We start from the raw sequence: 57,671 nt of genomic DNA, 5'->3' as shown, positions 1-57,671 counted from the left end.
GCGATGCTCCACACGTCCGACGACGACGCGGCCGACTCGTTGTGGCGCAAGTACGGCGGCGCGACGTTCAACGCGGCCTTCCCGAAGTACGGAATGACCGATTTGGTGGCACAGCGCGGTTATTCCTCTTCGTTCCCCTACTGGGGCTTCGAGAAGTGCACGGCGAACGACCTCGACCGGCTGATCAACTACGTCCTCGACACCGTGCCCGCGGACGACCGCGCGTACATCGTGGGGCAGATGCGCGCAGTCGGCACCCCGCAGCAGTGGGGCGTGTGGGGACCGGACTCCGGTGTGAAGAACGGCTGGTCCGAAGAGGACGGCGGCTGGGTGATGAACTCGGTCGGGTTCGTCGGCAAGGACGAGCGGTACACGCTCGCGATCATGAACAACCTCAAGGGCGAGGGCGGGTACGACGAGGGCCGCGCCACCGACACGGAGATCACCCGCATCCTGTTCCGCTGAGGTCCTCCTCCGGTGTCAGAGGACTGTCAGTGCTCGTGGTTAGCCTGATGAGCGACCTGCTTGGACACTGGAAGGGGTCGCCGTGCCGGACCGCCGGGCACAACTGGAAGAGAAGATCCGCGCGTTCTCCGAGCAAGCCGCCAAGGCCGGCCAGCTCAAGGACAAGATCTCCGAGCTGCGCGGGCAGGCCCGCAGCCGTGACGGCTCCGTCACGGTCACGGTCGCGCCATCCGGTGCCGTGCTGGGCTTACAGCTCAGCCCGGCCGCCACGCGCATGAACCACACCCAGCTGCAGCAGGAGATCCTCGCCACCATCAGGGCGGCGACGCAGCAGGCCGCGCAGCTGTTGCAGGAGACCGTCACGCCGGTGCTGGGTGATCAGGCCGAGCGCTTCAAGGACGCGTTCAACGCGCACTCGCACGTGCTGATGCCTGAAGCGCCACCGCAGAACCGTCCTCGTCCAGCACCAAGCCAGGACGACGACTTCGGCGGCGACTCGATTCTGAGGTGATGGCGGCATGACGGGATTCAGCGTGCAGGGCGGTGCCCTCACGGCGCACAGCAACGGTTCGAAGGAGGCCGCAGGCCAGTTCGGACAGTTGGCGACGCTGCTCGAACAGGCGCGGGTGAGCGACGACTGCTTCGGCCCGCTCGGCGAACTGCTGGCGTTCAAGTACTTCGAGGGCCTGCAGGAATGCCAGGACATGGCGAACAAGGCCAAGGGATTCCTGGAGGGCGTGGCCGAGCGCACCGACCAGACCGCGCAGACCTACCGCGACGTCGAGGACGCGATCGGGCAGGGGTTGCAGAAGTTCAGCAGCGGCCCCGGTTCGCTGGGCGATCTGAACAGCGCGGGCAACGCGAACCGCAAGAGCGACTTCGCGCAGAACGCCGGCTACGGCAGCTCGTGGATGAGCGCCAGCGGCGACATCGCGCGCGCCGGCAGCCCGCCGGACGTGGCGATCGCGGCGGTCAACGCGCGCATGGAGCAGCTGAAGCTCGTGACGAGCCCCGGTCAGTCGTTCATCGACAACGGCCTCGGCTTCCTGATCGGCATCGTGATCAGCCCGATCGTCGAGCTCGTGCTCGAACCCGCGATCGGCGACCCCGAGCAGATGCGCAGCACCGGAGCCGGCTGGGGCAAGGTCGCGGACTGGGTGCAGCAGGCCGGTGAGCACGAGAAGAACCGCGCGGCCGCGACGTCGCAGCCGTGGACGGGGCAGGCGGGCGACAGGTTCCGCAAGCAGATGGACGAGTTCGGCGCGGGCGCGGAGGCGTTCTCGAACGAGATCCGCGGCCTTCGGCAGATGCTGGAGATCGCCGCCGATCTCTTCGACGCGTTCGTCGAGATCTGCATCGACATCCTGCAAGAGCTGGTCATGGGCCTGATCATCGAGTGGCTGGCCGCGCTGGCCGCCTCGTGGATCACCGCCGGTGCGTCGATGGCCGCGGCCGGAGTGGCGACCACGGCCCAGGTCGGCGGCACGATGGCGCGCCTGGGCCTGAAGGTCAAGCAACTGCTGGGCAAGCTCAAGCCGTTGATCGACAAGCTCGAAGACCTGCTGCAGGCGCTGCGCAAGGGCCCTCTTCGCAGACTCGTCGAGAAGGCGGAAGGCCTGCGCGAGGGCAACATGGCCGAGAAGTGGGTGATGCGCCAGATCGACGCGAACCCGCTGGCCAAGATCGTCACCAAGGCCGACCCGACGACGATGGCGTCGAAGACCGGCAACAGGTTCGCCGGCCGCTACGGCGTGGACGGCGAGGGTTCGGACGCGCTGACGACGAACCTCACCGAGGCGGGCCTGCGGATGGCGGGCATGAGCGGCACCACCCACGTGCCGACCGCCATCACCAAGGGCGTCATGGAGAATGCTCCCGGCCTCGCGATGGAGCAGGGCATCAAGTACGGCTACAACAAGGGCCAGGACCCGTCCTCCTCCGAGGAACGCTCTGAGGCCATGAACCGAGGATTCGAGTACGAGTGATCTTCTCGGCGCCACTCGGCCCCGGCCACGTCGCCCGGCAGCAGGTCTGCCGGGCGGGCGAGGTCCTGCAGTGGGCGATGTACCGGCAGACCTTCTACTACGCCGTGGACGGTCTCGACCGGCTCGGCGCGCCGGGCCGGTCCTTGGTCTCGCGCGGTGTTTCGGCTGTGGGGCGCGGGGTGGGTGACTTCGCTCTTACAGCGCTGGGCGGCGGCGGGGACTCCGCCGACGACAAGGCTCCGGTGGCCGATCACCTGGTGTTCGGGTCTTCTCGCGACTGCCTGGCCGCGCGAGTGGTGTCTGCCTTCGAGCCCGGCAAGCGCGTGGACCGCTTGTGGGCCTTGACCTCTGATCGGCTGGTGGTCTGCGCGCGGCACGCCGCTGCTCCCGCTCCGTCGTCGTTTCTGGGCAAGGCCATCGGGTTCGGCAAGGACGTCGGCAAGATCCTCACCGACAACCGCAGGAAGTACGGCGAGCACCTCGAAGGCGAACCTGTTGCGGTGCCTGATTTCCGAGTGGTGGCTGAGGTTCCGCGGGCTCAGATCGCCGACGTCCAGTCTGCCCTCGGCTCACTGCGGGTGGTGCTGGTCGACGGCTCGGGCTTCGAGTTCTCGCTGGAGGACTCCTCGATCTCTGTGGACGAGGTCGTCACGAAGGAACTGACCAAGTTCTGGCTGCGGCGCGGCGAACGGCTGGTGCTCGGCCTGCCGCCCATCGTCGGGTACGTGGGCGGCGTCGTCGGCGGGTCGCTGCAGGTCCCGTGGACGCCGACGAGCCTGAGGCCGCCGCTGGAGCCGCACAAACCGCAGACCCCGTCAAGCCTCATGCCACCGCTGGAGCTGGACAAGCCGCAGACGCCATCAAGCCCGACGCCACCGCAGCAGGACAGGCCACGGACGCCACCGAACCACATGCCGCCGCTGCAGTTGGACAAGCCGCGGACCCCGTCGAGCCCCATGCCACCGCTGGAGCCGGACAAACCACGGACGCCACCGAACCCGATGCCACCGCTGGAGCTGGGCAAGCCGCGGTGGCCGCTGCCCGCCGTCCCGTCACCGCCGGACTGGATCGACGACCCGACCCTCGGCTACTGGGTCACCGCGCCTTCCGCTACTTCTCTCGCGGTGCAGCTGGCCGACCACTTCGCCTTCAGCCGAGGCAACGGTCGGCTGGCCGTGAGCGATCAGCGCGTCGCCGTCGTCTATCCGACGCACTTGTTCGAGGCCAAGCCTTCCAGCGTGTTCACGTCCTTCGCGGAGATCCCCAGCTCGGCCTTCCGGCTGGAGACTTCGTTCGCGGGCGTGAGCCTGCCGGCGCGGCGGGTCGTCAGCCTTCGCTTCGCGGACGGCTCGTCGCTGGACCTTCGTCCACAATAGACTGCCAAAGGCACAGCACACTGCCCTCGCTGTCCTTGACGTACTGCGAGAACCCGAAGTCCCCCACGCGCTCCTTGGCGTTGAGGACCTCGCCACCGGCTTCCGCGACCTTGCGCGCGGTGTCGTCGACGTCCGGCACCTCGATGATCAGCACGGGCCCCTGCACGAACTCGGTCCGCGGCGAGATCCCGCCATCGCTGTCCGCCGGGTCGACGGGCTCGCCATCGGTGTCGACCAGCACGTACTCGAACGGCAGCTGCTGCGCCGACCAGCCGAAAACGCTGCGGTAGAACGTCGTCGCGCGTTCGAGATCGTCGGCCGGCAGCTCGAACTTGACCCTGGTCATCGCGCGAGGTCCGGAACCTGGGCGACGAGCTCGTCCGGCGCGGACAGCCGCCACGCCTCGAACACCAGCTCCTTCAGCTCGTCAGCCTCGATGCCCTCCAGGTACACCACGACCCAGCCGAACCCGCCCGCCGTGAACTGCTCCTCGAAGACGTCCGGCCGTTCAGCGACGAGAGCCTGCTGCTCGGACAGCGTCTGCTTGAGCCCCACCGTCTGCGTGCGCGGCCAGAAGTATCCGAACGGCTTGCCCCGCACGCGGAACGTGTCGTACGTCTGCCCGGAGGAGCGCTGCACCTCGGCCAGCGCGTCCACGATCTTGAAGAGTGCCTTGCTCTGCGTTGCCACAACCGCCCCCAAAGCCGAAGGCCACGAGTATAAATCCGTCATTCCGCCCGGCAATGCCCTCCGCACACACGCTAAGTCTGGCGATGCTCACCGCGCACGCGCTCCCCTCCACACACGCGCTCGGTCTGGCAATGCCCTCCGCACACGCGCTCCGTCTGTCGATGCTCACCGCGCACGCGCTCCCCTCCACACACGCGCTCGGTCTGGCGATGCTCACCGCGCACGTGCTCCGCCCCGCGCTCCCCCGCTATGCCCACCACGCACGCGCTCCACCCCGCGATGCTCTCCGCACACGCGCCGAGCACAAGTCGATCGGTGTGTGGAGGTCACGCGGCGACACACCTCCTCTCGTGGCCTGCGGCCAGGGCCGGGTGGGACGTTGCAGTCGCCGAGGTCGCCGAGGTCGCGAGGTCGCCGGCGTCGCCGTTGGTCCTGCAGTCGAGCAACTGACGTCCGCCGCCCCCGCGTTCCGCCTTTTTTGCGGGAGGAAGATGACCATGTTTTCGTGACATCTGACAGACGGCGCCACGCCTGGATCCGGACAACATTCACCCGTTCGAGGCGTAGTCGGCGATCAGGGCAGCGTGGGACAGCGGAGTCTTGAGGTCGTCGGGGTCGCCGTTGGTCGTGTAGTCGAGCAGCACGACGTCTGCCGACTCAGCCAAGTCGCGCAACCGCGAGACGAGGTCCTGCAGGCGGTTCTCCAGAACCCAGCGATAGGTCGGTAAGTAGATCTCGTGGCGGGCGGTGCGGTAGTCGAGCAGGTGGTCGCCGGTCAGGCCGGCGCGGTGGCCGCGCACCGGACCGAACCGGCGGACCGTCCGCTTCAGGCCCTTCATGGACGTCACGGTGAGCTTGCTCGGGTCGACGTCGGCTGACTCGAAGACCTTCAGGGCCTGCCAGACGCCTTCGACCGACTCGCTTGTCACGCCGGGCGACAGTGGGACCGGGATGGCGCCGTGCGGGTAGAACGGGCTGAAGCGCACCCACGGCTCTGGGCCGCGCGAGGTCACGTCGATGACCACGGCGTCCGGCCGTGTCAGCTTGCGGCGCTTGCTCGCCACTTCGATCGGCATGAGCTGAGAATGGCAGGAGGGTCTGACAATTTTCGGCCGGCGACGAAGGCCTAGGCTCGGCGGCATGGATGAGGTGGGGGCTGTGCACGAGGCGATCGAGCGGCACGTCGAGGAGCACTTCGGGCCGATCGAGTTCGTGTTCCACGCGGTGCCGTCGACCGGGGTGCACGTGCTCGTCACCGAGCCCACGCAAGATCGTCCACACAGGACGCTCGTCACCCAGGGCATGAGTGACGAGCCGATGACCGTGCCGGACGGGGTCAGCCCGTTCGCCGAGTTGATGATGGCGTTGCCGAAAGAGTGGCCCATCGAGGACCTCAACGCGCACAACTCGTGGCCCGTGCACCTGATCAAGTACCTGGCGGCGTTCCCGCACGAGAACGGCACGTGGCTCGGCGAGTGGCACCTGCTGCCCAACGGTGCGCCCGCGGTGCCTTACGCGCCGAACACCGAGTTCGCGGGCATGGTCATCACGCCGATGTTGAACGTGCGGGCGGAGGCGCGCGAGATCGACGGCAAGATCAACCTGCTCGCCGTCGTCCCGCTGCACCCGGCCGAGATCCAGCTCAAGATCGACAAGGGCTCTGGGGCGCTCATCGAGGCCTTTGACCGGGCTGGTGTCAGCGAACTGGTTGACCCGCGGCGACCGTCGTCGGTGTGACGACGCGGCTGCGTTGGGTCAGGACCACGCAGACGACCACGACCGCGGCGGTGGCCAGGGCGGGCCAGCCGACCGGCTCGCCGAGCACCAGGAACGACCACATCAGGGTCAGCACCGGCTGCGCCAGCTGGATCTGACCGATCTTGGCGACCCCGCCCGCGGCCAGGCCGGCGTACCAGGCGAAGAAGCCCAGGAACATCGAAATCACGGTCACGTAAGCGAAACTGAACCAGACCACACCGGTGGCGCGCGAGAAGTCCGCTGTGTACAAGGAAACCGGCACGGTGACGGGTAGCGAGACGACCAGTGCCCAGCACACGGTCCGCGCGCCGCCCAGTTCACGCGACAGAGCACCGCCCTCCGCGTATCCCAAGCCGCACAACACAACCGCGACCAGCAGGTACAGGTCGGCCACGCTCAGGGAGCCGGAGAAACCGCCGCCGGTGGCCACGAACGCCAGCACGGCGAGCAGGCCGGCACCGCTGGAGAGCCAGAACGCCAGCGGCGGACGTTCGGAAGCTCGCAGCACGGCCCAGATCGCGGTCGACATCGGCAGCACGGCGATCACGACAGCGCCGTGGGCGGAGGTTTGGGTTGTGAGAGCCAACGACGTGAGCAAGGGAAAGCCGATCACGATGCCCACAGCGACCACGACCAGGCGGCGGACCTGCGCCAAGGTGGGCAGCGGGGCACGGGATAACACCAGGTAGCCGATTGCCAGCAGGGCTGCGCCGAACGCACGGCCGAACGCCACGAACCACGGGTCGAGTCCGGCCACTGCCAGGCGGGTCGCGGGCAGGGAGTAGCTGAAGCCCAGCACGCCCAAAGCGCCGAGTGTTACCCCCGCTGGCACGATAACGTTACTCTTAGCTCTCATGAATGAGGATAACGCAGCCGTCCGCGTTATCGAGGACCTGAGAGCCACGGCACAGGCCGGGCGCGCGGGCGATCGGATGCCGTCGGTGCGCGAGCTGATGTCGAAGCATCGCGCCTCGCCGAAGACCGTGCAGCAGGCGATCCAGCACGTCGCGGCGGAGGGGATCGTCGAGGTGCGGCCGGGCAGGGGCAGCTACGTCGCCAAGCCCGCGCCGAAGATCAGCCAGGACCTGTCGTGGCAGGCCGTCGCGCTCGGTGAGGGCAGGCCCGGTGAGGACCTCGTGGCGAACCTCGTCGCGGTGCCGAAGCCCGAGGTCATCCCGTTGTCCAGCGGCTACCTCGACCCGGATCTGCAGCCGACCGAGGCGCTCGGCGCCGCGCTCAGCCGGGCCGCCAGACGGCCTGCCTCGTGGGGGCGCGTTCCGGTGGAGGGCAAGGAGGAGCTGCGCGCATGGTTCGCGAAGGAGGCCGGCGGCGAGCTCAGGGCGGGTGACATGACGGTGTGCGCGGGCGCCCAGGAAGCGCTCGCCACGGTGTTCCGCGGGCTTGGCGAACGGGGTGACACCGTGCTCGTCGAGGCCCCCACCTACCTCGGCGCGATTGCTGCCGCGCGCGACGCAAACCTGAAAGTCGTGCCGGTGCCGGCGGATCAGGACGGTGTGCGGCCGGACCTGCTGAAAGCCGCGTTCGAGAAGACCGGCGCCAAGATCTTCTACTGCCAGCCGTTGCACGCGAACCCGCACGGCGCCGTGCTGTCCGAAGACCGGCGCGCGACAACGATGCGCACCATCAAAGACGCGGGCGCGTTCCTCGTCGAAGACGACTGGGCGCGCGGCTTCACGATCGACGGCGCCGCACCACCGACGCTGGCCTCGCAGGACACCGACGGTCACGTCGTCTACGTCCGCTCGCTGACCAAGGTCGCCGCGCCCGGCCTGCGCGTCGCGGTGATCGGAGCGCGCGGACCTGCCGGCATCCGGTTGAAGAACACCAGGTCGCGGCAGGACCTGTACGTCGCGGGCCCGTTGCAGGAGGCGGCGATCGACTTCGTGACGTCGCCGGTGTGGCGCAGGCACCTGCGCACGCTCCAGCAGTCCTTGAGAAGCAGGCGCGACGCTTTGGCGGGAAACCTCCGCGAGCACCTGCCGGAGTTCGAGGTCGCGAGGTCGTCGGGCGGGCTGCACCTGTGGGCGAAGCTGCCGGACGGCGTCGACGACCTGGAGCTCACGGCGGCGGCCGCGGCCCGCGATGTCGTGGTGTTCCCGGGACGGCCGTGGTTCGCCGCTGAACCACAGGGCAGTTTTCTCCGTTTGACCTACGGCGGCGCACCCGAGCACGTGCTCGCCGAGGGTGTGCGGCGGCTGGCCGACGCCCTGGCCGCCTCACGGCGATGACCTGGTCGAGTGAATTGCATCGTTCGTTAACTTGACTCACTCCAGAAAAGACGGCAGGGTAGCGCTCGTGCCCACGGCTTCCGACTTCGAGCGCATGTTGCGTGGAGCGTCACTTCGGGTGACCGCTCCGCGGATAGCTGTGCTGTCCGCGGTGCACACCCACCCGCACGCCGACACGGACTCGATCATCGGTGTCGTGCGTCAGAACCTCGGCGCGGTCTCCCACCAGGCCGTGTACGACGTGCTCCGCGCGCTGACCGGAGCCGGCCTGTTGCGACGCATCGAACCCCAGGGGTCGGTGGCACGTTATGAGGCTCGCGTCGGGGACAACCACCACCACGTCGTGTGCAGATCCTGCGGCGCCATCGCCGATGTCGACTGTGCAGTCGGCGCCGCGCCTTGCCTGGACGCATCCGACGACCACGGGTTCGTCATCGACGAGGCCGAGGTCATCTACTGGGGCACCTGCCCCGAGTGCACGACCGCCGCGAAAAGTTCCTGAACACCCGGAAGGATTCCCGTGTCCGACAGCACTGACGCCAAGCTGAGCGAGCTGAACGAGGAGGAGGCGGGCGGTTGCCCGGTCGCGCACGGGCGGCTCAGCCACCCCACAGAGGGCGGTAGCAACCGCGACTGGTGGCCGCAGCAGCTCAACCTCCGGATCCTGCGCAAGCACCCCGTCCAGGCGGACCCGTTCGGCGGTGAGTTCGACTACGGCAAGGAGTTCCTGACCGTCGACCTCGACGAGCTGGCGCGCGACGTCGACGCCGTGCTCACCGAGTCGAAGGACTGGTGGCCCGCGGACTTCGGGCACTACGGCCCGTTCATGATCCGCATGGCGTGGCACAGCGCGGGCACCTACCGCACGCACGACGGCCGTGGCGGCGCCGGCGCGGGCATGCAGCGCTTCGCCCCGCTGAACAGCTGGCCGGACAACGGCAACCTGGACAAGGCCCGCCGCCTGCTGTGGCCGGTCAAGAAGAAGTGGGGCAAGAAGGTCTCCTGGGCCGACCTCATGATCTTCACCGGCAACCGCGCGCTGGAGACCATGGGCTTCGAGACCTTCGGCTTCGCCGGCGGCCGCGCGGACGTGTGGGAGCCGGACGAGGACGTGTACTGGGGCCCGGAGACCACGTGGCTCGGCGGCGACGGGCGCTACAGCGGTGAGCGCGACCTGGAGTCCCCGCTGGCCGCGGTCCAGATGGGTCTGATCTACGTCAACCCCGAGGGCCCGAACGGCAACCCGGACCCGCTGGCCGCCGCCCGCGACATCCGCGAGACGTTCGGCCGCATGGGCATGAACGACGAGGAGACCGTCGCCCTCATCGCCGGTGGCCACACCTTCGGCAAGGCGCACGGTGCCGGTGACCCGTCGCTGGTCGGCGCCGAGCCCGAGGGCGCCACGATCGACGCGCAGGGCTTCGGCTGGATCAGCACGCACGGCTCCGGCAAGGGCCGTGACACGATCACCTCCGGTCTTGAGGTCACCTGGACGCAGCAGCCCACCAAGTGGACGAACCTGTTCTTCAAGAACCTGTTCGCGTTCGAGTGGGAGCTCACCAAGTCCCCGGCCGGCGCGCACCAGTGGAAGCCGAAGGACGGCGCGGGCGCGAACACCGTGCCGGACCCCGAGGACGGCACGCTCAACCGCACGCCGATGATGCTGACCACGGACCTCGCACTGCGGTTCGACCCGATCTACGAGCCGATCTCGCGCAAGTTCGCGGAGAGCCACGAGGCGTTCGCGGAAGCCTTCTCCCGCGCGTGGTTCAAGCTGACCCACCGCGACATGGGCCCGATCCAGCGCTACCTCGGCCCGCAGGTGCCGCAGGAGGAGCTGATCTGGCAGGACCGCCTGCCGGTGCGCGACTACGAGCTGATCGACGCCGCTGACATCGCGTCGCTCAAGGCCAAGATCCTGGAGACGGGCCTCTCGGTCTCGCAGCTGGTCAAGACCGCGTGGGCGTCCGCGTCGTCGTTCCGCCAGAGCGACAAGCGCGGTGGCGCGAACGGTGCGCGCATCCGCCTCGAGCCGCAGCGCGGCTGGGAGGTCAACGAGCCCGACGCGCTCGCGCAGGTGCTGCGGACGCTGGAGGGCGTGCAGGAGGCGTTCAACAGCACTGCGAGCGGCGGCAAGAAGGTCTCGCTGGCCGACCTGATCGTCCTCGGCGGTGCCGCGGCGATCGAGCAGGCCGCCAAGGCGGCGGGCCACTCCGTGGAGGTGCCGTTCCTCGCGGGCCGGGTGGACGCCACGCAGGAGCAGACCGACGCCGAGTCGTTCGCGGTGCTGGAGCCCACGACCGACGGCTTCCGCAACTTCGGTGGCAAGGCCACGCCGCTGCCGTCGGAGTACCTGCTGATCGACAGGGCCAACCTGCTCGGCCTCTCCGCGCCGGAGCTGACCGTGCTCATCGGTGGCCTGCGCGTGCTGGGCGCGAACCACAACGGCTCCACCGCCGGTGTGCTCACGCAGAAGCCGGAGACGCTGACCAACGACTTCTTCGTCAACCTGCTCGACATGGAGACGGAGTGGAAGTCGGTCACCGAGGACCAGGAGAACTTCGAGGGCCGCGACCGCGCCACCGGTGCCGTCCGGTGGACCGGCACCCGCAACGACCTGGTGTTCGGCTCGAACTCCGAGCTGCGCGCCGTCGCCGAGGTCTACGCGAGTGACGACGCGTCGGAGAAGTTCGTCGCGGACTTCGTGAAGGCGTGGAACAAGGTCATGAACGCGGACCGCTACGACGTCTGATCCAGCCCCCTCCCGGTACCCCAGGCCACTCCCCCGGCCTGGGGTACCTTCGTTTTCATGGGGGTTCTGATCAGGGGAATCGCGCTGCCACAGCGCGAGGAGGTGTCGTTCGTCGTCGACGGGGAACGGCTGCGGGCTTCTTCTTCGGCGTCCACTGTGGACGATGTGGTCGAGGGGTGGCTGCTGCCCGGGCTGGCCGACGTGCACTCGCATCCGGGGACGGAGAAGCCCGGTGAGGCTTACGACCACGAGGTGTTCCGGCGGCACATGATCGCGCACCGCGAAGCGGGCGTGCTGACGGTGCGGTCGCCGGGATCCGCCGACCAGGTCTTGTCCCGGGCCGATGACGTCGATCTGCCGCGGTTGTCGCGTGGCGGGAGGTGGCTCGCTACGCCGGGCCGGTTCTTCGAGGGCTGGGGTCGGCGGGTCACCGAGGAGGAGCTTCCCGCGGCCGCGGTCGAGGAGGCTTCGAACGGCTGGTGCAAGGTCATCGGCGACTGGCTGCCGGACGATCCGCCGGTGCCGCTGGACGTGCTGACAGCGACGGTTGACGCCGTGCACGCCGTCGGTGGGCGTGTGGCCGTGCACTGCCAGACCGCCGAGGGGTGCCGCAACGCCGTGCTGGCCGGTGCGGACAGTCTTGAACACGGCGTGCACCTGGATCACTCGCTGCTGCCGCGGATGGCGGCTCAGGGAACGGCGTTGGTGCCGACGTTCACCGCGTTCGGCAAGATCATCGGGAACTTGGACGAGTCGCGGGATCCGCGGTTGAAGGAGTGGATCCTGAGCGGTTGGGAGCATGCGTTTCCGACTGTTCTGGCGGCGTATGAGGCCGGGGTGACGGTGTTGGCGGGGACGGACGAGTACCCGTGCGGCGAGGTGGTCGGCGAGATCTTCCGGCTGATCGAGGCTGGGATGCCGGTTGAGGCCGCGATCGGCGCTGGGTCGTGGACCGCGCGCTCGTGGCTCGGACTGCCGGGGCTGGTGCACGGCGGGTTCGCGGATGTCGTCGCTTACGCCGCCGATCCGGTGGAGGACTCGTCGGTGTTGACGCGGCCGAGCCGGATCGTGCTGCGGGGTCAGGTGATCCGCTGAGCGCGGCGTCACCGCCGCACCCTCGGCAGCACCTGCGTCGCTTCCGGATCCCCCTTGGTGCGCAAGCGCTTCACCACGAACAGCACCACCGCTACCGCGACGGCGACCAGCACGACCTTCTGGAAGATGCCGGCACAGCCCTCGACCCGGTGCCAGTTCTCGCCCAGCACGTAGCCCGCGCTGACGAACACCGTGTTCCAGATCAGGCTGCCCAACGTGGTCAACCACAGGAACTTGAAGAAGTTCATCCGCTCCACGCCCGCGGGTAGCGAGATGAAGCTGCGGAACAACGGCACCATCCGGCCGAAGAACACCGCTTTGGTGCCGTGCCGCGTGAACCACGCCTCGGTGCGGTCGAAATCCGAAACGCTGACCAGCGGAATGCGGGCCACCAGGCGGCGGGTGCGGTCGCGGCCCAGCAACATGCCCGCGAAATACACGATGATCGCCCCGGCCACCGAGCCGAGGGTGGTCCAGAACAACGCCGCGGGCAGGCTGAACACGCCCTTGCTCGCGGAGAAGCCGGCCAGTGGCAGCACCAGTTCGCTCGGAATGGGCGGGAACAGGTTGTCCAGGCCTACCACCACGGCCGCGCCCACCCCGCCCAGCGACTCCATCACCGAGACGGCCCACTCAGCCAGCATCGGTCCCCCCTTGTTCACGAAGAAATCGGTTCGGGGTGAACGTTAGGAATCGGGTGGCCGGTGCACGATGGGGTTGACCATCGAGAACTGGGGGTGAAACCGCACCCCGATATTGCGGTGAACCACAATGGCGGGGGCTGGCGTTCTCGGTACCGTGATCTCTGTGGACCAGAGCGATCACCTCCGAGCGGGTGTGCTGGTGCGCGGCTGGTTCCGGACGTTCTACGGCGTGCTGGTGGGGGCGTTCACCGCCCTGCCCGACCTGGGCGCCGCGGTGCTGGGGGTCGGCACGGTCCGGCTGACCAAACTGGAGCTGCGCCGGATCGCGCGGTACGGCGCTCGCGCGCACATCGACTCGCTCACGCCCCGCCGGTGCCGCCGATACCTCGCCGTGCGGTGGCTGGTCGGTGGCATGGGGGCCGGTGCGCTGCTGCTGTTGCTGCAGTACCTCGCCGTCGCGGGGTCGATGCTCACCGCGTGGATCTTCGACGGGACGTGGGGGCTCGTCGAGGACGGCGACGAGGTCGACACGAAGCTGATCGCGCTGGTCAGCCTGCCGGGTGCGGTGCTCATCTTCATCACGCTCGCGGGCATCAGCGGCATCGCGGCGCTCGACCGGTGGCTCGCGACGGCGATGCTGGGTCGCAGCCCGCAAACGCTGCTGCGGCAACGGGTCGCGGAGCTGACGAGCACGCGGGCCGAGGTGATCGAGGCGATCGACGACGAGCGCCGGCGCATCGAGCGCGACCTGCACGACGGCGTCCAGCAGCGGCTCGTCGCGCTCGCGATGCTGATCGGCAGGGCCCGCCGTGTGAAGGACGACGCCAGGCTGCAGGAACTGCTCCGCCAGGCGCAGGACACCGCGACCGAGACCATCGACGAGCTGCGCGAGGTGGCGACCAGGGTCTATCCGGCGGTGCTCGACGACGGGGGCCTCCCGGCGGCGCTGGAGCTGCTGGCAGAACGGTCGAGCGTGCGCGTGCGGATCAACTACGAGCTGGAGGAACCACTGGAAGGCGCGGTGGCGGCGGTGAGCTACTTCGTCGTCTCCGAAGCCGTGAACAACGCGGCCAAGCACGCCAAACCGTCACTCGTGGACGTCTTCGTGCTGCCCAGAATGGGCCACATCGCCGTGACCGTGTGGGATGACGGCATCGGCGGCGCCGACCCTTCCGGCTCCGGCCTGTCCGGTCTGGTCCGCCGCGTCAAAGCAGCCGACGGAACGTTCGAAATGGACAGCCCGCCCGGCGGTCCCACCCTGATCTGCGTGAGGTTGCCGTGCGACTGATCCTGGCCGAAGACTCGACGCTGCTGCGGGAAGGTCTGATCCGCTTGCTCACCGAGGAGGGTCACCAAGTCGTAGCCGCCGTCGGCACCGCACCGGAACTCATGCAGGCCACCGAGAAGCACCAGCCCGACGTCGTGATCACCGACGTCCGCATGCCACCGGACCACAAGGACGACGGCATGCGCGCCGCACTGGACATCCGCCGGAAGTGGCCGGACATCGCCGTTCTGGTGCTCTCCCAGTACGTGGAGAACCGCTATGCCACCGAGCTCATCACGAGCACCGGCGGCAAGGTCGGCTACCTGCTCAAGGACCGCGTGGCCAGGGTGGACGAGTTCCTGGACGCACTCGACCGCGTGGCCGGGGGCGGCGCGGCGTTCGACCCCGAGGTCGTGCGCAGGCTGCTGAGCAGGACCACCAAGGTCGATCCGCTGGAAACCCTGACACAGCGCGAGAAAGACGTCCTCGAACTGATGGCACAAGGCCTCACGAACGGGCGCATCTCCGAACAGCTGCACATCTCCCAAAGCGCCGCGGAGAAACACATCAACGCCATCTTCGACAAACTCGGTCTCACCGGGTCGACGGGCCTGAGCCGGCGCGTGCTGGCCGTCGTCCACTACCTCGGCAGCTGACCACTGGACGCCGGACAGCAATGCCCGGACAATCGGCGCCGTTCACCTGAGGGGGTGGGGCGCTGTGCCGCGCCGAGAAAGTCCGCTGGAACGGGACGGGTCGGCTCTCGTCGAATTCGCCGCCGACCTCCGAGAGCTCCGCGAAAAGGCGGGTAAACCGCCGTACCGGGATCTGGCCCGGATCGCGCACTATTCGTCGACGACCCTGTCCGACGCGACCGGCGGCAAGAAGCTGCCGAGCCTCGCGGTCACGCTGGCGTTCGTGAAAGCGTGCGGCGGCGACGAGAAGGACTGGGAACAGCGCTGGCATTCGCTGACCGCCGCCGCACCCCGCGAGCAGGATTGCGCGCAGGCCCCCTACCTCGGCCTTTCTGCCTACGACACAACGGATTCCGACCGGTTCTTCGGCCGGGAACACCTGGTGGCCGATCTGGCGAAACGGGTCGCCCGCCAGCCGTTCGTGGCGGTGTTCGGCCCGTCCGGCTCCGGCAAGTCCTCGATGCTGCGCGCCGGTCTCGTGCCACGGCTGGAGCAGCAGGCCCTGGTGTTCACCCCGGGACCGCACCCGATCGAGGAGTGCGCGATCCACCTCGCGCGCCACCTGAACCTGGGCGCACCGCACGTGCGCGGCGAGCTGACCAGGGACCCCGGCGCGCTGGGGCTGCTGGCCAGGCAGGGTGACGTCGTGCTGGTCGTCGACCAGTTCGAGGAGATCTTCACCCTCTGCCAGGACGCGGAGGAACGCGAACACTTCCTCACCGCCCTGCTCGACGCGACGAAGAGCGTCACCGTGGTCATCGGGGTGCGCGCCGACTTCTACGCCCGCTGCGGCAGCCACGCCGACCTGGTCGCGGCCATGCAGGACGCGATCGTCACCGTCGGCCCGATGACCGCCGAGGAGCTGCGCCGCGCCATCACCCAACCGGCCGCCACCGTCCAGTGCACGGTCGAGAACGCGCTGCTCACCGCCCTCATAACGGAAGCGCACGGCCAGGTCGGCATGCTGCCGTTGCTGTCGCACGCGCTGTTGGAGACGTGGCGCCGGCGCCAGGGCAACGCGCTGACGCTGACCGCCTTCCAGCACGCCGGCGGGCTGCACGGCGCCCTCGCCCAGACTGCGGACGCGGTGTTCGATCAACTGGACGAGGTGCAGCAGGACATCACCAAAGCGCTGTTCCTGCGCTTGTCCGCGCTCGGCGACGGCACCGAGGACACCAAGCGCCGCGTCGACATGACCGAGATCGACGACGACCCGGCCGTGAGCGAGGTGCTCGAACGCCTCACCGCCGCGCGCCTGCTCACCCGCACCCGCGAGGGCGTCGAGATCACGCACGAAGCGCTGATCCGGTCCTGGCCGCGGCTGCAGGACTGGCTCGCCCGCGACCGCGACGGCCAACGGCTGCACCGCGAACTCACCGAGGCGACGGCGGCGTGGGAGCGGCATGGCCGTGACGCGGGCTCGCTGCTGCGAGGTGCGCGTCTGGACGTGATCGCCGACTGGGTGTGGGAAACCGGTCCGCCGCTCAACCAGGCCGAACGACAACTGCTCGACCAGAGCGTGGAGACCAACGAGCAGGAGTACGCCCGCGAAAGCCGCACCGCGCGGCGGCAACGCGCGTTCGTCCTGCTCCAGGCGTCGATCGCGGTCGTCGCGTTGCTGATCGTGGGCACCCTGGCGTACCAGAACGCGTTCGGCATCACGACCCGCGAGCGGGAGATCGAACAGGCGCACGCGACCGCCGAGGACGCCCGACGGCTCGCGGCGACGAACCCGGCGCTGGCAACGCATCTCGCACTGGCGGCTTACGAGTTGGACCGGACCCCGCACACCAGGGACGCGCTGATCGCGGCCACGGCGGCGGCCAGCAGGGTGGCGCTGGGCCACGAAGGCGAATCCGTGGCGTCGATGCCCCATCCCGGCTTCGTCACCACGCCGGATCGCGACGCCCTCGGCTACCGGGCCGCGCTCACGAACAAGGCGGACGACACCACGCGCATGAACGACAAGACCACGACGTTCCGCGGTGGTGCACATGCGAGTCTGTCCCCGGGCCAGCTGCGCCTCGCGACCGTCGACCGGGAGAACGTCGTTCGCCTGTGGGACACCCACACCGGAGAACAGCTCGCGGTCCTTCCCGGACGGTTCACCAGGGCGGAGTTCACACAGGAGTCCCACCACCTGGTGACCGAGGAAGGCGGCAGCAGCGTGTTCTGGGACGTGAAGGACCCGAAGCAGCCACACCGGCTCGACGAGGCGGTGCCGGGAGGCCTCGCTGACTTCCCGGTCGGGATCTACATGACCACCGCCGAAGCGTCGAAGGTTCGGCTCTGGGACTGGACCGATCCGGCGAAACCCCGCTGGGTCACGGACTTCACCACGACGGGCTCCACGAGCGCCACCACGTTCTCGATCCGCAGCGGCTACCTGGCGGCCGGCGACGCCACGGGCGAGCTCACGTTCTGGACCCCGCGAAAGGACAAACCCGTTCGCCTCAAAGCTCATAGCGGTGCGGTCACCGCCATTGCCGCGGACACCGGCTCACCGATGATCGCGACGGCGGGTGCAGACGGGCGCATCGTGGTGTGGGACGTGGCCGACGAACCCAAGCAGGTCGCCGAGTTCGACAGCGGCGCGAACATCACCAAGCTGATGTTCGCCGGCACGCTGATCGCGGTCGGCGACGACACGAGCGTGCGCCGCTGGTACGTCAACGGGGACGCGGCGGCCCGCGCCATGTGCAACGAGGTCGGCTACCTGCGGGTCTCCCGGACCGACTGGGAGGCCTACTTCTTCGGACGGTCCAGGCTGCCGATGCCCTGCCCCGACGCGATCAACCCGCCCAGCGTCGTCTACTCGCGTTGATCGCGCGGGCACGGCGAAACCCGTGCCCGCGCCCAACAGGATCAGCTCCAGGACGCCGGGATGAAGACGTCGAAGCTGCGGTCGAAGAGCCCCCAGTGGTCGCGCCTGGTGACGATCGCGCACGTCACCTGAGCGCAGTCGAGGCTGCCCCCTGCCTGCGTGAGGTGGATCTGCGCGGTGAACGAGCCGTCGGCGGCGATCGGCACGCTCGGGTTGCTGCCCATCGGGGTGTTGGTCACCCAGGCCGACGGGCCCACGCCGCTGCCGCCTTGGCCGTCGCCGCCCAGGCACGGGGTCGGCGTCGTGCCGTAGCTGTAGTCGTCGGGCACCTGACAAAGAGCCACGTAGTAGCCCTTGGTGGGGTCGTAGCCGGTGCCGGTGACCGTGATCGTCTCACCGGCCGGGTTCAGGTCCGTCGCGTTCGACGCGGACAGGGTGTGGCCGTTGCGGGAAGCGCTTCCCGGAGCAGCCGCGGCAGGCATGGCGGTGGTCACCAGAGCAGCTGCGACAGCCGCCATTACCAGCATTTTTCTTGCCATCACTTGTCCTTCGATGAAAGGGACGCGGGATGTGGTGGGACCTTCACCCTAGACGCTTAGGTAAGCCTAAGTTAAGTTCAAGGGGTGAGAATCTGGGTGGCTGTGATCACGGTCGTGCTCGCCGCGGGGTGTACCGGGTCGGCCGGCAGGAACGCGCCCGAGGTGCCGTCCGGTGACCCGAACCGGGCACCGCTGGAGCAGCTCGCGCCCACCGAGGACCCCCGGCAGAAGACCGGGCCCAGCACGGCGACGGTGGCCGAGCCGGACATCGTGCCGATCAGCGACAGGGTCTCGCCGAAGCTGCCGGTGACGGTCACCGACGCGCAGGACACCAAGGTCGCGGTCGCGAGCGTCGACCGGATTCTCGCGTTCGACATGTACGGCACGCTCGGCGCCACGGTGTTCGGACTGGGGCTCGGCGACAAGATGGTCGGGCGCGACACGTCGACCGGATTCCCCGCCGCCGCAAGGCTTCCGCTCATCACGACCAACGGCCACCAGCTCAACGCCGAGGCGATCCTCGGGCTGCGGCCGACCGTCGTGATCACCGACACGACGCTCGGGCCGTGGGACGTCGTGCTGCAGCTCAGAGATTCCGGAATCCCGGTCGTCGTCACGGATTCCCGCCGCGCCGTCAACAACGTCGGCACGCTGATCCACCAGGTCGCCGATGCCCTTGGCGTGTCAGAAGAAGGCCGCAGGCTCGCGGACCGCACGAACCTGGAGATCGAGAAGGCCAAGATCGCGGCGCAGAAGCTCGCGAACGACTCGAAGCTGCGGATCGTGTTCCTGTACGTCAGGGGCAAGTCCGGGGTCTACCAGATGTTCGGCAAGGGCACCGGCGCCGACGAGCTGATCACCGCGGTCGGTGGCGTCGACGTGGCGTCCGAGGTCGGGCTGACGGGCGCGAAACCGATCAACCCGGAGGCGCTGTCCAAGGCGGCACCGGACGTGATCCTGGTGATGTCGAAGGGACTTCAGTCCGTCGGCGGGGTCGAGGGCATGAGCGGCGTGCCGGGCGTCGCCCAGACGCCGGCCGGGCAGAAGCGCCGGATCGTCGACATGAACGACTACCAGGTGCTGAGCTTCGGGCCGTTGACCGCCGCGGTCATCGACGGCCTGGCCAGGGCGCTGTACACGTGAGATCACTGCTCTTCCTGACGCTCACGGCCCTGCTGTTCGGGGCGGTCCTGCTGTCCGCCTCCGTCGGCCAGTTCCCGATTCCGGTCGGCGAGGTGTTCGCGTCGTTGTTCGGCAACGCCTCCAGCGACCCGATGGCCGAGGCGACGCTGTGGAACGTCCGATTCCCGCGCGTGGTCATGTCGCTGGTCGTCGGCGCGGTGCTCGGGGTCGCGGGCGCGTTGATGCAGGGCGTGTTCGGCAACCCGCTCGCGGAACCCGGCGTGGTCGGGGTTTCTTCCGGCGCGGCGGTCGGTGCGTGTCTGACGATCGTGTTCCAGCTGAGCTTCTTCGGGCAGTTCACGACTCCGGTGATCGCGTTCGCGTTCGGGCTGGCGGCGACGCTGCTCGTGTACTCGTTCGCACGGTCGGGCGGGCGGACCGAGGTCGTCACGCTGATCCTGACCGGGGTCGCGATCAACGCGGTGGCGGGCGCTGGGATCGCGTTCCTGACGTTCCTCGGCGATCAGCAGGCTCGTGAGCAGATCGTGTTCTGGCAGCTCGGAAGCATCGCGGGTGCGCGGTGGAGCTACGTCTGGACCGTGCTGCCGCTCGCGGTCGTCGGTGTTGCGCTGGCGGTGTTCCTGTCGCGGCGGCTCGATCTCTTGTCGCTCGGCGAACGGCCCGCACGGCATCTCGGCGTGAACGTCGAGGTGCTGCGGCTCGGCTCGATCGTGCTGGTGGCGCTGATGGTCTCGGCCGCGGTGTCGTTCACCGGGGTGATCGGGTTCGTCGGACTCGTCGTGCCGCACCTGATCCGGATGATCGCCGGGCCGGGGCACCGGGTGCTGTTGCCGGCCAGCGCGCTGGGTGGCGCACTGCTGCTCGTCGCCGCCGATCTGGGCGCGCGTGGCGTGATCACGTTCGTGGACCTGCCGATCGGGATGCTGACGGCGCTCGTGGGCGGTCCGTTCTTCTTCTGGCTGTTGAGAAGGACGCGGCGGCAGGCGGGTGGCTGGGCGTGAAGCCGGAGATGTTCTGCGAGAACGTGTCGGTGCGACTCGGCGGGCAGGAGATCCTCAGGGACCTGGACCTCACCGTGAAGTCCGGCGAGGTGCTGGCGCTGGTCGGGCCGAACGGTGCGGGCAAGTCGACGGCTCTGGCCGTGCTGGCTGGAGATGTGGCGCCGGACGCGGGATCGGTGTGGCTGGACGGAAAGCCGCTCGACGAGTGGAGTGCGCGCGAGACCGCTCAGCGCAGAGCTGTTCTGCTGCAACGGATCACGTTGTCGTTCCCGTTCACGGTCGCCGAGGTGATCCGGATGGGGCGTGCGCCGTGGGACGACGACGGCGAGGACGTCGTCGCCGAGGTCATGGCGCAGACCGAGATGACGGGGTTCGCGGCGCGGAAGTTCACCACGTTGTCGGGCGGCGAACAGGCTCGTGCGGCGCTCGCGAGGGTGCTGGCACAACGGACCGGGGTGCTGCTGCTCGACGAACCGACTGCGGCGCTGGACATCCGGCACTCCGAGCTGGTGCTGCGGACGGCGGCGGCGCAGGCGTCGCTGGGTTGTGCCGTGCTGGTCGTGCTGCACGACCTCGGGATGGCCGGGGCGCACGCGGATCGGGTCGCGGTGATGTCCGACGGCTCGATCGTCGCGGACGGGCCGCCGGACGAGGTGCTGACCGAGGGGTTGTTGAGCGAGGTCTACCGGCACCGGGTCGAGGTGTTCGCGCATCCGCGGACCGGTCGGCCGGTCGTGCTGCCGTGGAGAGGGGAACAGTGAAACGACTCGCGCTGGCTGCAGCGATCACGATCCTGGCGGCGCAACCCGCCTACGCCCAAGGCGCGCGGGTCAGCGCCGCGCCCGCCACCGCCGACCCCGAGTACGCCACAACGCTGTCGTTGCGCGGCACCGGTTTCCAGTCGGTCAAGAACGGCTACGGCGGCATCTACGTCTTCTTCGGCTGGGTGTCCGAGTCCTGGAAGCCCAGCCAGGGCGGCGCGTCCGGCACGACGATGCGCTACGTCCAGGACCGCGAGGCCAAGGACAACAACGGCTACCAGCGGTTCATCTCCTTCCCCGGCGGCGAGACCGAGCACGCGGCCAACGGCGTCGTGAACGCCGACGGCACGTGGACCGCGCAGCTCAACGTGCCCGGCGCGAGGTTCAAGACAGCGGGACGTGACGGCGCTGTGTCCGAGGTGGACTGCCTGAAGGTCGCCTGCGGTGTCATCACGGTCGGCGCGCACGGCGTGGTGAACGCGAACAACGAGACGTTCACCCCGATCCGTTTCGCGGTCCCGAACCAGCCCAAAGCGCCAACCACGACAACAACAACGGTCGCGCCCACGACCACGACGACCACCACCACAACAACAACGACAACAAGTACGACGACGACCACGACTCAGCCCGAGGTCCAGCCGGCGGCGCAAACGACAGACAGCAGGCCCGGCTGGCTGATTCCAAGCGGAATAGCAGCGGTGCTGCTCGCGGCAGGCCTCGTGTGGTGGCTGCGGTCCAGGAGGGGCAAGACCAATGAGTAGGACCATCGCGGTACTGGTGGCCGCCGCCGCGCTGATCACCGCAACACCGGCGACAGCACAAGAAAACATGGTCCCGTCGGTGACTGTCTCGCCGAACGTGAGCAGCCTCGACCCGGCCGGCACCAAGATCACCATCAACGGACGCGGCTTCGACCCGAAGGCCAACGACGGCAAGGGCTGGGGCGTGCGGGTCGGCCCGAAGCGCGACGGCTGGCGGGACAAGACCACCACGACGAGCCAGTACTCCAAGCTGCTCAAGGAGAACTGGGCGGTCGGCATCAACCTCAAGCCCGACGGCACCTGGCAGGCCACCCCGACGGTCAAGGCCACGTACAAGGTCGGCGCGGACGAGTTCAGCGCGGCGACCGAGCAGCTCTACCTGATGATCTTCAGCTGGGACAGCCCGGACACGAGCAGGGACCTGGTGGTACCGCTCAACTTCACCGGCGTCACCTCTCCGTCCCAGCCGCAGCAGGGCAGCCTGACGTGGCCGGTCAAAGCGGACTGGACCGGCACCCCGAGCGACGGCGCGATCGGGCAGACCTGGCCCTACGCGGGCGGCGTGCAGAACGGCCCGCTCAACGCGCAGTTCAACGGCCGGTTCGACTTCCCGGAGCCGAACGCGCGCATCACCAAGCCCCGCGTCGAAGCCACCAAGCTCACCGCCGAGGTCAACGGCGTCAGCGTGCACCTCGCCGACCTCAAACCCGGCCAGCCCACGTTCAACGGCAACAACGCCACGCTGCAGATCAACGACGTGAAGCTCACGGAAGCCGGCGGCCAGGCGCTGAACCTCCCAACGGGCACCGCACTGGCCCCGGCAACGCTCACCTACCCGGTCGCCGCCCCCACCCTCACGCTCGCCCAGACCGAGATCGCCCCCAACGGCACACTCACGTTCAACGGCAAGGGCTTCAGCACGAACGAACAGGTCACACTCAACCAAAACACCTACACCGCAGACACAAGCGGCGGCATCGCGGGCCAACTCCAAACCACCGCGGGACCAGGCACCCACACGCTCACGGCTACGGGCGTCACGTCGAAGCGCACCGCCAGTGCCACCTACACGGTCAAGGCGCAGCAGAGCTGCGAGATCACCACGATCACCAAGGGCACGCTGCTGTGGGGCTTCAAGAAGAGCTTCCGCGACTACATCGGCAAGGGCAGCGGCAACAGCATCACCGGCTCCGAGGGCGCGATCGTCACCGACGTCGACGCCAGCCCGAGCACAGGCGTGACCACCGGCGCGCACCAGTACCCGTTCCGCCAAGCGACCTACGGATCACCCACCCAGTACGACGTCCAGTTCGGCGGCAAGATCACCTTCGCCTACCCCGCGCACTTCTTCACCATCCACCTGGCGAACCCGAAGGTCGCGATCACCGGCACCAAGGGCGAGCTCAAAGCCGACGTCGAACTGGTCACCAGCGGCCCCACGCCGGGCAAGCCCACGAAGCTGGTCGGCGTGGAGCTCGCCGACCTGGATCTCACAACCGCGAAGACCACGAACACGGACGGTGTGCTGACCGTCACAGGCGTGAAGACCACCCTCACGAACTCCGAGGCGTTCGCGGGGTTCTACGGCGCCGGCGACAAGCTCGACGACCTCACGCTGACCTCGGGTTCGGCCTGCTCATCGCTGCCGACCCCGCCCGCGCCGGCCGGTCCCCCACAAGCACCACAGCAGCCGCAGGACCTCGTCCCACCGCTCAACTTCCGCCCGAACCGGCTCGCTAACACCGGTGCGTCTCCTTTGGTGCCGTTGATCGCGGGAATCGTGCTCCTGGGCAGCGGCATCGCGCTCACGACGGCCACTCGATCGGCTAATCGAAAGTCGAATTGAGCGGACATGAATCCGACCTGCGACAACGGACTTCACCCGGACGGAGGAGTTGATCACTATGATGGGTGAGTGCCCCGGAACCGACCTCTCGCGCTGTTCGCTGCGCTCGCGCTTTTAGGCGCGGTCACGGCGTGCACGACTGAGGCGGCCGGCGACCCCGCTGGCAAGCCCGTGACGGAGCAGGTCGCGCCGGAGAAGGCGCAGCCCGTGAAGCCGCGGGACGGGCTCAAGCTCACGGTCGAGAACGGCCGGCAGAGCCCCGGCACGGTCATCGCCGGCACCGGGGACGCCGTCTACAACTACGCGCCCGCCGTCATGCTCGACGGCGGCAAGGTGCGCGCGTGGTGGTGCAGCCAGATGGGGATCGCGCAGCCCAACGGCGACGACATCCTCTACAGCGAGGGCCAGAGCGCGGACGGTCCGTTCACCGCAGCGCACCCGGTGCTCTCGGGCAGCGGCTCCAGCTTCGACGCGATGCACACGTGCGACCCGTCGCTGGTCAAGATCGGTGACACGTACTACCTGTATTACACCGGCGCCAGCAGGGACAACCACGCCAACGGCAGCTCCGTCGGCGTCGCGACCAGCAAGGACGGCCTGAACTGGACGCGGGCCAACGGCGGCCAGACGATCCTCGGCCCCTCGAACGACGTCATCCGGGAGAACACCTACGGCGCCGGCCAGCAGTCCGCCGTCTACCTCGACGGCTGGGTGTACCTGCTGTTCACCGACACCACCGGCTACGCGGCGGCCACGAACGGCGCCGGCCAGTACGTCCTGCGCTCGAAGGACCCGCTGTTCGGCAAGGGCGTCGAGGCACTCGGCCCGCAGGGCTTCAAGCCCGTGACCAGCACGAAAACCCCCCGCACCCGGTCCGTCGTCGAAGCGTTCAGCGCGGACTGGATGTGGATCGAGGCGGCGTCGGCGTTCGCCATCGCGCACTCGACCGATCAAGGCACCACGATCACGTTCTGGAACAAGGAGTTCACCCGCCACCCGTACGAGCCGGTGGCCATCCCCGGCGTCTGGCGCGAGGGCCCCGGCCTGGTGCGCACGCCGCAGGGCCACGCCCCGATCCACAACGGCGGCCCGTGCGACAAGGTGGCGCTGGACGTGCTGCGCGCGACCGTGAACGGCGGCTCCGGCGCACCCACGAACATCACCCACTTCGGCATCGACGCGCTCGGGCTCAACGGCTGCGCGACGCCGGACGAGGCGAAGGTGCTCAACGGCTTCTCGGTCCCCTCCCCCGAACGCACCGCGGACGTGGTCGTCGACGGCAAGGTGGTCCGGTTCGAACGCGGCTCGGTCGCGGCGAAGTTCGCCCGCGGTGTCCTCGCCTGGCGTCCGCAGATCGTCGACTCGTTCCCGGTCTCCGTGCGCGTCCCGGCGGGCGTACCGGCGGTGGTCGGACCCGACGGCTCCGCAGGCCTGATCCTGAACAACAAGCTGTTCGTCGTGCCCGCGATCGAGGTCGCGACGCTCAACTCCTCCGAGGTCACCATCGTGTCCCAGGAGCAGTGGGACAAGTACGAGCGCCTGACCCAGTGATCCCACTCAGAGAAGAGCCGCCCCACGAGAGGGCCTGGCTCGGACACACGTTCGGTTTCGTGCTGGCCACGGCGTTCCTGCTGCTCATCCCACCCGGCTGGGCCCGGCTCGACCACCTGTGGGCCGAGGACGGGGCGCGGTTCTACGTCGACGCGGTGCGTTCGCCCCTCACGACCGTCATCGAGCCCTACGGCGGCTACCTCCACACGTTGCCGCGCCTGGTCGCCGAACTGGTCGCGCTGCTCCCGCTGGACTGGACCGCCGCCGGGTTCGCGATCGCCGCGGCGATGCTGCGGGCGCTGGTCGCGTTGATCACCTTCGCGGCCTCTGGGGCGTACCTGCGCTCGACGCCGCTGCGGCTCGCCCTGGCGGCGCTCGTGATCGTGTTGCCCGCCGGCAACTCCGAGACGTTGAACAACATGTCGAACCTGCACTGGTTCCTGCTGTTCGGCGCCTTCTGGGCGTTGTTGTGGCGCGACGCCCCACGCGTACCGGTCGCGATCTTCGTCTTCCTGGCGGCCACTTCGAGCCCGTTGGCCTTCGTGCTGGCGCCGATCGCGGTCGTGCGGTTGTTCCTGCCGCGCAAGGAAGTGCCGATCACGTTCCTGGCCGGGCTGGTGGTGCAGGGCGTCGCGATGCTGTTCGCGTCCCGCACGCCGTACTCGCACGACGCGGTCGACCCGGTGCAGGTGCTGCTGGCGAGCCTGCTGCGGGTGCCGGTGGTGGCCTTCACCGGGTCGGAGAAGGTCAACGACTTCTACCCGGCCAACGGCAACCTGGTGATCCTCGCGGCGCTCCTGATCGCCGCGGTGCCGATCCTCGCCGGCCTGCGGTTCGGTGACCGGCCCCGGCGGGCGCTCGTGCTCGCCGCCACCGCCTACAGCGTGATCGTCATCGTCGCGTGCCTGGTGCTGAACTGGGCCGCGATCCTGCAGGTGCAGCAGCCCGAGGTCGTGATGGCCGGGCAGCGCTACAGCATCGCGCCGTGCCTGTTCCTGTTCACCGCGATCTTCGTGGGGCTCGATGCGACGCCCGCGAAGACCTGGGAACGGGCGGTGGTCGGTGGCAGCCGCTACCTCATCGGGTTCCTCGTGGTGGTCAGCGTCTTCTGGCACCTGCAGGAGCCGGGACCTGTGCTGAAGGGCGTGGAGTGGGACGAGAGCGTCGCGAAGGCCCGTGCACAGTGCGCAACCAACGTGCCTGAAGCGCAGCTGGTGCATGAGCCGAAGGACTGGTTCTTCGTGCTGCCGTGCCGCTCAGTGGGCTGATGACGGGCGCTCTCATCGCCGCTCTGCTCAACTCGGAGAGTGACGGTTGATGACTGGTTGGCACGGTTCGAGTCCGCGCTGAAGGCCCGGGACGCCGATGCTGTCGCCGCGCTCTTCGCCCCGGACAGCTACTGGCGCGATCTCGTGGCGTTCACCTGGAACGTCAAGACGGTCGAGGGCCGCGACGGCGTGACGGACCTGGTCAAGTCCTGCGATCCGGGAGCGTCCGGGTTCCGCACGACCGAGCCGCCTGCCGAGGCCGACGGCGTCACGGAGGCGTGGATCGAGTTCGAGACCGCGCTCGGCCGCGGCAAGGGCCACCTGCGGCTGACCGGCGAGGGCGCGTGGACGTTGCTCACGACCCTCGAAGAGCTGAAGGGTTTCGAGGAACCGCAACGGGAACGCCGTCCCGTCTACGTCGAGGAAGAGATCGCACGGGACCCGTTCGTCGTGGTGATCGGCGGCGGCCAGGGAGGCATCGCGCTCGGTGCGCGACTGCGGCAGCTCGGCGTACCCGCGGTGGTGCTGGAGCGCCACGACCGCGCTGGCGACTCGTGGCGCAAGCGCTACAAGACGCTGACCCTGCACGACCCGGTCTGGTACGACCACCTGCCCTATCTGCCGTTCCCGGACCACTGGCCGGTGTTCTCACCGAAGGACAAGATCGCCGACTGGCTGGAGATGTACACGCGGGTCATGGAGATCCCGTACTGGACGCGGTCCGAGGTCACGTCCATCTCGTACGACGACGGCTGGACGGTGACCGTCGACCGCGATGGTGAAACCGTGCTGCTGCACCCAAGGCACGTCGTGTTCGCGACGGGCATGGCCGGAAAACCGAACGTGCCAACGTTTCCCGGCGCGGACGAGTTCGAGGGCGAGCAGCACCACTCCTCCCAGCACCCCGGACCGGACGCCTACGCGGGCCGCAAGGTCGTGGTGATCGGGGCCAACAACTCGGCGCACGACATCAGCGCGGCACTGGTCGAGCACGGCGCCGACGTGACGATGGTGCAGCGCTCGTCGACGCACGTGATCAAGTCCGAGACGTTGATGGACCTCGGCCTGGGCGATCTCTACTCGGAACGGGCGCTCGCGGCCGGCGTCACCACCGAACGTGCCGACACCCTGTTCGCCTCGCTGCCCCACCGCGTGCTGCCGGGGCTCCAACTGCCGGTGCAGCAACAGGTCCGCGAACGCGACGCCGAGTTCTACGAGCGGCTCGCCGGTGCGGGGTTCGAGGTCGACTGGGGCGACGACGGTTCCGGCCTGGTGCTGAAGTACCTGCGCCGCGGGTCCGGCTACTACATCGACGTGGGCGCGTCCGAGCTCGTCGTGAACGGTTCGATCAAGCTCGCCCGCGGCCACGTCGCCCGGCTCACCGCCAACGCCGTGGTGCTCGACGACGGCCGCGAACTCGAAGCGGATCTCGTCGTCTACGCGACCGGGTACGGGTCGATGACCGGCTTCGTGGCCGACCTCGGCGGTGAGGAGATGGCCGCGCGGGTCGGCAAGGTCTGGGGCCTCGGCTCGGACACCTACCTCGACCCCGGGCCGTGGGAGGGCGAGCAGCGCAACATGTGGAAGCCCACCCAGCAGCCGGGGCTGTGGTTCCACGGCGGCAACCTCGCCCAGTCGCGCTATTTCTCGCGGTACCTCGCGCTGCAGCTCAAGGCCCGTTTCGAGGGCCTGCCGACGCCCGTCCACGGCCTGCAGGAGGTCCACCACCGCAGCTAGGTGTCGAAACCGCGGAAGCCCGTTCGACGTGTGTGCATGACGAACTCAACGATCGAAACCCGCAACCTCGACCAGTACGGCAACTCCGCCCTGCCGTGGACCCTCGCGCAGGACCTCCTCGCCCAGGAGTCCGCTTCGAAGGACGTGCCGTTCTTCCTGAACACCGTGCGACCGGACGGCCGGCCGCACTCGGTGGGCGTCGGCGCCGTCTGGTTCGAGGACGCCTTGCACTTCGTGAGCGGGCCCGGCACCCGCAAGTCGCGCAACCTCGCGGAGAACCCGGCCTGCACGGTGTCGGTGCGGCTGACCGGGATGGACCTCGTGCTGGAGGGCGACGCGCACCGCGTCACCGATGAGTCCACTTTGGACCGGATCGCCGCGAGGTACCGCGAGGCCGGGTGGCCTGCCGAGCGCGAGGGCCAGGCGTTCACCGCTCCCTACACCGCGCCGAGCGGCGGCCCGCCGCCCTGGTACGTCTACCGGATCTCGCTGCGGGCCGCGCACGCCGTGGCCACCGCCGGGCCGGGCGGCGCGACGCGGTGGACGTTCAGCTGAGGAACTCGCGGAACGACCGGGCCGGCCTGCCCGTCACGTCGAAGACGGTCGTGGTGACCCGGTCTTCGGAGCCACCCCGGATGTCCTCGTCGAGCCCGGCGAGGATCGCGGCGAACTCCCCCGGCAGTCCCGCGGTGAGTCGTTCGGTCATCTCCGCCGTGCTGACCGAACGGTGCCGGACGGGTTCGCCACGATCCTGCCGGACCTCACCGCCGAGGCGGTCCGCACTCCCGCACTGGCCGAGGCGATCGCGGCGACCATCGGCGAACCACGCCGCGCGCTCGGCGCGATCACGCTGCGGCGCGCGGTCGAACGTGGCGAACTACCAGCGGATCTCGACGTCGAGATCGCACTCGACCTGGTCGCCGCACCCGTCTACTGGCGGCTGTCCGTGCGCCGGGCGGCCGTCGAGCCCGACTACCTCGAACGGCTCGTCGATCACCTGATGCGCGCGCTTCAGTGCTGATAGCTGGGGTAGTCGACGTATCCCTGCGGAGTCTGGAACCAGGTCTCCCGGTCGGTGCCGACCAGCGGCAGGCCGAGCCGGAACCGTTCGACGAGGTCGGGGTTGGCGAGGTAGGCGCGGCCGTAGCTGATCAGGTCGGCGCCGTTGGCGAGCCAGCGCTCCCCCTGCTCCCGGGTGCTCTCGTGCGGGCCGATCTGGCCGCCGGGGTTGAGGATGAACGCGGTCGGCCACGCCTTGCGCAGCCCCATCAGCACCTCGTCGTCCGCGGTCGCGAGCACGTGGATGTAGGCGATGTCCGGCAACGCCTTCAGCAATGCGTCGTAGAGCGCGGGCATCTCGGACTCGACGATGTCCTGGACCTCGCCGCCGGGTGAGAGCCGGACGCCGACGCGGTCCGCGCCGATGGCGTCCGCCGCCGCTTCCACCGCCTCGACGGCGAACCGGATCCGGCCGCCGATCGAGCCGCCGTACGCGTCGGTGCGCTGGTTCGCGTTGGAGGACAGGAACTGCTGGATCAGGTACCCGTTCGCACCGTGCAGCTCGACCCCGTCGAACCCGGCGTCGACCGCGTGCCGGGCCGCGCCGGCGAACGCCTGCACCTCACCGCGAACCTCCGAAGTGGACAGTGCGCGGGGCACCGGTGCGGGCGTCACGCCGCTGGGCGTGAACACCTCAGAGCGAGCCGCGATCGCCGACGGGCCAACGGGATGGTGCCCGGCGACCTCGACGTGACCGATGCGGCCGCCGTGCATGAGCTGAGCGAAGATCCGGCCTCCGTTGGCGTGCACGGCATCCGTGACGACGCGCCAGGCCTCGACCTGCTCAGGCGTGTGGACACCGGGCATGAACGGACCGGCCTGGCCGACGGCGTTCGGGTGCACGCCCTCGGTGACGATGAGGCCGGCGGTGGCACGTTGGGCGTAGTAGGTGGCCGTCGTTGCGACCGGCGACCCGTCCACGGCTCGTGCGCGGGTCATCGGCGCCATGACGAGGCGGTTCGGCAGGGTCAGGTTCCCGAGTCGGTAGCTGGTGAGAAGCATGAGGGCTAGGCTAGAAACCTGACATTGACGTCAGAGATAGGTTTTGTGGCGGAGGTCTCATGCGGATCGGCGAGCTGGCGACGAGGACCGGCGTGAGCGTGCGCGCGTTGCGCTACTACGAGGAGCAGGGCCTTCTCGCCTCCGAACGCAGTGAGAGCGGCCAACGCCACTACCCCGACGAGGCTGCCTCCCGGGTGCGGCTGATCCAGCAGCTCTACGCGGCCGGGATCTCCAGCGCGTCGATCCTGGAGATGCTGCCGTGCGTGGTCACCGGGGTGGCGTCGCCGCAGGTGCTGGCCAAGCTGCGGGAGCACCGCTCGTCGGTGATCCAGCAGATCGAGAGCCTGCAGGACACGCTGCAACAGCTCGACTCGGTGATGGCCGGAGCCGTCAAGTCGCACGAGTCCGGGGTGCCGTGCCCGCCCGGCTGAGGCGGGCACGGCACAGAACTCAGCTTCCGCGCACCGCCAGCCCGGCGACGTCGGTGTAGAAGCAGCCCGCCGCCAGCTTGGCCGGGTCGTCGCACTGCACCTCGGGGTGCAGCGAGACCTGGTTGGCCAGCACGGTGAGACGCACGTACAGCACGTCGTCCCGGCCCGCGGACAACGGCACGGCGGTCAGCTTGCCCTGGTCAGCCGGAGTGAACGCCGCCTTGCCCGCAGCGACCCAGGTCGCCCCGTCCACCGAGGTGTCCACGGTGACGTCCTTGGCGCCGGCGGTGCCGTCGTCACCACAGGAGCCGGCCGGGTCGATCTCGATCGCAGACACGTCGACAGACTTGCCCAGCTTGATCGTCACGAACCGCGGCTGCGGCGTGCCGTCCGGGTCCAGCTTCCGGTCGGTGGACCAGCCACCGCTGCCCAGCGGCGTCTGGCGCAACAGGTCGGCCGGCCCGCAGCCCGCGCTGGACCAGTCGTCGCCGTTGGACGCGGTCACCACGGCTCCAGTGGTCGACGTGGCCCAGTTGCGGCGCAACGACCAGTCGACGGTGTTCGCACCGGAACGCACCGAGATCGGGCGGTTGGCCGCCTCGTAGCCCGCCCCGAACGCGTACACCTTCGCGTAGGTGCCCGGGATTACGTCGGTGATCGTGTAACGGCCGTCAGGACCGGTCACCGCGGACTTCCCACCCGCGAAGCCCGAGTCGTGGCCCGCGATCCGCACCGCGACACCCTGCGCGGGCGTGCCGTTGCCGGCGTCGGTGATGCGGCCGGACAGCGTTCCGGTCGGCGTACCGGCCGGCGGTGGCGTGCTGAAGTCCTCGACCGGCTCCACGTCCGCACCCGTGATCGCGGCGGCGAAGAAACCCATGCCGCGCTTGGCGAACACCTGCCAGATCTTCTTGTGCGCCTGGCCGCCGTTGACGACCGTGTCGGCCTGCAGGATCGAGTTGCGCATGTCCAGGAACGACGGGCTCGCCGGCGAGAACTCCATCGCCCTGGTGACGAGCGAACGGGTCAGCGTCACGCCGAGCGCGGAACGCAGGTCCCACAACGTCTCCGACCAGATCTCGCTGTCGGGGTGCACCGCGGGCCGGCCGGCGACCTTGCCGAAGTCGCCGTAGGTGTAGCCGCCGGGACCGGCACCGGGCGTGCCGGGGCAGTTCGGCGTGGTCGCGCCGACCGGGCAGTCGATCGGCTGGCTGCGGAAACCGTTCTTGCCGAACGAGAGCTCGCCGCCGTCGACGATCTCACCGGGCGCGGAGGTGTCCTTCTCCAGCTTCTTCTGCACCAGGTAGTCGTGGCCGTACCAGTCGCTCCAGCCCTCGCCCATCGCGCCGGACTGCATCGTGTCCAGAGTGGACACACCGTTCGCGTCGACGACCAAGCGGTTCGACAGGCCGTGCACGTACTCGTGGTAGACGGTGCTCGCGGAGTCACCGGCGTTGCCCGGCACCCACGGGTCCTGCGGGTCGGCGGGGTTGTGGAACAGGAACATGCCCATCGTGGGCGCCTGGCCGTCGGGCGGCGTGCCCATGAACGCGTTGTTGTACGGCGTCTGCGCGGACCCGGCACCGATCATCGTGTACGCGTTGACCGCGTCACCGTCGATCTTCTCGAAGTTGCCCGCGGCACGGGTGAAACCGATCGGGAACGCCGCGAGGTGGTCGTGGAAGTTGCCGATGTACGCGAACGCCTGCACCGCGTTCTGGTTGCGGTTCACCTTCCAGGAATCCTTGTCCTTCGGATTCCACGTGCACTGGTAGGTGGCGTTGCACGGAGCACCGACCGTGGGCGTGAAGTCGGTGAACCTGTACTTGAAGGAACCGTCCGCCTTCGCGGGGATCTCCTCGTCCGGCTGCGCGGTGACGTCACCGTTGGCGTCCGCGACGACGTGCGCCACGTTGCCGTCGAGCGTCTTGGCGCCGACCGGCAGCCAGCCGCGACCGGACAGGTTCACCTCGCGTTGCTTGCCCGCCCACGCCTCCCAGGCCAGGCCCTTCACGTCCTCGTCGTCGTGCCGCTGCACCAGGTTCTTGCGGTACAAAAGCTTCCCGGTACCGGCGTCGACGACCTCCAGTCGCATCTCGTCCGGCTTCGGGTGCACGACGGTCGACCACGCCGGCCGCACCGCGTCACCGGTGTAGAACGCGACCTTCTTCGAGGCCTTGTCCGGCGCGGACAACGTTGACAGGCCGAGCGACGAGGGCAGGTCGCGCACCGGCGAGCCGTCCAGCTGGATCAGCCTGCCGTCCTTGCTGACGTGGGCCTTGAGTCCGTTGCCGAACAACGGGACGTCGCCGACCTGCTGCACGAACGACAGGTGGTGCGTGCCCGCGACGTCGACGTAGTCCTTGCGCAGGCTGAGCTTCGGCAGATCGGTGGCGCTCAGCCCGACCACGCCCTGCCGCTCGCGCAGGTAGTTCAGCACGATCTCCCGCGGTGGGAGCGCGCTCGGGCCGGTCAGGAACCCGTCCGTGCGGGCGAGCAGGCGGGGCGTCCCGGTCAGCTGGTCGATGTCGACCCGGCCTTGGATCCCGAGTTCGGTCTGCAACAACCCGAGGGCGCTGGTCATCGTCAGAACGTTGTCCGGCCTGGTGGGAGCGCTCTTGCGGACGTCGAAGTCCGCAGTGGATCTGTCGTCGGCGATGGTCGGTGCTGGCGCGCTGTACGCCGGAACCGGGGCCAGTGCGAATATCGCGGCTCCGGTCACGGCGTACAGCGCGATCCTCGAACGCGAGGAACGCAGCATGTCGATGTCCCCTCGATCTGTGGAGTCAAGGCGGCGGTATCGACCTTGCTATCAGCGAACCTCGTTGTGCCGCACCGGCCGAACGGCCAGTGCTGCCAAACAAGACGGATCAGATCGTCGCGGTGTCGATGACGAACCGGTACCGCACGTCGCTCGACTGCACCCGCTCGTAGGCCACGTTGATCTGGTCGGCGTTGATCAGCTCGATCTCCGCGCCCAGGCCGTGCTCGGCGCAGAAGTCCAGCATCTCCTGGGTCTCCGCGATGCCGCCGATCATCGAACCGGCGAACGTCCTGCGGCCCGTGATCAGCCCGAACAGGTTCACGGAGATCGGTTCCTCCGGCGCGCCGACGTTGACGAGCGCGCCCTCGGTCCTGAGCAGTCCGAGGTAGGCGCTGAAGTCCAGCGGCGCGGACACCGTGGACACGATCACGTCGAACTTGCCCGCCAGCTCCGAGAACGTCGCCGGGTCGCTGGTGGCGCGGTAGTCGTGGGCGCCGAGCTTGAGCCCGTCGTCCTTCTTGCGCAACGACTGCGACAGCACCGTCACCTCGGCACCGAGTGCACGCGCGATCTTGACGCCCATGTGGCCGAGCCCGCCCAGGCCGACGATCGCGACCTTGGAGCCGGGACCGACGTTCCAGTTCTTGAGCGGCGAGTACAGCGTGATTCCGGCGCACAGCAGCGGCGCGGCCACGTCCAGCGGGAGCGAGTCCGGGATCCGCACCGCGTAGTTCTCGTCAACGACGATCTGCTTCGAATAGCCGCCGTAGGTGACGTCGCCGTTCTTGTCGACGGCGTTGTAGGTCTGCGTGTTGCCCTTCGCGCAGTACTGCTCCAGCCCGCGCAGGCAGTAGTCGCACTCGCGGCACGAGTCGACGAAGCAGCCGACGCCGACCCGGTCACCGACGGCGTAGCGAGTCACCTCGGAGCCGACCTCGGCGACCACGCCGGCGATCTCGTGACCTGGCACCATCGGGAAGATCGCCTCGCCCCAGCCCTCGTTGACCTGGTGGATGTCGGAGTGGCAGATGCCGGCGAACTTGATGTCGATCAGAACGTCGTGCGCGCCGACCGCGCGGCGATCGATGGTGGTGCGCTCCAGCGGTGCCTTGGGTGCGGGAGCGGCGTAGGCAGCGACGGTGCTCATCTGGGTTTCTCCTCGTTCTGTCGTGTCGAGTCACGACACTGCTCCCGTTCGAGGACCACACCCAGACACCTGCTTTTCGTACGTCTGGTGTGCCTACCACTGGCAGTAGCAGGCACAACGCCGCTGGTCCGGGGATACTCGGACGCATGACCGATCCGCGCACCGAGCTGAGCGAGTTCCTGCGCAGCCGCCGGGCGCGGCTGTCACCCGACGACGTGGGCCTGCCCCGCTACGGCCGGACCCGCCGCGTGCCGGGCCTGCGCCGTGAGGAGCTGGCGCAGCTCGCGGGCGTCTCGGTCGCCTACTACACGCGTCTTGAGCAGGGCAACGGGCGCAACGTCTCCGCCGAGGTGATCGACTCGATCGCCCGCGCGCTGCGGCTGAACGAGGCCGAGCACACCTACCTGCGCAACCTGACGAACTGCCCGTACGGGGGCAAGAAGAAAGCCGCTCGTTCGCAGGTGCGCCCGGCCCTGCAGCACCTGCTCGACAGCGTCGGCGTACCCGCTTACGTGGGCGGGCGGCGCGCGGACGTGCTCGCGTGGAACCCGATGGCCGCGGCGCTGTTCGGCGACTGGGGCCAGTTACAGCCACGCGAGCGCAACTGGGCCAGGTTCATCTTCCTGCAGCCCTCCTACCAGCACCTTTTCCTCAACTGGGAGAGCAAGGCGGCGGACATCGTCGGGTTCCTGCGGATGGACGCGGCCTGCTACCCGGACGACCCCGAGCTCACCGCGCTGATCGGCGAGCTGTCGGTGAAGAGCGAGCTGTTCCGGCAGCTGTGGGCCAAGCACGACGTCAAGGAGAAGAACTTCGGCGTCAAGTACCTCAAGCACCCGCTGGTGGGTGAGCTGACGCTGCAGTACGAGTCGCTGAGGATGCCCGCCGAGCCGGACCTGTTCTTCACGACGTACTACGCGGAACCCGGCAGCCCGTCCGCCGAGGCGTTGCAGCTGCTCGCGAGCTGGGGCACCGACGCGACCAGTGCCGGCACCTCTGTTAGATCACAGGCATGAGAACACCTCGCCTGGAGATCGAGTACTGCACGCAGTGCCGCTGGTTGCTGCGCGCCGGCTGGACCGCGCAGGAGCTGCTGACGACGTTCACGACCGAGCTGGGCGAGGTCGCGCTGATCCCCGGCACCGGAGGCGTGTTCGACGTGCGGCTGGACGGCGAGACGGTGTGGTCGCGCAAGGAGCAGGACGGGTTCCCGGACCTCGCGGTGCTCAAGCAGCTGGTGCGCGACCGGGTGGCGCCGGAACGGTCGTTGGGCCACACCGATCGCAAGCAGTCATAGGTCCTGGGCGCCCAGGTACGCGAACACCATCGCGGCACCGATCGTGCAGCCCGGTCCGGGGTATGACCGGCCCATCACGGTGGCGGTCGTGTTCCCGGCCGCGTACAGGCCCTCGATGACCGACCCGTCCTCCTTGAGCACCCGTGCGTGCTCGTCGGTGACCAGGCCGCCCTTCGTGCCGAGGTCGCCGGGGAAGATCTGGCAGGCGTAGAACGGCGGCTTGTCCAGCGCTCCGAGGTTCGGGTTCGGCTTCACCCTCGGGTCGCTGTAGTAGCGGTCGTAGGCGTCGTTGCCGCGGCCGAAGTCCTCGTCGCGGCCGGACTGCGCGAACCCGTTGAAGCGCTGGACGGTCTCCTCCAGCTTCTCGACCGACACGCCGATCTTGGTCGCCAGCTCGGCGATCGTGTCGGCCCTGGTGAGGATGCCGTTGTTGTCCGGCGTCTCACCGGGTTTGAGGATGACGAACGGGTACCACGAGCGGTGCTGGTCGTCGATGATCATCCACGCGGGCACGCTGCCGCGCCAGTAGATCTGGTGGCCGCACTCGTTGTAGGACATGGCCTCGTTCATGAAACGGCGGCCCTCGTCGTCGACGATGATCGAGCCCGGGAAAGCGCGTTCCCGCAACGACGCCACCGCGATGCCGCCGGGGAAGCCGATCGCGGGCGTCCACCAGGCCTCGTCCATCAACGCGGTGGCGGCGCCGAGTGCGATGCCCATCCGCAGGACCTCGCCGGTGTCGGTCGGTGAGGCGTTCGTCCACCTGGTGCCGGTCGGGTGCGGGTGGTGTTCCTGGCGCAGTGCGTCGTTGTGCGCGAACCCGCCCGCGGTCAGGAAGACCTTGCCGGTGACCCGGTGTTCCTCGCCGTCCTTCGTGACCACCACCCCGGTGACGCGACCGTCTTCGGTGATGAGTTCCCTGACCTCGGACTTGAGCCAGATCTCCGCGCCGCGCTTCGCCGCCAGCGCGACGAGCTGACCGATCAGCGACACCCCGCCGGTCAGCGCCGGGTTGCGGCCGATCTTGCGGATCCGCGTCACCAGCAGCTCGGTGAGCCAGCCTCGGATCGTGCGCTTCGCGAGGCCCAGCCAGCGGATCTCGGTGGTGTACATCGGGGTGGTGAGCGCGCTGGCCCGCACTCGGAGTTTGCTCATCCACTCGCCGAGCTTCGCCCCGTCGATCACGCTCGCCTCGACGCACCGGCCGCTCGTGCTCGCGCCGGACAGGGTGGGGTGGTAGTCGGGATAACCCTTGGACCAGCGCAGCTTCAGGCCCTCACGGAGCAGGAAGGACACCATGTCCGGGCCGCGCCGCACGAACGTCTCCTGGCGGACCGCCGAGCTGTCGGCGCCGGCGGTCGCGGCCAGGTAGCGCAGCGCGTCGTCGGCGTTGTCCGTGCCGCGCAGCAACGGGTTCGCCGGAATCCACAGCCCGCCGCCGGACAACGCCGTGGAACCGCCGATGAGATCGGACTTCTCCAGCACCAGCGGTTTCAGCCCGCGTGCGGCCGCCGTCAGCGCGGCGACCAGGCCCGCGGCTCCACTTCCGACAATCACCACGTCGTATTCCTGCATGGAGTCATCCAACGCCAGAACTCAGCCTCGCGTTCTCCGCCGCCTGGGTGACAGTCGCGCCGACACCGCTGAAGAACACGGTCGGCTTCGAGCAGGAGCCCTTGACCTGGTAGCCACCCTGCACGGCCCGCACCAGCGAGTGGCCGCAGTGCCGGCCGGGTGCGATCTCCTTGAGCAGCCTGGCCTCGCGTGCGGCGTCCGTCAGCGTGGTGCCGAACGCGTCGACGAACGAGTCCGGCTTGGAACAGGACATCTTCACCTCGAAGCCGCCGACCGCCGCACGGCTGAGGTTGCCGCTGCACAACGTCCCGGTGTTGTTCTGGAACTGACGCAGCAGCAGCCCTTCCCGGTTCGCGTCCCCGGTCGTGCTGCCGTAGCCGTCGATGAAGGCGTTCGGCTTGGAGCAGGACATCTTGGCGATGTACCCGCCCGGCGTGGTTCTGGTGAGGTTCACGTTGCACGGTCCGGCTGCCAGCGCGGGTTCGACCACGACGACCAAGCCGCCCACGGTCAGCGCAACACCCAACAGGGTTCTCAGGGTTGCTCGCATTTGCTTCTCCCCCTTCGGTTTCCTCCAACCTCGTCCGGGGGATGCCGTCCGTCAATCGAGCAACCGGCGTCATAGGATCCATCCCACGACGACGCCGGGATACTCGTTCACACCCAGGTTCTACGAGATCGACGGCCAGGGCGTCATGTTCAACATGTGGTACCTGGGGCACGTCGACGAAGCGGTCGACGCGTTCTTCGTCGACCGCGGCCTGCCGTATCGCGACTGGCCGGGCCTGGGGTTCGACGCGCACGTCGTGCACGTCGAGCTCGACTTCAGCGCGGGAGTCCGCTCCGGCGACCGGGTCGAGGTCGCGGTCAGCACGTCCCGCCTGGGACGCAAGAGCTTCACCCTCGACTTCGCGTTCCGCCGGGGCGAGGAGGTCGTCTGCAGCGGCGGTCTGGTCTACGCCACGGTGTCCACGGCCGGCCACGGCGCCGTCGAGCTGCCCGACAAGCTGGTCGAAGCACTCGGCGAGCTCAGGCCGTTGCGGGTCAGTCGGTCGTGATGAACCCCTTCGACACCATCCAGTCGCGGGCGACCTCGCCGGCGTCCCTGCCCTCGACGTCGACCTGACGGCACAGCTCGATCATCTGGTCGTTTGTCAGCGCGCGGCTCACGGTCTCCAGCGGGCCACGCACCTGCGGGTAGCGCCTCAGGAACTCGGCACGGACCGTCGGCGCCACGTTGTACTGCGGGAACGCCTTCCTGTCGTCCTCCAGCACGCGGAGCTTCTGCGCGGCGATCCGGCCGTCGGTCGTGAACACCTCGCCGACCGGGCAGGTGCCGCCGGCCACGGCCGAGTAGATCGTGCCGATGCCGAAGTTCTTGACCTCGGTGACCGGGAAGCCGTAGGTCCGCACGGCCGCGGGGAATCCGTCCTGGCGGCTGGTGAACTCGGTCTCCAGGCAGAACACCGCCTGGTCCGGGTTCCTGCCGAGGAAGGCCGCGAGGTCCGAGGTGGTCTTCAACCCGTGCTGCGCGCCGTAGGCCTCGGTGACGGCGAACGCGTACTGGTCGTTGAGCGGCGAGTAGCCCAGCCACTCGACGCCGAACCGTTCGAGGTCCGCCTTCTTCGTGGCGTCGTACTGGGCCTGTTCACCACCGGGCACCGGAAGTTCGTTGCCCTGGTAGTTGATCCAGCCGGTGCCGGTGTACTCCCAGGTGACGTCGACCTCGCCGTTGAGCAGCGCCTGCCGTGCGGTCTGCGAGCCCTTCAGGTCGGTCAGGTCGACGACCTGCGCGCCCGCTGCGGACAACGCCATCTCGGCCAGGTAGCCGAGCAGGATGTTCTCGGTGAAGTCCTTGGACCCCACGGTGATCTCGACGCCCTTGAGGGAGGCGTCCTGCTTGATCGAGCCTGGGAAGACCTTGTAGGGCAACGCCGTGTTGACGTCGAGGCCGCAACTCGCGAGGCACAGCAACGCGACGAGCAGAAGTCGTTTCACCGCAACCCCTTCGGCCCGAACCACTGCTCCATGACCGCGCCGGCCCAGTCGACCAGCAGGGCGAGCCCCGCGGCCAGCGCCGAACCGGTCACCAGCACCTTCATCAGGTTGAGCTTGTAGCCGGTGTCGATCAGCAACCCGAACCCGCCCGCGTTGACGAACAGCCCGAACGTCGCCGTGCCCACCGCCAGCACCAGCGAGGTGCGCAGGCCGGCCAGGATCAGCGGGGTGGCCAGCGGGAACTCGACCCGCCACAGCACACCCGACGCCGACATGCCGATCCCGCGCCCGGCGTCCACAAGGGACGGATCGACCTGCTGCAGGCCGACGATCGTGTTGCGCAGCACCGGGAGCAGCGAGTAGAACGCGAGCGGCAGCGCGGCCACCCACAGGCCGCCCTCGGCGCCGGTGAGCAGGAACCACAGCACCAGCACGCCCAGCGCGGGCGCGGCCTGGCCGACGTTCGCGACCGCGAGGAAGAGCGGCGCGAGCCAGCGCGCCCACGGCCGGGTGGCGACGATGCCCGCCGGAACCGCGACCAGCACGACGATCGCGGTCACCACGATCGTCATCAGCAGGTGGTCGCCCAATGCCGTGAACAGCGAGCTCGCGTTCAGCGTGCTCTTCTCGGTCGCGGTCAACTCGCTGGAGAACACCCACGCCAGCACGCCGCCGACGATCGCCAGCACCGCGAGGGGCTGAGCCCAGAACCTGATCCGCTCGGCCGTCATGCGGACGCTCGCAGCCGTTGCACGACCTCGGTCACCGTCGTGAGGTCGAGCGTGCCGACGTACTCACCGCGGTTGCCGGTCACGACCGCGCGCCCGCCCTCGTTGACCATCGCCTCCAACGCGTCCCGCAGCGTCGACTGCAGGGTCACCGAGTCCTGCACCGGCCGTCCGATGCCGGCCAGCGACTTCGCGTGCTTGAGCTCCTTCACGTGCACCCAGCGCAAGGGCCGGCCGCGCTGGTCGAGCACCAGCACGAACCGTTCGTCGCCGAGCTCCACAGTGGACGGTTCGGCGTCGACCCGCGCAGTCAGCGCCTGCCCCAGTTCGACGTCGCGAACCCTGAGCAACGTCAACGCTTTCAGCGACGCGCCGGCCCCGACGAACCCGGCCACCGTGTCGTCCGCCGGGTTGGCCAGGATGGCGTCCGGGGTGTCGTACTGCAGGATCGTGGACCGGTCGCCGAGCACCGCGATCCGGTCGCCGAGCTTCACCGCCTCGTCGAAGTCGTGCGTGACGAAGACGATCGTCTTGCGCAACTCCCCTTGCAGCCGCAGCAACTCGTCCTGCAGATGCCCGCGTGTGATCGGGTCGACCGCACCGAACGGCTCGTCCATCAGCAGCACCGGCGGGTCGGCCGCGAGTGCCCGCGCGACCCCGACCCGTTGCTGCTGACCGCCGGAGAGCTGGCGCGGGAACCGTGCGGAGAACTCACCGGGATCGAGCCCGACGAGCTCCATCATCTCCTCGGTCCTGGCCGCGATCTTCTTCTTGTCCCAACCCAGAAGTCCCGGCACCACACCGATGTTCTGCGCCACCGTGAAGTGCGGGAACAACCCGGCCTGCTGGATCGCGTAGCCCACCCGGCGCCGCAGGTCGTCCGGGTCGATCTTGAGCGCGTCCTCGCCGCCGATCGTGATCGTGCCCGACGTCGGTTCGATCAACCGGTTGATCATCCGCATGGTCGTGGTCTTGCCGCAGCCGGACGGCCCGACGAACACCACGATCTGCCCGGCGGGCACGACCATCGAGAAGTCGTCCACCGCGGCCGCCTTCTGCCCCGGATAGCGCTTGGTCACGTGGTCGAGCCGGATCTCGACACCCTTGTCAGCCACGGACACCCCTGGACACGGTGAGACGGTTGATCAGCACGTAGACGCCGTCGAGCAGCAGCGCGAGGATGACGACGCCGATCGTCCCGGTGAGCGCCTGGTTCAACGAGTTCACACTGCCGGCGTTGGCCAGCCCGGAGAACACCTCGGAACCGAGCCCCGGCCCTTTCGCATACGCCGCGATGACCGCGATGCCCATCAGCATCTGCGTCGCAACCCGCATTCCGGCGAGAATCGCGGGCCACGCCAACCTCAACTCGACGCGCGTCAGCACCCCGGTCCGGCTCATGCCGATACCTCTCGCCGCATCGCTCACCGCCGGATCCACCCCGGCAAGTCCGACGATGGTGTTGCGCACGATCGGCAGCAACGCGTAAAGCACCAATGCGACGACAGTGGTGTCCGCGCCGAGCCCGAACACCGGAATCAGCAACGCCAGCAGTGCGAACGACGGAATGGTGAGAATCGTGCTCGCCAAGGCCGTGGCCAGCGCGGATCCGACCGGGCTGCGATAGACCGCGACCCCGATGGCCACACCTATGACCGTCGCCAGAACCGTGCACTGCACCACTGCACTGACGTGCAAAAACGCCTGCAATGACAACCGATCCCAGCGATCGGCCACGTACTCGAGCACATTCATCCTCGTCGACCCCGCTCGCCGAAGTTCCACACACCCAACCCCATGCGAACGATCTCGGCAACCATTCGTCACCGAACCATGACAAATTTCTGCTCGATTTCCGGTGCTATCGGGGCGAAATTCCGGAGTACAGGTCGTCTGCAGCCATCGCAGTCCCGCCGCTAGCACTTCTATAGCGATTCCGCTACCCTTGTGTACGTGGCCGACCTGAGTGTGCGAGAAGCCGCTGAGCGCCTGGGCGTCAACCAGGCGCGTGTTCGCGCACTGTTGAGCGCCGGCCAGCTTGCCGGACGCCGCATCGGATCACGGTGGGTCGTAGATGGCGACGCGGTGAGCGCTCGGCTCGAAATCGCGGCGACAGACCGTGGCCGCCCGCTGTCGACCAAGAGCGCGTGGTGCACAGCCGCCCTGCTGGACGGACAGGAGACATCCTGGTTGACCACCAGCGAACGATCACGGCTGCGGGCCAGGCTGAACCGGCATCCCGCCAGCGAAGTGCACACCTACCGCTGGTGGATGCAGAGCCGTGCTCGCAGCATCCGCTATCGCATTGCGGCAGGTGACATCCCCGAACTGCTGAAGGATCACCGCGTCGTCGCGGGCGGTATCAGCGCGGCCGGCCACTACGCGCTCGGTCTGGCCTTTGGCGACGAGGCGGAGATCTATGTCAGCTCGTCGGACGCTTCCAGGCTCGTTGACGAGTTCTTCCTCATCGAGTCCTACCAAGGCAACCTGTTGATCCACGTTGAGGACAGTGATGCGGACTGGCACCAGCGCACAGCAGCAGCCACGGACGGCGGGTTGGTAGCTCCCCGCCTCATCGTTGCCGCTGATCTCATGGACAGTGCTGACACGCGAAGCCGCAGTCTGGGCGCTCAGCTTCTTGAGCAATCACTGAAAACACTCTCGAACAGCAGGAACGGCATTGCTACCTGACGATGACCTCGCCGGAAGCGACGAGGTGCTGAACGCCCTGGCCCTGACGAGCGGCCGACCTCGCGATCAGATCGACGTGGAGTTCCGGATCGCTGCAGCGGGTGAGGCCACTGCAGCGGCAGCGAGCGAGATGCTGATCGAAGTTGAATCGGTCATCAGACTCGTTCAGCAGGCACCGATCGCTCACAACGCCAAACCTGTGGTGGTCGAACCACTCAAAGCCTTGCTCGGTGCCCTCCCACCAGTCTCCGCAGCAGCCGTCCGTGCGTGGCACCACCTGCGGACCACCCTTCCGGTAGCCGTCACGAAGGTCGATCGCACACCGGTGCTGTTGCCGATGATGCCCGAGCCTCAAGTGGCTGCATGGTCCGTGATCCTGGAGTTCGAGGACGACCTGAACTGCCACTGGTCACTCATAGGAGGCCAGATGGTGGCCTTCACCTGCGCTGAGTACGGATACCCGGTCCATCGCTCCACCGATGACGGCGACATCGTCCTTGGAGTCTGGCTCGACCGCGGTGCGTTCCGAGAGGCCAGCCGTCTCCTCAACGAGCGCGGATTCAACGAGGACAAGACCTCCGACGGCTACGGCTACCGATACCGGCGTGACCTGGCCACCATCGATCTGCTGCTGCCGGAAGAGACTCACCGGCAGCAACAGAAACCCACGACGGCGTCAGGCCGCCCCGGTCTGGAGGTGCCTGGTGGCAACCAGGCGTTGATCCGCAGCGAACGTGTGCCGGTGCAGCTCGGTGAGAGAGTCGGATTCGTCCGCCGCCCCAACCTGTTGGGTGCCCTGGTCGCCAAGGCCGCAGCGGCCCAGACGGACGGCCGCGACCCCGACCGTCACAGGGAGGACATCGCAATCCTCGGTCAGATCGCGCTGAACACCGGTGCGTACCGATCCATGCGCCTGGGGGGCAACGGCAAAGACCGCAGGCGGCTCAGGCGGGCACTGGAACACATGCCTGACACGCACGCGGCTTGGCGCCAGATCCCCGAGCCTCACGAAGTACGCATGGCACTGCACCGTCTCGCAGCACCGCCCGCGAACTGAGCTGGGCCTCAAGGAAGGTCGACCTCCGCGATCACGTGCGGCAACGGCCGTTCCGCACCGCTGAGCAACGCGTCGAACCTGGTCTCACCGTCGAGATACCGCCGGAAGAACGCCGACAGGTACAGCACACCGGCTTCCCGCTGTTCACGCTCGTTCAACTGCTTCTCCTCCTGGTCCAACGCCTTGCAGTACCCCGGTCGCGTCGGCACGGCGTCGTCCTCGGCGGTGACCTGGCCGCTCGACGGTGACCACTGCGTGTTGAAGAAGCTGTGGTTGGCGCCCTGGACCATCAACCGGTGCACCGGCACGGTGTTCTGCTTCGCCGAGTCCACGTAGTACTGCTCCGCCCACGGGTTGCTGACCCGGTCGCAGCCACCGATCACGGTCAGGAACGGCACCTTCGTGATCGCGCCGCCGCTGATGACCGGTTGCAGTGCGACGACGGCCTTCACGTCCACGCCTTCCGGCCACTCGCCGTACCCGTAGCCGTCGGCCGAGTGCTGGAACGCACCCCGGCCGCCCTTCGAATGCCCCAGCACACCAACACGGTCGAAGTCCACGCGGAACCCGGCGAACCGCGCGGCCAGCGCCCCGCGTCCCGCCACACCCTCCTGCCACAGCCGAAGGTGAGCGTTGATCAGTTCCGCGCGGTCGGCGAACTCGTCGTCGCCACGCACGCCGCCGTTGATGTGGTTGGCGTTGACCGAAACCACGACGTGGCCGGCTCGCGCCAGCGATTCGGCGAGGTAGTCGTAGCCCCGGTTGCTCGGCACCTGCGGGATGCCCTCACGGCAAGGCCATTTGTAGAGGTCCTCATAAGTTGCGTCAGGCCGCCGGTCCGCGCACACGGCGAACCAGCCGTGCAGCAACACGACGAGCGGATGTGAGCCGCCGCGGACGTCGGCCGGGTAGTGCACGGAAGCGGACATCGTCGGCGTGACCTCGTAGGACGCGGTCCGGACCTGGTCGGCCGCAGCCGTCGCGGGCAGGCCGAGCAGCAACACCAGCAGGGTGAGAGTCAGTCGCAGCACGGACCACTTCGTACCGGTCGGAAGTCCGGCACCGGTCCAGGTTTTGTCCTGATCCCGCAACAAGTACTCCAGACGGATTCGAGGGCACGCTCGTACGTTCTTCAACTACCAAAAGCCCTCGTACCTGCCATGCCCGCCGACCGCTTGGGGGATTTCTGAGATGTCGAACGAAGCTGCAGTGGACGGCGGCTGCCTCCCGGACCTGCTGCGCAAGCAGGTCGAGGAACACCCCGACCGCACCGCCGTCGTCTTCGGCGAAGAGAGCATCAGCTACGGCGAGCTCTTCGAGCAGAGTTCAGCGCTCGCAACGCACCTGCGGCGGCTCGGGATCGTCGCGGACGACTGCGTCGGCATGTTCGTGGAGCCGTCGCTCGACCTCGTGGTCGGGGCGTGGGGAATCCTCTGCGGCGGCGGCGCCTACCTGCCGTTGAGCCCGGAGTACCCGGAGGAACGGCTCCGGTACATGATCGAGGACTCGCGCACCAAAGTCGTGGTCACCCAACCAGAACTCAAGTCCCGCCTGCTCGAGCTCGCGCCGAGCGGCGTCAGGGTCGTCACGCTGGCCGACTGCGACGAGGCGTTCGACGACGGGTTCAGCCCGGCGCACGACAGCCTCGCGTACATCATCTACACCTCGGGCAGCACCGGCCGGCCCAAGGGCGTGATGATCGAGCACCGCAGCATCGTGAACCAGATGCTGTGGCTGCACGACGAGCACGGCATCGACGGCACGAAGCGCGTGGTGCAGAAGACGCCGATGAGCTTCGACGCGGCGCAGTGGGAGATCCTGGCGCCCGCGGTCGGCAGCACCGTGGTGATGGGCCGGCCCGGCATCTACCGCGACCCCGAGATGTTGATCGAGACGATGCGCGACCACGGCGTCACGACGTTGCAGTGCGTGCCGACGTTGCTGCAGGCGCTGATCGACACCGAGGAGTTCCACACCTGCTTGTCCCTCAAGCAGGTCTTCAGCGGCGGCGAGGCGTTGTCCCGCACGCTGGCGCAGGCCTTCGTGGACGCGATGCCCAACGTCGGGCTCATCAACCTTTACGGGCCAACGGAAACGACGATCAACTCGTCGTCCTACGTGGTCGATCCCGCGGAACTGGCCGAGGCGCCGAAGTCGATCTCGATCGGCTTGCCGGTCGCGAACACGACCTACCTGGTGCTCGACGACCAGAAGAACCCGGTCATCCCCGGCGAGATCGGTGAGCTCTTCATCGGAGGCATCCAGGTCGCCCGCGGCTACCTCCACCAGCCGGAGCTCACGCAGGAACGGTTCGTGGACGGCATGTTCCGCACCGGCGACCTGGTCACGCAGAACTCCGACGGCAGCGTGCAGTTCGCCGGTCGCGCGGACAGCCAGGTCAAGCTGCGCGGGTATCGCGTCGAGCTGGACGAGATCCGGCTCGCGATCGAGACGCACGACTGGGTGCGCAACGCCGCCGTGATCGTCAAGGAGGACGAGCGGACCGGGTTCCAGAACCTGATCGCCTGCGTCGAGCTGAACCCCAAGGAAGCCGCCCTGATGGACCAGGGCAACGCGGGTTCGCACCACCAGTCGAAGGCGAGCCGGTTGCAGGTCCGCGCGCAGCTGTCGAACCCCGGTGTGCGCGACGACCTGCGCGGGCGCGAGTCGTTCGAGCTGCCCGGCGAGGAAGCCTCGTGCTTGCAACGGAAAGTGGTGTTCTCGCGCAAGTCGTACCGGTTCTACGAGGGCGGCAAGGTCACCGATGCCGACCTGATGCGGCTGCTGGAGCGCCAGGCCGTCGGCGCCGGTTCGCGTGAACCGAACTCCGTGCGGTTCGCCGAACTGGGCGAGATCCTGCGGTACTTCGGCGCGCACTTCAGCGAACAGCGCCTGCTGCCGAAGTACGGCTACGCGTCGCCGGGTTCGCTGTACGCGACGCAGCTCTACCTGGAGCTGCACCACATCGCGGGCCTGCCAGCCGGGTTGTACTACTACCACCCGCTGCGCCACCAGCTCGTGCTGATCACATCGGTGCAGGAAAGCATTGACGCGCAGGCGAAGCTGCACTTCATCGGACGCAAGGCCGCGATCGAGTCGGTCTACCTCAACAACATCCAGGAAGTGCTGGAGATCGAGACGGGCCACATGCTCGGGCTCTTCGAGGAGGTTCTGCCGGACTACGGCCTCGACGTCCGCGCCGCCGGGGCCACGCCCGCCACGAAGGACCGGCTGGACGTCGCCGACGAGGACTACTACCTGGGCACGTTCGAGCTGTGCGCGTACTCGGGCCCCCGCCAGGACGAGGTCGACATCTACGTCCAGACGCATCCGGGCAAGGTCACGAACCTGCCGGGCGGCCAGTACCGATACCGCGACGGCACGTTGGAGCGCGTGTCCGACGAACTGGTGCTGCGCAAGCACGTCATCGCCATCAACCAGGCCGTCTACGAGCGGGCGAGCTTCGGCGTCACGGTCATCAGCCGATCCCGCGAGGACTGGCGGCGCTACATCGACCTCGGCCGGACCATGCACCGGTTGTCCGCCAACGACGTCGACCTCGGCTTCATGTCGTCCGGCTACAGCTCGAAGTCGGGCAACGACCTACCGTCGGCCAAGCGCATCAACGGAATCCTCGGCGACATCGGCGAGAAGCCGGGTCCGTCTTACTTCTTCCTGGGCGGCAAGGTGTCCTATGAGCAGCGCCGCAGCCCCGGCATGAAGGAAGACGTCGTCCACATGAAGGGTCCCGCCGAGCTGATCCGCGACGACCTGGTCAACTTCCTGCCGGACTACATGATCCCGAACAAGGTCGTGGTCCTGGACCAGCTGCCCGTCACGGCCAACGGCAAGATCGACGTCAAGGCGCTGGAGGCGTCCGACAAGACCAACGCCGACGACCAGGACCGGCCGTTCGTCGCGCCGCGCACCCTCACCGAGCGCCGCATCAGCGAGATGTGGAAAAAGCTGATGAAGCGCGAGACCGTCTCGACGCACGACGACTTCTTCGAGACCGGCGGCAACTCGTTGATCGCGGTCGGCCTGGTGAACCGGATCAACAAGGACTTCGGCACCAGCCTGCCGCTGCAGGTCCTCTTCGAGTCGCCGACGATCGAGCAGCTCTCCCGCCGGGTCGACGGTGTCCACGAAGGACCGATCTCCCGCCTGGTTCCGTTGCAGCCCAACGGGGATGGCGCTCCCGTGTTCTGCTGGCCAGGGCTGGGTGGATACCCCATGAACCTGCGCACGCTCGCCGGCCGGTCCGAACGGCCGTTCTACGGCGTGCAGGCACACGGCATCAACGAGGGCGAGACGCCGTACCGCACGATCCGCGAGATGGCCGCCGCGGACATCGAGGCGATCAAGAAGGTCCAGCCGGAGGGCCTGTACACGCTGTGGGGCTACAGCTTCGGCGCGCGGGTCGCGTTCGAGACGGCCTACCAGCTCGAACAGGCAGGTCACGAGGTCGCGAACCTGTTCCTGATCGCACCGGGGTCACCGAAGGTGCGGGCGGAGCGGGCCAACGACGAGGCCTCCTACGACAACAAGGCGTTCGTCACGATCCTGTTCTCGGTGTTCGCGGGCAGCATCACCGACGCGCGTCTCACCAAGTGCCTTGAGGTGGCGACAGACGAGGACAGCTTCGCGGCGTTCATCAGCGGCGAGTTCCGCGACCTGGACAGCCAACTGGTGCACCGGATCATCCGGATCGTCACCGAGACGTTCTCCTTCAAGTACACCTTCAGCGAGCTGGCCGAGCGCACGATCACCGCGCCGTTGACGATCTTCAAGGCGCAGGGCGACGACTACTCGTTCATCGAGGGCAGCGAGGGCTTCTCCGTCACCGACCCGGTCGTGGTCGAGCTGGAGGCGGACCACTACAGCCTCCTGCGCGAGCCCGACATCGACGAGCTGATCGCGTCGATGGAACGGCGTGAGGTCGTCGAGGCCGAGATCGCGCGCGTGCCCGTGCTGCTGTCCGACGAGCAGATGTCCGAGCTGATCGCGGCCGTCACCAAGGCGGTCACCCTCGCCATCGCGGGAGGCCGGGAGTGACGATTCCCCTGGTGTACAGCGAGGAAGTGGCCGAGGCGATCACCGCGGGCCAGCCCGTCGTGGCGCTGGAGTCCAACGTCATCACGCACGGCCTGGACTACCCGGAGAACGCCGAGACCGCGCGCCGGGTCGAGGACGCGGTCCGCTCCAGCGGGTCGGTGCCGGCCACGATCGGCATCGACAACGGCCGGATCCTCGTCGGCCTGTCCGAGAACGACATCGAGCGGTTCGCCTCGACTCCGGGGATTCCGAAGGTCAGCAGCCGGGACCTGCCGATCGTGCTGGCCCGCGGCGGGATGGGCGCGACCACCGTCGCGTCCTCGGTGATCGCCGCTGAGCTGGCGGGGCTGAAGTTCTTCTCCTCGGCGGGAATCGGCGGCGTGCACCGCGGTGCCGAACGCACGATGGACGTCTCGTCGGACCTGATCCAGTTCACCCGGTCCAAGGTCGCCGTGGTGTGCGCGGGCGCGAAGAACATCCTCGACCTCGGGCTCACCATGGAGTTCCTGGAGACCCACTGCGTCCCGGTCGTGGCCTACCGGTCGGACGACTTCCCGGCGTTCTACTGCGTCTCCAGCGGCCTGCGCAGCCCGCACCGCGTCGACGACCCGCTGGAGCTGGCTCGCGCGATCGAGAACCACTGGGCGCTCGGTAGTCCCGGCTCGTTCCTGATCACCACCCCCACGCAGCCCGCGGACGCGATCGACGGCGCCGAGGTGGAGTCGGTGATCGCCGAGGCGATCTTGAACGCGGAACGCGAAGGCGTGTCCGGGCAGGCGATCACGAAGTTCCTGATGCGGGCGGTCGACCGGGCGACCGCGGGCCGTTCCGCGAAGGCCAACACGGCGGTGCTGATCAGCACCGCCGAGGTCGCCGGAGAACTCGCCGCCGCACACGCGAAGGAGTTCGGCCGATGAACCGGTGCGTGATCTTCGACCTGGACGGCACGCTCGTCGACTCCCCACGTGGGATCATCACGACGTTCGCCGCGGTGTTCAGCCAGCTCGATCTGCCCACAATGGACTCGGCGTCGATCCGCGGCACGATCGGGCTGCCGTTGCCCGCCGCGTTCGCCAAGCTGCTCGGCGTCGCGGAGGACGATCCGCGCGTCGCCGAATGCGCGCAGCTCTACCAGTCGACGTTCCGCAAGATCGTGCTGCCGATGGCGCCGCAGCTGGTGTTCCCCGGCGTGTTCGACGGGCTGCAGTCGTTGCGGGAGGACGGTTTCCTGCTGGCCGTCGCGACCAGCAAGTTCATCGCGAACGCCGAGGCGTTGCTCGTCGCGGCCGGTCTCCGCGAGGAGTTCGAGGTCGTCGTCGGCGCGGACCAGGTCGCCAAACCCAAGCCGGATCCCGAATCCGGCTTCGTGGTGCTGAAGAAGCTCGGTGTGGCACCGGAACGCGCGGTCATGGTCGGCGACACCACGCACGACGTGCTGATGGCGCACGCGGCCGGAATGTCGTCGATCGGCGTGACCTACGGCGTGCACAGCGTCGAGCAGCTGCTGAGCGCGAACCCCACCTGGCTCGTCGACTCGTTCGCCGGAGTCGTGGCCGCGGTCGGGGAGTGCTCGTGATCGAGGCGTATCTCGAAAAGAACGTCCACCTGCTGCCGCAGACCAACCAGCTGCGGGCGTTGCACACGATCGTCCGCGACCGCGACGCCTCCCGCGAGGACTTCGTCTTCTACAGCGAGCGGATCATCAGGCTCCTGGTCGAGGCCGGCCTGGACCTGCTGCCGTTCGAGCCGCAGGACGTCACCACACCTGTCGGCGCGACGTACAACGGGCTGAGGTTCGCCGAGAAGATCGTCGGCGTCCCGATCATCCGGGCGGGCGAGAGCATGGAGTCCGGACTGCGGGCGGTGTGCCGGGGCGTCCGGATCGGCAAGATCCTCATCCAGCGCGACAAGGAGACCAAGCTCCCGAAGCTGTACTACCGGAACCTGCCGCGCGACATCGCGTCCCGGCACGTCCTGCTGCTCGACCCGATGCTGGCCACCGGCGGCACCGCCAACGCGGCGATCCAGGTGCTGCTCGACGAGGGCGTGCTGGAGGAGAACATCGTCTTCATCACCGTCATCACGGTGCCCGAGGGCATCGCGGCGGTGTGCGAACGGTTCCCGCGGATCCGGATCGTGACGTCGGCGATCGAGGAACGCCTGAACGACAACGCCTACATGCTGCCCGGCATCGGCGACTTCGGAGACCGGTTCTTCGGAACCGACGAGAGGCGACCATGAAGGGCAACCGACTGCTGGCGGACTCGGCGATCACCGCGCTGGCGCCGATGATCTGGGGCAGCACCTACCTGGTGACCACCCAGCTGCTGCCACCCGACCGGCCGCTCTTGGCCGCAGCCGTCCGCGCGTTGCCCGCGGGCCTGATCCTGCTGCTGTTCGGCCGCATCCTCCCCCAGGGCATCTGGTGGTGGCGCGCGTTGGTGCTGGGCACGCTCAACATCGGCGCGTTCTTCTTCCTGCTGTTCGTGGCGGCCTACAAGCTCCCGGGCGGCGTGGCGGCCCTTGTCGGCTCCGTCCAGCCGATGATCGTGCTGGCGCTCGCGGCGTTGCTGCTGGGCGACCGCATCCGGCTCCCCCACCTGCTGGCGTGCCTGGCGGCCTCAGCGGGCGTGGCGTTGCTGGTGCTGAAAGCGACCGCACAGCTGGATCTCGTCGGAGTTCTCGCGGCGCTGGGCGGCGCGGTCTGCATGGCTTCCGGCATCGTGCTGACCAAACGGTGGCAGCGCCCGGCCGACGTGAACGTCCTGCTGTTCACCGGCTGGCAGCTCACCGCCGGCGGTCTCGTGCTGCTGCCCGCGCTGTTCCTGATGGAAGGCTTGCCGAGCACGATCACCGGCACCAACGCGCTCGGCTTCGGCTACCTGATCGTGCTCGGCTCGCTCTTCGCGTACTCGGTCTGGTTCCGCGGCACGGACCGGGTGCCCGCGATCGGGTTGTCGTTCCTCGGCTTCTTCAGCCCGATCGTGGCCACCGTGCTCGGACTCGTGTTCCTCGGTCAGACGTTGTCGTTCCTTCAGCTGGTCGGTGCCTTGATCCTCATCGGCTCGATCGTCCTGGTCCAGCTGACGCCGACGAAACCGGCGGCGGTGCCCAGGACGACGACGGCCAGCCCGGCCAAGGTCAGCGCGTCGGGCTGAAGCAGCGACTGACCGCGGCCGGCCTGCCAGGTCACCAACGCCAGCAGGCCCGTGTAGCCGAGCGCGGCGACCGTGACCAACCGCGCTCGCTTTCGCGAGTCCACCCGCCGCAGCGCGAAGACGACCAGCAACAGCACCTGGACCGCGTGCAACCCGACGAAGTGCGGCACCCGGAAGTCGCCGCCCGCACCGATGTCGTGCCCCTGGTACATCACGATCTCCTGGCCGTTGGCGTCGACGACCGTGCGCTGGTTCAGCTCGGTGGCCATCCAGTACACCGGCAGGATCATGCCCACGGTCGCCAGCGCGAGACCCCACCGGACCGCCCGCATCAGCGCCCGGTTGCCACTGCGTTGGAACAGCACCAACGTGACGATGGCCAGCTGCACGAGGAACAACGCCGCCACGCCGTTGGTGAAGATCTGCGTGGCGAGCACGGTGATCGGGTCGGTCGAGGTGTTGAAGTGGCTGAAGGTGCCGCGCGCGGCCTGCACGGTGATCGCCGCGACCTCGAAGAACGCGGCGACGGCGAAGATCGTGCCCATCCAGGAGCCGACCCTGCGGGCTCTGGTGAGCGTGCTCAGCAGCCACGAGAGCGTGCCGGAGTAGAGGCCGAAGGCCAGTCCGAACTTCAGCGGCTTCAGCCAGACCGGCTCGCCCAGCAGCGTGCGGTCGTCGATGAGGATCCCGACCGCGGCCACCAGGGCGAGGCCGACCATCAGCAGGGTGTTGACCAGGAGTGGGCGGTGCCAGTTCGTGAACATGACGGCAATGCTCAAAGGCTGACGCACCGTCAAGGTCAAGCAGCAAAATGGACGGTGTGCTGACGATCAAGCGGCTGGCCGAGTACGTCGGGGTCACGGTGCGGGCGGTGCGCCACTACCACCAGACCGGCCTGCTCCCCGAACCGGAACGCGACGCGTCCGGCTACCGGCGCTACCCCGCCCAGGCCGTCATCGACCTGATCCGCATCAAGACCCTGACCGCCGCCGGGGTGCCGCTGACCCGCGTGCACGAGCTGATCAAGGCCACGCCCGAGGAGTTCTCGCGGGCGATCGACGAGATCGGCCAGGGCCTCACCCGGCAGATCGAGGAGCTGGAGCAGCGCAAACTCGGCGTTGCCGCGCTGCAGGCCGGTGAGGGGATGTTCCTGCCCGCCGAGATCACCGACTACCTGGATCGGTTGCGAGCCATGGGAGTCAGCGAGCGCGGCGTGCACTTCGAACGCGACGGGTGGATCGTGCTCGCCGCCGCGTACCCGGACCAGGTGCCGAAGTGGATCGCGCAGAAGAACGAGCAACTGGCGGATCCGGACTTCCGCCAGTTCTACGTCACCTACGACCAGGCCCACGACTGGGATCCGCGCGATCCGCGGCTCGAAGGCCTGGCCGACGTGATGGCGGCCAGGCTTCAGCAGGAGGCAACGGAGACCGTGCACGAGGTGCTGTCCGCCGACGAGAAGGCACTGCTGGGTGCGCACGTGCGTGACTATTCGCCGGCGTGGCTCCGGCTCGCCGAGCTCGTTCGTCAGCGCACGACGTCGTAGACCAGCTTCTGGATGCCGTTCGAGTAGGTCTCGCTCTCGACGACCTTCAGCAGCTGCTTGTCCTTGTCGGTCTCGCTGAACAGCCGCTTGCCCGCGCCGAGCAGCACCGGGAACACCAGCAGGTGGTAGCGGTCGATCAGGCCCGCGTCGGACAGGTTGCGGTTGAGCGTCGCGCTGCCGTGGATGGAGATCGGGCCGCCCTCGGTCTCCTTCAGCGCGGCCACGTCGTCGAGCGAGCGGAGGATCGTGATGTCGCCCCAGTTGTCGACGAGCTGGTCCTCCTTGAGCGTGCTGGACACGACGTACTTCGGGATCACGTTGTAGCGCGGGAAGTAGTCCAGCGTCGGCCACACCGGCGAGAACGCCTCGTAGCTGACCCGGCCCATCATCATGGCGGCGGCTTCGTCCTGCTCACGGCCCTTGAGCTCGTAGGCGGCCTCGTCGAACTCGATGTCCTTGAAGGTCCAGCCGGAACTGCGGTGACCCGGCTCGCCGCCGGGCGCCTCGATGACGCCGTCGAGCGAGACGAACGCGGTGGCGATCAGGGTGCGCATCGGAGTTCTCCTTGGTGTTCGGACGTGCTGTCATCAGTGCGTCGAACGGGAGATGCCGGGAATCGACATCTCGCCGGGAGAATTTTCCGGCATGCGTGTCGGCGGCGCTGGACACCCCACCGGGTCCAGCGCCGCCGCAGCGTCAACGGGGCTGTCGCAGTGGACCAGGCCAGCCGTTTCTCATCCTGCTTCCCCCTCCGGAAACCGCCCGGCATCACTCGGGCTTGGGGAGAAGTCNCGCCCCCCCCCCCGGCCCCCCCCCCCGCCGCAGCGTCAACGGGGCTGTCGCAGTGGACCAGGCCAGCCGTTTCTCATCCTGCTTCCCCCTCCGGAAACCGCCCGGCATCACTCGGGCTTGGGGAGAAGTCTGCCGATCCGCGGACCGACAGACATGCGGGACCAGCCCTCAATTAACGGGCGCGCCTGCTTGATCAGGTCGGCTCTGGAGGTCGCCCCGGTGCGGGCGCGCAGGCTGGCGACGTGACGTTCGACCGTTCGGGGGGACAGGAACAGCCGTTCGGCGATCTCGGCGTTGCCGAACCGTTCCACGACGAGCTTCAGCACCTCGAACTCCCGCACGGTGACGCCGGCCTTGCGCAGTTCGGCGGGCACGGTGTCGTGATCGCGCCGGCGTCGTTGCTGAGGCGCGCCGGCCTCTCGCAGCACCGCACGGCACGCGGCGGCCACGGCGTGCACATCGTTGCTGTGGAAGTGTTCCTCGGCCTCGCGCAACCACTCCAGCGGTTCGCCCCAGCCGTCGGCCAGCGCGCACGGACCGGCCAGCCGGAGCCCGAGGTAGCGCGGCAGGCCGAGTCCTGTGCTGAGCTCCAGCGCTTCCTGCGCCGCCGCGTCGGCCTCGGTCCTGCGACCGTCCCGGCCGAGCAGGATCGCGCGGCTCCACGCGAAGTACGTGCGGTGCAGACGAACCTGCGACAGGTGTGACTCGGCCAGCCGCTCGTGCTCGGACCACCCCGCGAGGCCGTGCGCGACCCGCACGAGCAGGCGCGGGCCCTGGTAGAAGGTGCCGCGAAGGATGCGCGGTTCGCGGACCGCCTTCTCCACCTCCTCGAACTCGGCCAGCGCGCGCTCGTAGCGTTCCTCCATCAGCTCGCAGATCGCCGAGGTGTACGACCAGATCTCCTCCGAGCCGCCGTGCTCGCGCAACAGGGCCAGCGCTTTGTCGGTCGCCTTGCGGTCGCCGTGCAGCGACGCGATGCCCGCCTCGATGGCGACCGCGAGCGCCTGCAACGCGTGCAGCCCGAGCTTCCCGGCCGCGTCTCCCGCGCTGGCACCGTACTTCGCGGCCAGCTCGTACTCGCCGTACACGAGGTAGGTCGCGCCGAGGTGGAGATCGGCCGCGATGAGGATGACGATCGCGCCGCTGTCGAGCGCCGCCTGCCTGGCTGCCAGCAGGGCGTCGACGCCGCCGGTCAGGTACTTGTCGGTGATCCCCAGCTCCAGCAACGCCCGCAATCGCCACGCCGCGAGCCCGTGCTGTTCGGCCACCTGCAGCCAGCGCTGGATGTGTTGCCGCGCCTCGGCCAGGTCCTGGCCCCTGGTGCACCGGGTGAGGACTTCGAGGGCCTCGCAGACGATCTCCGGGGTGCCGGTGGCGGCGGCGCGTTCGGCGAGTTCCCTGGCCTTGGGCAGGAGGTCCAGCTGGTTCAGGCCGAGCAGCAGGGTCGCTTTGACGACGTCGACGGCCGCGCAGGTCTCCTTGGCCGCGGCGAGGAGGTCCAGGCCGCGTTCCCACTGACCCGACACGGCCGCGACCCGCGCCTGCGCCAGGCGAACGGCGTTGCGGCGTTCCGGTTTGGCGTGCATCGCGGTGAGCGTCTGCTGAAGTCGTTCTCCCAGCGCGAAAGCCCGCGCGCCGTTGTCCGCCGGCACGACGACCGCGGCCAGCGGCAGCACCGCGGCGAGCGCGTCGAGCAGGTCCGCGGCGAGGTCCGGATCGTCGTTGTGCAGGCTCTGTCCACGTTCGAGCAGCTCGACGGCGGTGCCGAACCGCCCGGCCGCCGCCGCGTGCTTTCCGGCCCGCACCAGGCAACCGACGGCTCTGCTCAGGTCACCGCCCTGCTCCCACAGTTCAGCGATGAGTTCCAACTCGTTGGGGCGCAGGGATTCCGCGGTCTGGGCAGCCTTGCGAGCGAGTTCTGCCCGCGCCGTCGGTGTCATCCGGCCGGTGATCGCGTCGGCGGTCAGCGCGTGCCGGAACCTGTGCCCGTGGACGAGCTGGGCCTTCTCGGCGTCCAGCAGGAGTTTCGTCGCATCTTGAGCGCCTGCCACGGCCGCCACGACGTCGAGCGGGAACGCGGGCCCGAAGACCGCGGCCGCTTCGAGCAGCGCGACGCACTCGGGTTCGAGCGCGTCCACGCGTTGCAACGTCGCCGCCGCGACCGTGGGAGGCACACCGGCCTGCAGATCGCCGTTGAGCAGCTCCTCCACCACGAACGGCACGCCGTCCGCGATCTTGGTGAGCTTGGCCAGCACGTCGGCGGGCGCGGGCTCACCGAGCCGGTACCGGGCCAGCTCCGCGACCTCCGCGTCGTTCAACCCGTTGAGCCGCAGGATGTTCGCCACCCGGCGGGCGACCGCCTCGTTCGCAAGCCGTTGCGCGGCCTCGGGATGCGGTCGCAGCGTGGCCAGGAGGAGGACAGGTTCGTCCGCGAGGTTGTCCAGCAGGTAGTCGACCACGGCCAGCGTCTCGCCATCCGCGTCGTGCAGATCCTCAAGCACCACAACGGTCTTCTCGGCCGTGAGCAACCTGAGGACCGCCTCGGCCCGCACCACCGCGGGATCCGGCATCCCGTCCGGCGCGCCCGGCGTCATCCGCAGCAACACGGGCAGATACGCACCGAGCTGCTGCTCGTTCGGCGCATCGGCCTTGCGGAACGCGGACAGCACCGCCTCGCACAACGCCCGCAGCGGCACCGCCCGGCTCGCTCTTCCTTTGAGCACGCGGAACCCGCGCCGCGAGGCGTGCGCGACGAGCTCCGACGCCAGCCGCGACTTGCCGATTCCCGGTTCTCCCACCAGGAACATCGCGCCACCGTGCCGGTTCTCGGCCCGGGACACCGCGGCCCACAGCGCTGAGGTCTCCTCGCTTCGACCTACCAGCACCGGGGACGTGAACTGCATGACCCGCGACAGTACTAGCCTCGGGATTTCGTGTGATCTGAGGTGACACGCCCCTGAA

General features: G+C 68.5%; 53 protein-coding genes (1 of these 53 running past the window's edge). 34 read left to right on the top strand and 19 right to left on the bottom strand.

All coding sequences use genetic code 11. From position 1 onward, the window contains the following. From LFM09_RS34670 to LFM09_RS34655, 4 genes are all read left to right on the top strand, one after another. Positions 1-465, top strand: partial view of a tat pathway signal sequence gene (locus LFM09_RS34670; RefSeq protein WP_414100811.1) — the 3' portion only. 393 nt of this gene lie to the left of the window's left edge; only the last 465 of its 858 coding nucleotides appear in the window; its start codon lies off the left edge, out of view; the stop codon is at positions 463-465. Positions 466-547: 82 nt separating this feature from the next. Next, on the top strand, positions 548-976 hold the full coding sequence (locus LFM09_RS34665; RefSeq protein WP_414100810.1) for a YbaB/EbfC family nucleoid-associated protein: 429 nt from the start codon (positions 548-550) through the stop codon (positions 974-976). Positions 977-983: 7 nt separating this feature from the next. Continuing rightward, complete coding sequence (locus tag LFM09_RS34660) at positions 984-2,450, top strand: WXG100 family type VII secretion target (RefSeq protein WP_414100809.1); 1,467 nt, start codon at positions 984-986, stop codon at positions 2,448-2,450. After that, a complete protein-coding gene (locus LFM09_RS34655; protein ID WP_414100808.1) occupies positions 2,447-3,826 on the top strand; it encodes a hypothetical protein in 1,380 nt (459 codons plus the stop codon). Before LFM09_RS34660 ends, LFM09_RS34655 begins: the two co-directional genes overlap by 4 nt. On the opposite strand, the gene LFM09_RS34650 is transcribed toward LFM09_RS34655, so the two are convergent. The 3 genes from LFM09_RS34650 to LFM09_RS34640 form a co-directional block, all read right to left on the bottom strand. Continuing rightward, a complete protein-coding gene (locus tag LFM09_RS34650; protein ID WP_414100807.1) occupies positions 3,777-4,172 on the bottom strand; it encodes a VOC family protein in 396 nt (131 codons plus the stop codon). The two genes, LFM09_RS34655 and LFM09_RS34650, sit on opposite strands and share 50 nt — an antisense overlap. Beyond that, the gene (locus LFM09_RS34645) at positions 4,169-4,516 is read right to left on the bottom strand and encodes an MmcQ/YjbR family DNA-binding protein (protein WP_414100806.1); all 348 of its coding nucleotides are present in this window, start codon (positions 4,514-4,516) and stop codon (positions 4,169-4,171) included. The genes LFM09_RS34650 and LFM09_RS34645 overlap by 4 nt, the downstream gene beginning before the upstream one ends. Before the next feature lie 548 nt (positions 4,517-5,064). Next, on the bottom strand, positions 5,065-5,592 hold the full coding sequence (locus tag LFM09_RS34640) for a DUF6939 family protein (protein ID WP_414100805.1): 528 nt from the start codon (positions 5,590-5,592) through the stop codon (positions 5,065-5,067). Positions 5,593-5,656: 64 nt separating this feature from the next. Between LFM09_RS34640 and LFM09_RS34635 the strand changes: the two genes are divergently transcribed. Further along, complete coding sequence (locus LFM09_RS34635) at positions 5,657-6,253, top strand: suppressor of fused domain protein (RefSeq protein WP_414100804.1); 597 nt, start codon at positions 5,657-5,659, stop codon at positions 6,251-6,253. On the opposite strand, the gene LFM09_RS34630 is transcribed toward LFM09_RS34635, so the two are convergent. Beyond that, the gene (locus tag LFM09_RS34630; RefSeq protein ID WP_414100803.1) at positions 6,213-7,106 is read right to left on the bottom strand and encodes a DMT family transporter; all 894 of its coding nucleotides are present in this window, start codon (positions 7,104-7,106) and stop codon (positions 6,213-6,215) included. The genes LFM09_RS34635 and LFM09_RS34630 overlap by 41 nt on opposite strands. A gap of 22 nt (positions 7,107-7,128) precedes the next feature. Between LFM09_RS34630 and LFM09_RS34625 the strand changes: the two genes are divergently transcribed. The 4 genes from LFM09_RS34625 (at position 7,129) to LFM09_RS34610 (ending at position 12,370) form a co-directional block, all read left to right on the top strand. After that, on the top strand, positions 7,129-8,523 hold the full coding sequence (locus LFM09_RS34625) for a PLP-dependent aminotransferase family protein (RefSeq protein ID WP_414100802.1): 1,395 nt from the start codon (positions 7,129-7,131) through the stop codon (positions 8,521-8,523). Between the two features lie 67 nt (positions 8,524-8,590). Then, positions 8,591-9,025, top strand: coding sequence for a Fur family transcriptional regulator (locus LFM09_RS34620; protein ID WP_414100801.1), 435 nt, complete (start codon positions 8,591-8,593; stop codon positions 9,023-9,025). Between the two features lie 18 nt (positions 9,026-9,043). Then, complete coding sequence (gene katG / locus LFM09_RS34615) at positions 9,044-11,275, top strand: catalase/peroxidase HPI (protein WP_414100800.1); 2,232 nt, start codon at positions 9,044-9,046, stop codon at positions 11,273-11,275. Between the two features lie 57 nt (positions 11,276-11,332). Beyond that, positions 11,333-12,370 carry an amidohydrolase gene (locus LFM09_RS34610; RefSeq protein ID WP_414100799.1) on the top strand — a complete coding sequence of 346 codons (1,038 nt, stop codon included), beginning with the start codon at positions 11,333-11,335 and terminating at the stop codon, positions 12,368-12,370. Positions 12,371-12,378: 8 nt separating this feature from the next. On the opposite strand, the gene LFM09_RS34605 is transcribed toward LFM09_RS34610, so the two are convergent. Continuing rightward, positions 12,379-13,014: a DedA family protein gene (locus LFM09_RS34605; protein WP_414100798.1), complete on the bottom strand. Its 636-nt coding sequence runs from the start codon at positions 13,012-13,014 to the stop codon at positions 12,379-12,381. Positions 13,015-13,177: 163 nt separating this feature from the next. Here LFM09_RS34605 and LFM09_RS34600 point away from each other — a divergent pair, with 163 nt between their 5' ends. The 3 genes from LFM09_RS34600 (at position 13,178) to LFM09_RS34590 (ending at position 17,800) form a co-directional block, all read left to right on the top strand. After that, positions 13,178-14,302: a sensor histidine kinase gene (locus LFM09_RS34600; RefSeq protein ID WP_414100797.1), complete on the top strand. Its 1,125-nt coding sequence runs from the start codon at positions 13,178-13,180 to the stop codon at positions 14,300-14,302. Beyond that, positions 14,293-14,937: a response regulator gene (locus tag LFM09_RS34595; protein ID WP_414100796.1), complete on the top strand. Its 645-nt coding sequence runs from the start codon at positions 14,293-14,295 to the stop codon at positions 14,935-14,937. Before LFM09_RS34600 ends, LFM09_RS34595 begins: the two co-directional genes overlap by 10 nt. 64 nt (positions 14,938-15,001) lie before the next feature. Further along, positions 15,002-17,800 carry a helix-turn-helix domain-containing protein gene (locus tag LFM09_RS34590; RefSeq protein ID WP_414100795.1) on the top strand — a complete coding sequence of 933 codons (2,799 nt, stop codon included), beginning with the start codon at positions 15,002-15,004 and terminating at the stop codon, positions 17,798-17,800. A 41-nt stretch (positions 17,801-17,841) separates the two neighbouring features. On the opposite strand, the gene LFM09_RS34585 is transcribed toward LFM09_RS34590, so the two are convergent. Then, complete coding sequence (locus LFM09_RS34585; RefSeq protein ID WP_414100794.1) at positions 17,842-18,318, bottom strand: hypothetical protein; 477 nt, start codon at positions 18,316-18,318, stop codon at positions 17,842-17,844. Between the two features lie 105 nt (positions 18,319-18,423). Here LFM09_RS34585 and LFM09_RS34580 point away from each other — a divergent pair, with 105 nt between their 5' ends. The 9 genes from LFM09_RS34580 to LFM09_RS34540 all read left to right on the top strand — a co-directional run bounded on the left by LFM09_RS34580 (position 18,424) and on the right by LFM09_RS34540 (position 28,965). Beyond that, positions 18,424-19,482 carry a heme/hemin ABC transporter substrate-binding protein gene (locus LFM09_RS34580; RefSeq protein WP_414100793.1) on the top strand — a complete coding sequence of 353 codons (1,059 nt, stop codon included), beginning with the start codon at positions 18,424-18,426 and terminating at the stop codon, positions 19,480-19,482. Continuing rightward, positions 19,479-20,483 (top strand): FecCD family ABC transporter permease, encoded by a 1,005-nt coding sequence (locus LFM09_RS34575; protein ID WP_414100792.1) that lies wholly within the window; start codon positions 19,479-19,481, stop codon positions 20,481-20,483. The genes LFM09_RS34580 and LFM09_RS34575 overlap by 4 nt, the downstream gene beginning before the upstream one ends. After that, complete coding sequence (locus LFM09_RS34570; RefSeq protein ID WP_414100791.1) at positions 20,480-21,244, top strand: heme ABC transporter ATP-binding protein; 765 nt, start codon at positions 20,480-20,482, stop codon at positions 21,242-21,244. The genes LFM09_RS34575 and LFM09_RS34570 overlap by 4 nt, the downstream gene beginning before the upstream one ends. Beyond that, positions 21,241-22,008, top strand: coding sequence for a hypothetical protein (locus LFM09_RS34565; RefSeq protein WP_414100790.1), 768 nt, complete (start codon positions 21,241-21,243; stop codon positions 22,006-22,008). The genes LFM09_RS34570 and LFM09_RS34565 overlap by 4 nt, the downstream gene beginning before the upstream one ends. Next, a complete protein-coding gene (locus tag LFM09_RS34560; protein ID WP_414100789.1) occupies positions 22,001-23,854 on the top strand; it encodes an HtaA domain-containing protein in 1,854 nt (617 codons plus the stop codon). Before LFM09_RS34565 ends, LFM09_RS34560 begins: the two co-directional genes overlap by 8 nt. 69 nt (positions 23,855-23,923) lie before the next feature. After that, the gene (locus tag LFM09_RS34555) at positions 23,924-25,405 is read left to right on the top strand and encodes a beta-xylosidase (protein WP_414100788.1); all 1,482 of its coding nucleotides are present in this window, start codon (positions 23,924-23,926) and stop codon (positions 25,403-25,405) included. Positions 25,406-25,464: 59 nt separating this feature from the next. Then, entirely contained in the window at positions 25,465-26,673 is a 1,209-nt protein-coding gene (locus tag LFM09_RS34550; protein ID WP_414100787.1) for a hypothetical protein, read from the top strand. Positions 26,674-26,712: 39 nt separating this feature from the next. After that, positions 26,713-28,410: an NAD(P)/FAD-dependent oxidoreductase gene (locus LFM09_RS34545; protein WP_414100786.1), complete on the top strand. Its 1,698-nt coding sequence runs from the start codon at positions 26,713-26,715 to the stop codon at positions 28,408-28,410. 36 nt (positions 28,411-28,446) lie between these two features. Next, positions 28,447-28,965, top strand: coding sequence for a pyridoxamine 5'-phosphate oxidase family protein (locus LFM09_RS34540; protein ID WP_414100785.1), 519 nt, complete (start codon positions 28,447-28,449; stop codon positions 28,963-28,965). On the opposite strand, the gene LFM09_RS34535 is transcribed toward LFM09_RS34540, so the two are convergent. Beyond that, complete coding sequence (locus LFM09_RS34535; RefSeq protein WP_414100784.1) at positions 28,958-29,116, bottom strand: hypothetical protein; 159 nt, start codon at positions 29,114-29,116, stop codon at positions 28,958-28,960. The two genes, LFM09_RS34540 and LFM09_RS34535, sit on opposite strands and share 8 nt — an antisense overlap. A gap of 21 nt (positions 29,117-29,137) precedes the next feature. Between LFM09_RS34535 and LFM09_RS34530 the strand changes: the two genes are divergently transcribed. Further along, positions 29,138-29,431 (top strand): TetR-like C-terminal domain-containing protein, encoded by a 294-nt coding sequence (locus LFM09_RS34530; RefSeq protein ID WP_414100783.1) that lies wholly within the window; start codon positions 29,138-29,140, stop codon positions 29,429-29,431. Here the strand turns inward: LFM09_RS34530 and LFM09_RS34525 are convergent. After that, positions 29,422-30,471 (bottom strand): alkene reductase, encoded by a 1,050-nt coding sequence (locus LFM09_RS34525; protein ID WP_414100782.1) that lies wholly within the window; start codon positions 30,469-30,471, stop codon positions 29,422-29,424. The two genes, LFM09_RS34530 and LFM09_RS34525, sit on opposite strands and share 10 nt — an antisense overlap. A 59-nt stretch (positions 30,472-30,530) precedes the next feature. Here LFM09_RS34525 and LFM09_RS34520 point away from each other — a divergent pair, with 59 nt between their 5' ends. After that, entirely contained in the window at positions 30,531-30,902 is a 372-nt protein-coding gene (locus LFM09_RS34520; protein WP_414100781.1) for a MerR family transcriptional regulator, read from the top strand. Positions 30,903-30,921: 19 nt separating this feature from the next. Here LFM09_RS34520 and LFM09_RS34515 read toward each other — a convergent pair whose 3' ends face one another. Next, positions 30,922-33,663, bottom strand: a complete 2,742-nt coding sequence (locus LFM09_RS34515) for a M36 family metallopeptidase (RefSeq protein WP_414100780.1) — start codon at positions 33,661-33,663, stop codon at positions 30,922-30,924. A gap of 109 nt (positions 33,664-33,772) precedes the next feature. Beyond that, positions 33,773-34,813 (bottom strand): NAD(P)-dependent alcohol dehydrogenase, encoded by a 1,041-nt coding sequence (locus LFM09_RS34510; protein ID WP_414100779.1) that lies wholly within the window; start codon positions 34,811-34,813, stop codon positions 33,773-33,775. Positions 34,814-34,959: 146 nt separating this feature from the next. On the opposite strand from LFM09_RS34510, the gene LFM09_RS34505 reads away from it, so the two are divergent. Together LFM09_RS34505 and LFM09_RS34500 are read left to right on the top strand one after the other, a co-directional pair. Further along, positions 34,960-35,829 carry a helix-turn-helix domain-containing protein gene (locus LFM09_RS34505; RefSeq protein WP_414100778.1) on the top strand — a complete coding sequence of 290 codons (870 nt, stop codon included), beginning with the start codon at positions 34,960-34,962 and terminating at the stop codon, positions 35,827-35,829. After that, positions 35,826-36,110: a SelT/SelW/SelH family protein gene (locus LFM09_RS34500; RefSeq protein WP_414100777.1), complete on the top strand. Its 285-nt coding sequence runs from the start codon at positions 35,826-35,828 to the stop codon at positions 36,108-36,110. The genes LFM09_RS34505 and LFM09_RS34500 overlap by 4 nt, the downstream gene beginning before the upstream one ends. Here the strand turns inward: LFM09_RS34500 and LFM09_RS34495 are convergent. After that, positions 36,105-37,685, bottom strand: coding sequence for an FAD-dependent oxidoreductase (locus LFM09_RS34495; RefSeq protein WP_414100776.1), 1,581 nt, complete (start codon positions 37,683-37,685; stop codon positions 36,105-36,107). The genes LFM09_RS34500 and LFM09_RS34495 overlap by 6 nt on opposite strands. Positions 37,686-37,689: 4 nt before the next feature. Continuing rightward, positions 37,690-38,235: a hypothetical protein gene (locus LFM09_RS34490; protein WP_414100909.1), complete on the bottom strand. Its 546-nt coding sequence runs from the start codon at positions 38,233-38,235 to the stop codon at positions 37,690-37,692. Between LFM09_RS34490 and LFM09_RS34485 the strand changes: the two genes are divergently transcribed. Continuing rightward, positions 38,120-38,743, top strand: a complete 624-nt coding sequence (locus LFM09_RS34485; protein WP_414100902.1) for an acyl-CoA thioesterase — start codon at positions 38,120-38,122, stop codon at positions 38,741-38,743. The genes LFM09_RS34490 and LFM09_RS34485 overlap by 116 nt on opposite strands. Here the strand turns inward: LFM09_RS34485 and LFM09_RS34480 are convergent. Genes LFM09_RS34480 through LFM09_RS34465 form a run of 4 tightly spaced genes read right to left on the bottom strand, consistent with a single transcriptional unit; the run spans position 38,730 to position 42,166 of the window. After that, positions 38,730-39,683 (bottom strand): glycine betaine ABC transporter substrate-binding protein, encoded by a 954-nt coding sequence (locus tag LFM09_RS34480; protein ID WP_414100775.1) that lies wholly within the window; start codon positions 39,681-39,683, stop codon positions 38,730-38,732. The two genes, LFM09_RS34485 and LFM09_RS34480, sit on opposite strands and share 14 nt — an antisense overlap. Beyond that, entirely contained in the window at positions 39,680-40,414 is a 735-nt protein-coding gene (locus LFM09_RS34475; protein WP_414100774.1) for an ABC transporter permease, read from the bottom strand. The genes LFM09_RS34480 and LFM09_RS34475 overlap by 4 nt, the downstream gene beginning before the upstream one ends. Next, positions 40,411-41,526, bottom strand: coding sequence for an ABC transporter ATP-binding protein (locus LFM09_RS34470; protein ID WP_414100773.1), 1,116 nt, complete (start codon positions 41,524-41,526; stop codon positions 40,411-40,413). Before LFM09_RS34470 ends, LFM09_RS34475 begins: the two co-directional genes overlap by 4 nt. Next, positions 41,519-42,166, bottom strand: coding sequence for an ABC transporter permease (locus LFM09_RS34465; RefSeq protein ID WP_414100772.1), 648 nt, complete (start codon positions 42,164-42,166; stop codon positions 41,519-41,521). The genes LFM09_RS34470 and LFM09_RS34465 overlap by 8 nt, the downstream gene beginning before the upstream one ends. A 198-nt stretch (positions 42,167-42,364) precedes the next feature. Between LFM09_RS34465 and LFM09_RS34460 the strand changes: the two genes are divergently transcribed. Together LFM09_RS34460 and LFM09_RS34455 are read left to right on the top strand one after the other, a co-directional pair. After that, positions 42,365-43,102 (top strand): helix-turn-helix domain-containing protein, encoded by a 738-nt coding sequence (locus LFM09_RS34460; protein ID WP_414100771.1) that lies wholly within the window; start codon positions 42,365-42,367, stop codon positions 43,100-43,102. A 25-nt stretch (positions 43,103-43,127) separates the two neighbouring features. Next, a complete protein-coding gene (locus LFM09_RS34455; protein WP_414100770.1) occupies positions 43,128-44,159 on the top strand; it encodes a hypothetical protein in 1,032 nt (343 codons plus the stop codon). 8 nt (positions 44,160-44,167) lie between these two features. Here LFM09_RS34455 and LFM09_RS34450 read toward each other — a convergent pair whose 3' ends face one another. Next, positions 44,168-45,190 carry an alpha/beta hydrolase family protein gene (locus LFM09_RS34450; protein ID WP_414100769.1) on the bottom strand — a complete coding sequence of 341 codons (1,023 nt, stop codon included), beginning with the start codon at positions 45,188-45,190 and terminating at the stop codon, positions 44,168-44,170. Between the two features lie 160 nt (positions 45,191-45,350). On the opposite strand from LFM09_RS34450, the gene LFM09_RS34445 reads away from it, so the two are divergent. The 6 genes from LFM09_RS34445 (at position 45,351) to LFM09_RS34420 (ending at position 53,918) form a co-directional block, all read left to right on the top strand. Then, entirely contained in the window at positions 45,351-49,214 is a 3,864-nt protein-coding gene (locus tag LFM09_RS34445; RefSeq protein WP_414100768.1) for an amino acid adenylation domain-containing protein, read from the top strand. Then, complete coding sequence (locus LFM09_RS34440; RefSeq protein WP_414100767.1) at positions 49,211-50,131, top strand: pseudouridine-5'-phosphate glycosidase; 921 nt, start codon at positions 49,211-49,213, stop codon at positions 50,129-50,131. Before LFM09_RS34445 ends, LFM09_RS34440 begins: the two co-directional genes overlap by 4 nt. Then, positions 50,128-50,790 carry an HAD family hydrolase gene (locus LFM09_RS34435; protein WP_414100766.1) on the top strand — a complete coding sequence of 221 codons (663 nt, stop codon included), beginning with the start codon at positions 50,128-50,130 and terminating at the stop codon, positions 50,788-50,790. The genes LFM09_RS34440 and LFM09_RS34435 overlap by 4 nt, the downstream gene beginning before the upstream one ends. Continuing rightward, a complete protein-coding gene (gene upp / locus LFM09_RS34430; protein ID WP_414100765.1) occupies positions 50,787-51,455 on the top strand; it encodes a uracil phosphoribosyltransferase in 669 nt (222 codons plus the stop codon). The genes LFM09_RS34435 and upp overlap by 4 nt, the downstream gene beginning before the upstream one ends. Next, positions 51,452-52,372: an EamA family transporter gene (locus LFM09_RS34425; protein ID WP_414100764.1), complete on the top strand. Its 921-nt coding sequence runs from the start codon at positions 51,452-51,454 to the stop codon at positions 52,370-52,372. Before upp ends, LFM09_RS34425 begins: the two co-directional genes overlap by 4 nt. Positions 52,373-53,183: 811 nt before the next feature. Next, positions 53,184-53,918 (top strand): MerR family transcriptional regulator, encoded by a 735-nt coding sequence (locus tag LFM09_RS34420; protein WP_414100763.1) that lies wholly within the window; start codon positions 53,184-53,186, stop codon positions 53,916-53,918. On the opposite strand, the gene LFM09_RS34415 is transcribed toward LFM09_RS34420, so the two are convergent. Together LFM09_RS34415 and LFM09_RS34410 are read right to left on the bottom strand one after the other, a co-directional pair. Beyond that, on the bottom strand, positions 53,900-54,472 hold the full coding sequence (locus tag LFM09_RS34415) for a dihydrofolate reductase family protein (RefSeq protein ID WP_414100762.1): 573 nt from the start codon (positions 54,470-54,472) through the stop codon (positions 53,900-53,902). The genes LFM09_RS34420 and LFM09_RS34415 overlap by 19 nt on opposite strands. A 345-nt stretch (positions 54,473-54,817) precedes the next feature. After that, positions 54,818-57,613, bottom strand: coding sequence for an ATP-binding protein (locus tag LFM09_RS34410; RefSeq protein ID WP_414100761.1), 2,796 nt, complete (start codon positions 57,611-57,613; stop codon positions 54,818-54,820). Positions 57,614-57,671 lie beyond the last annotated feature (58 nt).

The organism is Lentzea alba, assembly GCF_047445655.1.
In the GTDB taxonomy this organism is placed as follows: domain Bacteria; phylum Actinomycetota; class Actinomycetes; order Mycobacteriales; family Pseudonocardiaceae; genus Lentzea; species Lentzea alba_A.
This window is presented reverse-complemented; position numbering and strand designations above follow the sequence as displayed.

Bases quoted from the DNA above. Each gene is read 5' to 3' on its own strand.
- LFM09_RS34660 (WP_414100809.1), top strand. From the start codon at position 984: ATGACGGGATTCAGCGTGCAGGGCGGTGCCCTCACGGCGCACAGCAAC.
- LFM09_RS34650 (WP_414100807.1), bottom strand. From the start codon at position 4,172: ATGACCAGGGTCAAGTTCGAGCTGCCGGCCGACGATCTCGAACGCGCG.
- LFM09_RS34640 (WP_414100805.1), bottom strand. From the start codon at position 5,592: ATGCCGATCGAAGTGGCGAGCAAGCGCCGCAAGCTGACACGGCCGGAC.
- LFM09_RS34635 (WP_414100804.1), top strand. From the start codon at position 5,657: ATGGATGAGGTGGGGGCTGTGCACGAGGCGATCGAGCGGCACGTCGAG.
- LFM09_RS34625 (WP_414100802.1), top strand. From the start codon at position 7,129: ATGAATGAGGATAACGCAGCCGTCCGCGTTATCGAGGACCTGAGAGCC.
- LFM09_RS34610 (WP_414100799.1), top strand. From the start codon at position 11,333: ATGGGGGTTCTGATCAGGGGAATCGCGCTGCCACAGCGCGAGGAGGTG.
- LFM09_RS34605 (WP_414100798.1), bottom strand. From the start codon at position 13,014: ATGCTGGCTGAGTGGGCCGTCTCGGTGATGGAGTCGCTGGGCGGGGTG.
- LFM09_RS34585 (WP_414100794.1), bottom strand. From the start codon at position 18,318: ATGGCGGCTGTCGCAGCTGCTCTGGTGACCACCGCCATGCCTGCCGCG.
- LFM09_RS34560 (WP_414100789.1), top strand. From the start codon at position 22,001: ATGAGTAGGACCATCGCGGTACTGGTGGCCGCCGCCGCGCTGATCACC.
- LFM09_RS34540 (WP_414100785.1), top strand. From the start codon at position 28,447: ATGACGAACTCAACGATCGAAACCCGCAACCTCGACCAGTACGGCAAC.
- LFM09_RS34535 (WP_414100784.1), bottom strand. From the start codon at position 29,116: ATGACCGAACGACTCACCGCGGGACTGCCGGGGGAGTTCGCCGCGATC.
- LFM09_RS34525 (WP_414100782.1), bottom strand. From the start codon at position 30,471: ATGCTTCTCACCAGCTACCGACTCGGGAACCTGACCCTGCCGAACCGC.
- LFM09_RS34520 (WP_414100781.1), top strand. From the start codon at position 30,531: ATGCGGATCGGCGAGCTGGCGACGAGGACCGGCGTGAGCGTGCGCGCG.
- LFM09_RS34515 (WP_414100780.1), bottom strand. From the start codon at position 33,663: ATGCTGCGTTCCTCGCGTTCGAGGATCGCGCTGTACGCCGTGACCGGA.
- LFM09_RS34510 (WP_414100779.1), bottom strand. From the start codon at position 34,813: ATGAGCACCGTCGCTGCCTACGCCGCTCCCGCACCCAAGGCACCGCTG.
- LFM09_RS34505 (WP_414100778.1), top strand. From the start codon at position 34,960: ATGACCGATCCGCGCACCGAGCTGAGCGAGTTCCTGCGCAGCCGCCGG.
- LFM09_RS34500 (WP_414100777.1), top strand. From the start codon at position 35,826: ATGAGAACACCTCGCCTGGAGATCGAGTACTGCACGCAGTGCCGCTGG.
- LFM09_RS34495 (WP_414100776.1), bottom strand. From the start codon at position 37,685: ATGCAGGAATACGACGTGGTGATTGTCGGAAGTGGAGCCGCGGGCCTG.
- LFM09_RS34490 (WP_414100909.1), bottom strand. From the start codon at position 38,235: ATGCGAGCAACCCTGAGAACCCTGTTGGGTGTTGCGCTGACCGTGGGC.
- LFM09_RS34475 (WP_414100774.1), bottom strand. From the start codon at position 40,414: ATGACGGCCGAGCGGATCAGGTTCTGGGCTCAGCCCCTCGCGGTGCTG.
- LFM09_RS34465 (WP_414100772.1), bottom strand. From the start codon at position 42,166: ATGAATGTGCTCGAGTACGTGGCCGATCGCTGGGATCGGTTGTCATTG.
- LFM09_RS34445 (WP_414100768.1), top strand. From the start codon at position 45,351: ATGTCGAACGAAGCTGCAGTGGACGGCGGCTGCCTCCCGGACCTGCTG.
- LFM09_RS34435 (WP_414100766.1), top strand. From the start codon at position 50,128: ATGAACCGGTGCGTGATCTTCGACCTGGACGGCACGCTCGTCGACTCC.
- LFM09_RS34425 (WP_414100764.1), top strand. From the start codon at position 51,452: ATGAAGGGCAACCGACTGCTGGCGGACTCGGCGATCACCGCGCTGGCG.
- LFM09_RS34420 (WP_414100763.1), top strand. From the start codon at position 53,184: ATGGACGGTGTGCTGACGATCAAGCGGCTGGCCGAGTACGTCGGGGTC.
- LFM09_RS34415 (WP_414100762.1), bottom strand. From the start codon at position 54,472: ATGCGCACCCTGATCGCCACCGCGTTCGTCTCGCTCGACGGCGTCATC.
- LFM09_RS34410 (WP_414100761.1), bottom strand. From the start codon at position 57,613: ATGCAGTTCACGTCCCCGGTGCTGGTAGGTCGAAGCGAGGAGACCTCA.